The following is a 54,541-nucleotide window of genomic DNA, read 5'->3' as shown; positions in this document are numbered from 1 at the left end:
GTGCTGAAACGCTATGCGCCCAATGACAAGCCCGAGGACATCGCGGGCGATATCGAGAAGGCGCTTTAGTCGTCCTTCTTGGCCGTCAGTTCGCGGTAATAGTTCGAGATGGCCTCGAACCAGACGTGGCGCGATTCGAGATAATCGGCGCCCTCGGCGCGCGAGGGCAGGCGGAGGTCATTGACCAGCGTCGCAATCTCGCGCCGCGCCGATTGCTGCGACGGCGTGAGGTTGTGGCTGGCCTCCTCGATGGCGTCCATCGCCGTGAGGCCGAGCGGGAACAATTCGCGGAAAATGACGCGGTCATGGAGGCCTTCGGCGACGCGGAACTGCAATTCCACCGCAAGCTTGCGCAAGGCGTTGTCGACCTGGCGGGCGTTGTTGGTCTGCAGGGTCGCGATGCGGTTGCGCACCAGAACCCAGTCGATCAGGCCATTATCCACCAGGCGGCGCTTGCGCCGGGCCTCGAGGACGATTTCAGCATATTGCGCGACGAGGCCGCGCTGCCCGCGGTCGTGATGGACGCGCGTGAGCACGTCCATGTCGATGAAACTGTCGTTCATCGGCGAGATCAGGGTGTCGGCCAGCGAATGGGCGAGCCGCATCAGGTAGGAATCGCTTGCCGGCGTGTCGATCACGACGAATTCGTAATCATGCTCAACCTCGCCGATGGCTTCGGCGAAAGTGGCGAATTCGGCAGTTTCATTTTCCTGGGTGTTTGACGACTCGCCGCGCTCCGGCGCGAAATGCTTCGGCAGCTCGACCTTCCAGGGCGCGGTGCGGGCCCAGGAGGCGCGGTTCTGGAAAAAGCGCGTCAGGGTCTGCTGGCGGGTGTCGAGATCGATGGTCGCGACGCGATAGCCGGCCTTGAGCAGCGCCACCGTGAGATGGATCGACATGGTGGACTTGCCGGAGCCGCCCTTTTCATTGGCGACGACGATCACATGGGCGGCGCGCAGCTCCGGCGCTTCGGCAGAGTCATGGGTCATGTGGCTCTCTCGCGTCAGGCGCAGGTCCTTAGACTGATCGCGCTGCGCCCGCAAGGCTTGGCGCCGTCAGGCTGCGTAAATCCAGTTCTGGCGGGCGCGCAGCCGGCCGGGGCCGGCGAGGCGCAGCACCACATCGCGCGCAAAGGCCTTGGCGCCAGATAGATGATAGATTTCGCCCTGGGCGCGCGAGGCTTCCTGGATGCGGCGGGCGCGGGCGGCGCGCGAGGCCGAATAGGCCTGCAAGGCGGCGGTCGGGTCGTCCGGACTGGCCGCGACCGAGGCCGCGAGCGCGGCGGAATCTTCGATCGCCTGGGCAGCGCCCTGCGCCAGATAGGGTAGCATGGGATGGGCGGCGTCGCCGAGCAGGGCGACCCTGCCGCGCGACCACGAATCGATCGGCGGCCGGTCGAACAGCGGCCAGCGCATCCAGGCGTCGCCGGCGGCGATCAGGTTCTGGGCTTCCTTGCACCAGGTCTTGAAGCGGTTGATGAGGAATTTGCGATCGCCGACATTGTCCCAGAAATCGGGATCGGCGCCTTCGCTTTCGCCGCGCCAGGCGTCCTCGACCAGCGCCACCACATTGACGAAGGCGCCGCCGCGCAGCGGATAATGGACGAGATGCGCCCTCTCGCCGAACCAGAGATTGGAGGCGCTGCGCCGGAAGGGTTCGGGCAGGCTGGCCGCGGGCAGCACGGCGCGCCAGGCGGTGTGGCCCGTATAGGCGGGCTTGTCGGCGTCGCCGCCGATGAGCCGCCCGCGCACCATGGAGCGCACCCCATCAGCGCCGATCAGCGCGGCGCCCGACGCGCGACGGAATTCGCCGTCGAAGCGATAGGTGGCGGCCACGCCCTTCTCGTCCTGAATATAGCCGGTCAGGGTCGAATCATTGCTGATCTCGATCAGCGGCTCCCGCCGGGCCTGCTCGACCAATGCGGCGAGAAGATCGGCACGGTGGACGGCGATATAAGGCGCTCCCCAGCGTTTCTCAGCGTCTCCGAGCGGGATCTTGGTCAGATCGGCGCCGTCGGAGCCCCGGCGGAGCCGGACGTGATCGGGCACGACCGCGCGCGTCATCACGGCGTCGAGCACGCCGAGCGCCCGCAAGATGCGGCTGGCGTTGGGGGAAAGCTGGAGGCCGGCGCCGACTTCGCGGAAAGCCGAGGCGCGCTCAAGCAGCAGCGAAGGCTGGCCGGCCTTGGCCAGCGCCAGAGCAGTGGTAAGACCGCCGACGCCGCCGCCCGCGATCACGAAAACTTGTTGCGAAGTCACTTGCGCACTCCCGCGGCGCGGAAATTCCCGCGCACCGCCTCAGGCCGCTCTTTAGGCTGCTCTTCAGGCCGCTTGGGCCGGGGCTTCGCATTCCGCAGGATCGGCATGGCCGTGCAGGGAGGCGTCATAGACGTAAAGCGTCGAGCAATAGGGGCAGATCGCCTCGGAATCCGAGCCGATGTCGATATAGACATGGGGATGGTCGAAGGGCGGCAGTGCGCCGATGCACATGAATTCCCTGGCGCCGACGCGAATTTTCGAAAGTCCGGGCTGGTTGTGGAAATGCGGAATGGCGTGGTCCGACATGGGTCTCGATCCGATGGGAGGCGGCGCTGGCGCTCAATGCGCCGCACCATAATCAATGCCGCCGGCTTTGTGTAGGGGGCTCGCGGCCCGGTCAGCTTCCCCGTTTGGCCAAGGAGCTTCCAAAGGCCCGTCCGATCAGCGCGTCGAGCGAGAACGCGCCCGGCCCGTGGACAAGGATGGCGAGGGCGGTCGCGGCCCAGATCAGATGGAAATTGGCCCAGCCCTCGGGCGCGGTAAGCTGGATGATCGCGGTCATGCCCAGCAGGCCCAGCGCGGCCAGACGCGTTCCAAACCCGAGAACCAGCAGGATCGGCAACAGAATTTCCATGCAGCCCGAGGCGAAAGCCATCGCATGTGGGGCAGGGAAGGCATATTCGCCGCCGAACAGGTGCAGCTTGAATTCGTCTGAAAACAGCGCGTCGGCGCTGTCGCTCAGGTTCAGGAAGCCGTCCCATTTGGTCAGGCCCGAACGATAGAACGGCACGGCCAGCGCCACGCGCAGCGCAAGTTGCGCGAAATTGACGAAAGTGGGCTTCACAGCCCGCCAATAGGGCAGTTCAAGCGGATAATTTGCGGTCAGCGCGCTCATGGAGATCTCCCCTTAGATTTGAGTGTCAGAGATGAAATCGACGAAGGCGCCGGCCTGGGTCAAAGCGACGAGGGTCGCGCCGAAATCGAAATGGACTTCCACTCGCGCGCCAGCCTCCGAGGCCTTGGCCAGCGTCGCGCCTTTGGCGCAGGCGTCGAGGAAGGCGGCGGCGCCGGGCGAAATCGCGATCAGCCGGGCTTCGGCCTGAGGCCGTAGGACGAGAATCGTTTCGGCGCGCCAGTCGTCGATTGCCCGCGCCTCCGGGTCGCGCAGGACCAGCAGCGGCCAGTTCGACGCCACCACCGCCACGGCGGGATGCATTCTGGCGCGAGTCGCGCCGATCCGCGCCGGATCGAGCGTCGCGAGCCGCGCCACATCGCAAGGCTCGGCGTCTTCCGCGCGCAGCGCGCGCAGGCAGGCCCAATCGAGGCGCGCGACATCCGGCAGGTAAGGCGTTTCCTTGGCGCCGTGTTCCGACAGGAAATCCGCGACGAAATCGGGAAAATCCTCGCCGTAATCACCCAGAATGGGCGAGTGTGGCGGATTTTTGCGAGCGAAGGCGCGGGCGAGCCCGGAAAAGGCGTCTTCGCCCACCAGTTGCAGCACGGTCGGAAATTGCTCCTTGAGCGCGCCGATCTCCGCCACGGCGGAATTATTGCGATAGACCGCGAAACGCGCCTCCGCGTCGCAGGGCGCGAACAGCGCCGGGACGGGCGCCTCGGGGTCCCGCAGGGCCGTCGCGAAAGCGGCTTGCCAAACATCGCTGGCCGGCGCGGCCTCGCTTTTCGGCTCGATCCGCCCCTCGTGACGGGGGAGCGGGCTGCGGGCGTCAAGCGTCCTGCGCGCTTTCAATGTCTCGCCGAGCAGGACAGGCCAGTCCGGAATATTATTGTCCCATTCGATCAGGGTGGGGCGTGGGCCGGCGCGCGCGATCACATGGCGATAGAGCGCCCAGACCTCGTCGGCGACCGGGCCGCCGTGATCGTCGATCAGGAAGGCGCCGTGGGCGTCGCGGGACTCGGCATGGCCGGCGAGATGGATTTCTCCGACCCGCTCCAGCGGAAATGCGTCGAGATAGTCTTCGGCGTCGAAGCCGTGGTTGATCGCGCTGACATGGACATTATTGACGTCGAGCAGCAGGCCGCAGCCGGCGATCTCGCAGAGTTCGCGGAGAAATTGCGGCTCGGACAGGGCGTCGCCCCGGAAGCGTAGATAGGTCGCGGGATTTTCGATCAGGATTTCGCGACCCAGCGCCTGCTGCACGGAGTCGATCTTGCCCGCGACGCGGCGCAGCGCGGCTTCGTCATAGGGCAGGGGCAGCAGGTCGGGAAAGGCGCGGCCGGAAAAGTCGCACCAGGCGAGATGTTCGGAAACAAGCGCGGGCTCGGTGCGCGCCACGACCTTTTTCAGCCGCGCCAGATGGTCGCGGTCGAGCTTTTCCGTGGAGCCGAGCGATAGGCCGACGCCATGGACTGAAATCTCGTGACGTTCTCGGATCGCGGCAAGCCAGCGATGATTCGGCCCGCCCGCGTTCACGTAATTCTCGGCGTGGATCTCGAAGAAGCCGATATCGGGCCGCGCCGCCAGAATCTCCGCATAATGCGCCGGCTTCAGCCCCGCGCCCACGCAGTTTTCCGCGAGAGCAGGCTTTGACCGGCGAATTTCGGCGAAAGCATTCATGGCGACGCGCCTCCTCAAATCACAACTTCGAAAATCACGACTTCGAACGATCACGGTCGAGCGCGGTCAGCGAGCCGGTGCGGCCGCCCGGAAGCTTCATGGCTTCGCAGGTTCCCTTGGGCACGAATTTCCAGCTATTGCCCTGATAATCGATCGCGGAGGTTCCGGCGCAGGTCGTGCCGGCGCCCGCCGCGCAATCATTGGCGCCCTTGAGGGCCACGCCGAAACATTTTTCCTGCTTGCTTTCGGCCTTGGCCGGAACGGCGGCGAGGGCCGTCATCAGCGAGGCGGCGAGCGATGCCGAAACGACGAGATCGCGGGTCATGCTGGATTTGCTCATCAAGAAATCTCCTTTGCTGGGGCAGGCTTGTTCGCCTGTCCAACCATACGCGGGCCGCGCCATGCCGTTACGCCGGATCGCAAAAAAAGTCGCTCCGCGAGAAAAAATCGCGCCGGCGTGCAATTGCGACGTTTCCGTTGTAACAATCCGCCGCCCTCGCGCGAAGATGAGTATTGGATGCCGGATTTGCTGGCGCAGGATCAGGAATGGAGCGCCGCCATGCGCGCCGCCTTGGCGGGCGACGGCGCCGCTTACCAGCGCCTGCTCGCCGCCCTCGCGCCTTATCTGCGCAATCTGTGCCGAAAGGCCTGCGCGCGCGCCGGACTTTCGGCGAGCGAGGCGGAGGACGCGGTGCAGGAAACCCTTCTGGCCATTCATCTCAAGCGCCACACCTGGGATTCCAGCCAGCCGCTGACGCCCTGGCTTTCGGCCATCGCGCGCAACAAGGTCATCGACATGATGCGCCGCCGCGGCCGCCGCGCCGAGACGGATATTGCCGATTTCGAGAATGTCCTCGCCGCGCCGCCGGAGGCGGAACATGTCGAGCGAGAACTGGAGCGGCAGGACGCCCTGCGACTGCTCGATCAATTGAGTGGGAAGCAACGCGAGGCGATTCAAGCCGTGTCGATCCGCGGCGAAAGCCTGCGCGACGCGGCGAAAAATCTGGGGGTCACCGAAGGGGCCCTGCGCGTGTCCGTTCATCGCGGGCTCAAGGCGCTGGCGGAGCTCTATCAAAAGCTGAGTGATTGACGAAGATGAAGACCGAGGACCTCATCGCCGCGCTGGCGGCGGACAACGACACGAAAGCCGCGCCGATGTCGCGCGCCTTCGCGCTCGACCTCGCTTTGGGCTTTCTCGTCTCCGCGATAGGCTTTTTTCTCTTTCTCGGCCTGCGCGACACCTTCTTCGCCTCGCTCGACCAGCCGCGTTTCCTGTTCAAATTCGTTTTCACCCTGACCATGGCCTTCACGGGGCTGGTCCTGACCTGGCGGCTGTCGCGTCCGGGCGTCGCATCCGGGTTGGCGCGGCGCGCGGTCCTGCTTGCGCCTGCTCTGGTCCTGGCTGCTTGCCTGGCCGAGATGGCCAGCGTCCCGGCGGACCAATGGGGCGCGCGCCTGATCGGCCATAACGCCGTCCATTGCGTGACGCTCATTCCCCTGATGGCGCTGGCGCCGCTGGCCGGCCTGTTCCTGGCGCTCAAGCATGGCGCCCCGAGCGATCCGCAGCGCGCCGGGGCGGCGGCGGCCTTCGCGGCCTCGGGGCTCGCAGCGACGCTTTACGCCATGAACTGCCCGGACGACTCGCCCTTCTTCGTCGCTGTCTGGTATATGATCGCGACATCGGTCGTCGTCGCCCTCGGCTGGTTCGCGGGCGGACGTCTGCTGCGCTGGTAGGCGCGGCGCGGACAGGATTCGTGCATGCAGGAATTTTCCTCCGACGGGGTGCGCCTCGCCTTTCTCGACTTCGCCCCGACGACGGCGGACAAGGGCGAGCCGATCCTCCTCATCCACGGCTTCGCTTCGAACCACGGCGTGAACTGGCTTTTCCCGCAATGGGTCAAGACCCTGACCCACGCCGGACGGCGCGTGATCGTGTTCGACAATCGCGGCCACGGGCGCAGCGAGAAGCTGTATGATCCCGCAGCCTATTCGCCCTGGATCATGGCCGCCGACGCCGTCAATCTGCTCGATCATCTGGGCATCGCCCGCGCCGATGTGATGGGCTATTCAATGGGCGCGCGCATCGCCGCCCACATGGCCGCCGCTTCGCCGGAAAGGGTGCGGGGGCTTGTGCTGGCGGGGCTTGGGATCCATCTGGTGGATGGAGAAGGGCTTCCGGCGGGCATCGCCGACGCCATGGAGGCGCCGTCGGCGGAGGGCCTGACCGACCCGATGCAGCGCATGTTCCGCGTCTTCGCCGAAGCGACCAAGAGCGACCTGCGCGCTCTGGCCGCCTGCATGCGAGGCTCGCGCCACGCCTTGAGCGCGGACGTGGTCGGGACGATCGCGACGCCGGCGCTGATCTGCGTCGGTTCCGAGGACGATGTCGCCGGCGATCCTGAGCCGCTGGCGCAGATGATGCAGAACGCGCGCGCCCTGGTCATTCCGGGGCGGGACCATAACCGCGCGGTGGGCGACAAGGTCTATAAGGAGGGCGTGCTCGCCTTTCTGGACGGGCTTTCGGCCCACGGGCCCGGGAAGGCCTGAGAAGGGTTGAGGGGGCGGCGACAGCGGCTTCCTGGCGTGGTAAATTGGGCTTTGGGAATATTCCGCGCGTGCGGAAGGGAGAATGTCATGACGACGACCGGCAATGTGCGGACGCTGCACAAGACCGAATCCGATCCGGTCTTTGCGCAGATCCGGCGCGAGGCGGAGGAGGCTCTGCGGCGGGAGCCGGAGCTCGGCTCCTTCCTGGCGGCGTCGATCCTCAACCATACGACGCTGGAGCAGGCGGTCGGCCATCGCCTCGCCTCGCGCCTGTCCCATCCCGATTTCCCCGGCGATCTGATCCGCCAGAATTTCCTCGACCTCGCCGCGCGCGATCCCTCGCTGGGCGTCGCCATCCGCGCCGACATCCTGGCCGTGGCCGACCGCGATCCGGCCTGCCAGCGGGTGATCGAGCCGGTGCTCTATTTCAAGGGCTTCCATGCCCTCCAGTGCCATCGGCTCGCTCATTGGCTGTGGAACACGGGGCGCAAGGATTTCGCTCTTTATCTGCAAAGCCGTTCGTCGTCGGCCTTCCAGACGGACATCAATCCGGCGGCGCGCATCGGCAAGGGCGTTTTCCTCGATCACGCCACGGGCCTCGTGGTTGGCGCGACGGCCTTGATCGAGGACGACGTGTCGATCCTGCACAGCGTGACGCTGGGCGGCACCGGCCATGAACGCGGCGACCGCCATCCCAAGATTCGGCACGGCGTGCTGATCGGCGCCGGCGCCAAGATCATCGGCAATATCGAGATCGGCCATTGCTCGCGCATCGCGGCGGGGTCGGTGGTGCTGAAGCCGGTGCCCCCGAATGTCACGGTCGCGGGCGTGCCGGCCCGCATCGTCGGCGCCTCGGGCTGCGCCGAGCCCGCGCGAGAGATGGACCAGATTCTCGCCGCCAAATCTGAAGAGGAATGAATCCGCGCTTATCCCGGTAATATCTTCTCGCCCCTTGCGCGGCGCGCGGCTTTTTGGCAAGCCTCGCGTCGAAACCGCGGACGGAGACGGGTCTTGGACAAGAGCGAATTGCGCAAATTGCAGGAATTCCTGCGGAACGCCTTCGGCGCGACGGGAATCAAGGTCGGGCTGGATCCGAAGGACACCGAACAGGCCGTCGTCACGTTCGGCGAACGCCAGATCGGCAAGATCATCGTGGATGACGAGGACGGCGACCGTTCCTTCTCGTTCTCGATGAAAATCCCGGTCGAGCGTCCCGTGCTGCAGGAATATCTGCGCCGGCTGTTCGACAATGAAGAACTCAAGGTCGTCGCGCGCGTGAAGAAGACCGATTCGGTCGAACTCAACCGGGGCGACGATTTCCTCGGCGTGATCTCCGCCGACGATCCCAAGGGCAAGTCCTATACCTTGCAGATGGCGATCCTCGATTTCGATCTCGAAGATTTGTGAGATCGTCGTGAGAGCGGCGACGTTCCGGCTGTTCATTCTGGCCGCGGCGCTCGCCTCCATGGGGCCAGCCACCACCGGGCCAGCCTTGGCCGAAGCGGCGTGCCCCGTCAGCGACGATGAGGCCGCCAGGGCGGGCGGCTATGCGGCGGCGGTCGAGAAGGCTATCGCCGGCGCGCCGGACTGCCTGACGGCCTATCGCCGCCTCCAGCTCTGCCAGCTCGGCTCTTCGGCGGACAACGCTCTGGGCGACGCCGCGCGCGGCAAATGCGAGGCTCTGTTCCTGCCGAAAGCCCGGCCGCCGGTCAAGAAGGCCTATGGCGCCGCGCTCAAGCGCTGCGACAGGATCGCGGAAGGCAATACCGGCTCGATGTATCAATCTTTCGCGGCGCTGTGCCAGGCGCGCGCCGCGCGGGACTTTGCGCGCAAGGCGGGCGCCACATTGGCGAAATGACTTAAGGCGCTTTGGCCGAGTGCGCCTCGCCCTGCGTTTTGGCGGAGTGCGCGAGCTGCAGGAGGTTGGCGCGCAGATGCTGCCAGTCGGCCAGCCAGACCGGGTCGAAGCGCATCTGGATCATGAGTCCGTCGGTGCGAAACTCGCTGAGGCAGGCGTCGGGCAGGCCATCGGAGGGAATGCGCGGACGCTGGCAGCGGGCGAAAAAGTCCTCGCCATCGGGCGGCGCCAGATAGAGGTCCTCGCCGGCATAGGGCGAGTTGTCCTCGTAGCGGCGGCGCAGCAGGCCGCCTTCCGTCACCTGCGCCTCGGGAGCGAGAAAAGGCGCATAGCGTTCGGCGGGCGGGGCGTTCCGGTCGAGTGTCGGGGCGGCCGTCAGGGTGAGGAAAATCTGGGTGCGGCCCTTGTCGTCGACTTCGCCGGCGGCGGGCAGGCGGGCGGGCGTCGCGGCGGCGGGCGCGAAATCCGGCGCCCGCACCACGAGATCGACGCGGTCCGGCTCGATGGTTTCCGGCAATCGGACATAGGATGAGGCGAAGCGCAGGCGCTGTCCGCCAATGTCGAAGGTTAGCGTCTCGGAGGGCGGCGGCGCAGGCCAGAAGCGCCAGACCACAAGGCCGACGATCATCAGGACGCTGGGCGCGAGGCCGAGAATGAGAAGAGTTTTGCGCAAGCGGATCGTGCGTTAGGGGCAGCCCAAAGGCGGAAGAAAAAGCGCGGGCTTTTTTGCCTTAGCCATTTATCTTGGAGCCGATAATCTTGCGCTTGGCAAGGGAGTCTTGATTGATGAGTCTTTATTCGCTCGACGGCGTTTCGCCGGAACTGCCGCCGGAAGGCCGCTATTTTGTCGCGCCCGACGCCAATCTGATCGGCCGCGTGCGGCTGCGCGAGGACGCCAATGTCTGGTTCGGCGCGACCCTGCGCGGCGATAATGAATGGATCGACGTCGGCGCGCGGAGCAATATCCAGGATCTATCGGTGCTGCACACCGACATGGGCTGCCCGCTGACGATCGGCCCGGACGTCACCATCGGCCATGCGGTCATCCTGCATGGCTGCGCGATCGGGGAGGGCAGCCTGATCGGTATGGGCGCGACCATCATGAACAACGCCAAAATCGGCAAGTTCTGCATCGTCGGAGCCAACGCGCTGGTTCCCGAAGGCAAGGAGTTTCCCGATTATTCGCTTATCGTCGGCGCGCCGGCCCGCGTGGTGAAGCAGATCGACCCGTCCGCGACGGAAGGGCTCTTGAAGAGCGCGCGGCACTATGTCGAAAACGGCCGTCGCTATGCCGCCGGGCTGGTGAAGGTCGACTAAGGTTAAGGGGCGAAGGCGCGGGCAGGGACCCAAGCCATTTCTCACAGCAAAGGCGCGGACCAAGTCCCGCGCCATTCCTGTCAGAGAATGACGTTCTCGTCGAACTGGTCGAAAGACAGCGGCAGCGCGAATTCCAGCGCCATGCCCTGGTCAAACACGCGCACGATCCGGGCGCGCCGGCGGCCGATCTGGATCATGGCGCCCATGCGTCCCTGCTTGGCGCAGGTGACGGCCGCGCCCGAAACGGAAATATCGACGATCTTCGCGGGGATGGAAGTCTTGTCGCCGAGGCGGATGACCGTATTGACTTCCTTGGGCACGATGCGCTCGTGGCGGCGGTCCTCGGGCAGGCCGAGCGTCTTGCGGTTGATGAGCCAGGTCAGCTGGTTGACCAGCTTCTCGCGCTTTGCGGACGGCAGCAGCGCCGTCATGGCGAAGCCATGTTCGAAATGGCGGACAATCACGCCTTCGATTCGTCCGAGGGCGTCGAAATAAGCCACGACGCGTTCGCCCACGGCGCCGGCGACGGGCGCGGTCAGGGATAGGCCGCCAACGGAAATATCAATGGTCTGGCAGGGAAACTCGCGCCGGTCCTCCAGCATGTAGCGGCCGAGCAGCGCCAGTTTCACGCGCGCATGTCGGCGGCGCTCCTGGGGCTTGGCGCTCAATTTCCGCTGTAACTGCATAGGGCTCGCCGGACTGTCGCTAATGTTGCCGGCAACTATAGGATCGAGCCTGTTAATTCATTGTTACAGCCGAGGTTTCGGTATTCATCCGCGGCTCTCCTGAAAACCTTCGGGCGCGTCAATCCTCGCGTCCGCCCGGGATGAGGAAGAAGGAATGGCGCCGGGCCTTGGGACGGCGGGCCAGATCGCCGGGCCGCAGCTCCTCGCCGCCCTCGCGCCGCGCGAACATGGGCAGCATGGCCGCCTGCTCGTCTCCGACGAAGCGCATGGCCGCGAGGCCGAGGCAATTGACGCGGCGCAGGCCGAACCAGGCGGGGAGGGCGGTTGGCGTCAGCATGCCCAGCACCCGGGCGTGCGTCTTGCCGTGGTGGCGAAGCGGCAGCAGCAGCAGTTCGAGATGGATGGCGCGCGCGTCGTCCGGCTCGGCGGTCAGGCCTGCGACGACAGGACGCACGCCGTCGATGACCGCGGAAATCATCTGCTGCGCCGCCGCCTTGTCGTCCGGCGCGAACAGATCGACAAAGGAGCGGCCCTTCTGCTCATCGAGAAACAGCGCATTGAGCCGCGTGCCGGAGATGCGGACGGGGAACAGTCGCGCGTCGTCCACCTCGAGGATCATGGTGTCGGCGAGGATATGCCGGATGGCCGAGGGGTCGATCTCCTCGCGTTCCGGCGAAAGCCGCGCCCCGCGCAAATGGTTCCAGTAGCTGTAGAGCTCTTGCGTCGCTGCCTGTCTCATTTTGTCGCCCGTGTTCTTTTCTGGGTCGATTGTGATCGATTGCGGGCCGGAATCCCGGCTACGATCGCTTTCCCTCGGGACAGTGCGAAGTTCGGGCCGCGGCCGCGTTTTCGCCAGCGGCCGTTAAGCTTAATGAATTGCTCATGTTGCAAAGTCGTTAGGACTTTGGCAATATCTTCCCATGCGAACGACGCGGCGGCGGATAAGCGACCCGGGTGACGCGACGTTCGAGTTAAACGCCTATGCTTGGTTTCTGGACAATTTCGACACCGCCGCGCTCTTGCTCGGGACAGGCGGAAAGTTGAAGCGCCGGAATCGCGGACGAGACCGCAAGCACGCCGCACAAGCCTGACGGTTAATACCGTTACAGAAGGGGAGAGCTCGCTCCAGCTCTCCCCTTATCTTTTTGCCGCGAGAAGGGAACCATTCCGTGATGCGCGAACGCGCCCGCGAGCCGATCTTCAACATTCCCTTCGTCGTCGTCGTCCTTCTGGCTGTCCTGATCCTGATTCATGTCGCGCGCGCGCTGCTGTCGCCGGAGGCCGATGTCGGAATCGTGGCGACCTACGGTTTCGTGCCGGCGCGGTTCGGCTTTCTCATCGATCAGCGCGCCGTGCTGGATCACCTCACCCAGCTCGCCCGCGAGTCCGAGCTCGACGCCCAGATCGGACAGTTCTTCCTGACCTACGCTCCGGCGGACCAGGTCTGGATGACGCCTCTGTCCTACGCCTTCCTGCATGGCGACAAGACCCATCTCATTTTCAATTGCGTCTGGCTGGCCGCTTTCGGCTCGCCGGTGGCCCGGCGCTTCGGCGCGGCCAATTTCCTGCTGCTCGGCGTGGTCGGAGCCGTCGCCGGGGCGGCCGTCTATCTCGCCCTGCATATGACCGAAGCGACGCCCATGGTTGGGGCCTCCGCGGCGATCTCGGCCTATATGGGGGCGGCGGCGCGCTTCGTGTTTCAGCCGGGCGGCTTCGCCCGCCCGGACTCTGACGCCGCGCCGGAACCGCCGCCGCTCGCCTCGTTCCGCGCCATGCTGGCGAACCGGCAAGCGCTGGCTTTCGTGGTGTTCTGGTTCGTTTCCAACCTTCTGGTTGGCCTCGGGGCGCAGAGCTTCGGTGTCTCGCAGGCGCCCATCGCCTGGGAAGCCCATATTGGCGGCTTCCTCGCCGGCGTCCTGCTTGCGCCCCTGTTCGACCAAAGGCGAAAGGGCTGAGCGCCCAGCCTTCGCTTGCGCTTGGCGGCGAACCGGAGCATCCTTGCGGCAAAGACGGGGATAATCCCGCACCATACCGGAGGATCTTCATGAGCGTCGCACTCATTCTCGCCAGCAAGGGTCACGACGTGACCACCATCCAGCCGCATCGGACGATGCAGGAAGCCGCCGCCACGCTTGCCGAAAAGGGCATTGGCGCGGTGATCGTCACCGGCGGAGACGGCGAAGTGCTGGGCATTCTGTCGGAACGCGACATTGTCCGCGCCGTCGGGCGCCATGGCGTCGCCGTCTTGCAGGAATCCGTGTCCAAATTCATGACCAGCAAGGTGGTCACCGCCCGGATGGACGAGGCGATCGACACCATCATGGAGCAGATGACCGCTGGCCGCTTCCGCCATTTGCCGGTGATTCACAACGGCCGCCTCGCCGGGGTCGTCTCGATCGGCGACGTCGTCAAGCATCGGCTGGACGCGATCGAATCCGAACATCGCGCCATGCGCGAATATATCGCGAGCGCCTGATTTTTCCGCGCCCCGTCGGGGCGGGAGATGCTTACGCCGTTTTGACCGGGTCGCGGCTCTGGCTTTCCAGCGCCGCGACGTCTGCTATGTCGTTGAGAGCGCGCCGCGCCGCCTCGCGTCCGAGCGTGATCAGTTCGTCGGCGCGGTGAAAATCGAAGAAGCCGATCTTCGACAGCCGGGCGCTGATCAGAACGTCCGGCGGGTCACCGGCGAGGCGCGACCGCGCGATCCTGTCCTGCGTGATGTTGAAAGCGTCGAGCATGGCCGCGGCTATGCCGGGCGCGCCATTGGCCCCGCGCCCGAACTGGCGGTGCAATTGCCGCGCTTCCGACACATGTTTGGGAGGCGGCGCAGGATCGGCGTTTTCCTTGTGTTCGGTGGCCATGCCGGCGGCGTCCGCGATCAGCGAGCCGCGATAGGCGGAATCGCCGACCAGATTGACGGCGATCACCAGTTCGGCGCCAAGCGCCCGGCACAAAGTCACCGGCACCGGATTGACCAGCGCGCCGTCGAACAGCCAGCGATTGTCGATGCAGAGCGGCTCGAACACGCCCGGCATGGCGTAGGACGCGCGGATGGCAGAGACAAGGTCGCCCCGGCGCAGCCAGACCTCGTGACCGGCGCCGATTTCCGTGGCGACGGCGCCGAAGACGATCGGCAAGTTCTCGATCCGCCGACCTTCCAGCTCGCGCGAGAGTTCGTCGCGAAGCTTGCCGCCGGAAATCATGCCCGCGCCGGAAAAGGACAAGTCCATCAAGGAGAACACCCGGCGCTTGGTCAGCGAGCGGGCGAAAGCTTCCAACGCCCCAAGGCGCCCGGCCGAATAGCATCCTCCGACAACCGCGCCGATCGAAGCCCCGGCGATGACGTCGATGGGCACGCCCCGCGCCTCAAGCTCCTGCAAAACGCCGATATGGGACCAGCCGCGCGCCGCGCCGGAGCCGAGCGCCAAACCGATGCGCGGGCGTCGTCGGGGCGTTGCAGGTCCGCCGCCGCTCGCGGCCGAGAAGCTTTCGCCCGATTTTTCGAACGTCTTCCAATTAAAACCGAACATGGGCCGGTCCTCAATTGAAACATCCGCCTGGATTGGCGCTCACTCGCAAAAAACGCGCCGCCGGGCCGCGATGGTTCTTCTTTTATGGCCCTACGGTAAACGACGAGGCTGCGCCCGACACGTTTCGGAAAGCTTAATGCGCCGTTTTCCCTGATATGGGGTCTTTTTAATAAAATGTCAGCGGACGGCAAAGGTTCCGCATGAAATGAGCGGGATTCTTTGACGCGCGCCGCGAATTGCGTTAGCCCCGCCTCGAATGTCGTTTCCGAGGCCGCCAGATGAACGTTTACGCCGAGTTCCACGCCCGTATCGCCGCCATTCTCGGGCGGTTCGGCAAGGAGGGCCGTCTGCCGGAAGGCCTCGATCCGGCGCGTTTCGTCGTCGAGCCGCCGCGCGACGCCAGCATGGGCGACCTGGCCTGCAATGCGGCCATGGTTTTCGCCAAGGAGGCCAAGGCATTCTATCCGAACCCGCGCCAGCTCGCGGCTGAGCTGGCCTATGAATTGACCCAGGAGCCGGATGTCGACCAGGCCGAAGTGGCGGGGCCGGGCTTTCTCAATATCCGCCTCAAGACGCGGGTCTTTGCGGACATCCTGCGCGAGATCATCGTCGACGGTCGCGATTTCGGGCGCGGCGCTTCAGGCAGGGTCGCCGGGAAAAAGGTCAATGTGGAATATGTCTCCGCCAATCCGACCGGGCCGATGCATGTCGGCCATGGCCGAGGCGCGGTGTTCGGCGATGCGCTCGCCAGCCTGATCGAGTTCTCCGGTTCGGAGGTCACGCGCGAATATTACATCAATGACGCCGGCGCCCAGGTCGATGTGCTCGCGCGCTCGGCCTTCATGCGCTACCGCGAGGCGCTCGGCGAGGACGTGGCCATTCCCGACGGGCTTTATCCGGGCGATTATCTCAAGCCGGTCGGCGCGGCGCTGGCGCAGAAGTTCGGCGGCTCCCTGCGCGACAAGCCGGAGGGCGAATGGCTGGAGCCGGTGCGCGAGGCGGCCATCGCCGCGATGATGGAGATGATCCGCGACGATCTCGCCGCGCTTAACATCACGCATGAGGTGTTCTTCTCGGAGCGCAGCCTGCATGACAGCTCCAACGGTCCGTCCGATATTGAAGCAGCGCTTGAGGATCTTGGCGCCAAAGACTTGATATATGAAGGACGTTTGCCTCCGCCCAAGGGGCAGCTTCCGGACGATTGGGAAGATCGCGAGCAGACCCTGTTCCGCTCCACCTCCTTCGGGGACGACGTCGATCGGCCCTTGAAGAAGTCCGACGGCGCCTTCACCTATTTCGCCTCGGACATCGCCTATCACCGCAAGAAGATCGAGGCGGGCTATGACGTTCTGGTGGACGTCTGGGGCGCCGACCACGGCGGTTATGTCAAGCGCATGAGCGCGGCGGTTCAGGCGCTTTCCGAGGGCCGGGTCTCGCTCGACGTCAAGCTGTGCCAGATGGTCAAGCTGATGCGCGACGGCGAGCCGGTGAAAATGTCCAAGCGCTCGGGCGATTTCGTCACCCTGCGCGAGGTAGTGGACGAGGTCGGCGTTGACGCGGTCCGTTTCATGATGCTCTATCGCAAGAACGACGCGCCGCTGGAGTTCGACCTCGCCAAGGTGATCGAGCAATCCAAGGACAATCCGGTCTTCTATGTCCAATACGCCCATGCGCGCGCCTGTTCCGTTCTGCGACAGGCGCTGGCCGCCTTCCCGGATCTCGACCTCACGCCGCAGCGCCTCGCGGCGGCGGACCTCGCCTTGCTGGACGATGAGAACGAACTGGCCCTGATCAAATTATTGGCGCAATATCCGCGCCTTATAGAGGGCGCGGCGAGCGCTCACGAGCCGCACAGGGTGGCTTTTTACCTGCATGATGTCGCCAGCTTTTTCCATTCGCACTGGAATCGCGGCAAAGATCAGCCACAATTACGCTTTGTTAATCAAGATCGTAGAGATTTGACCTGCGCCAGGCTCGGTCTCGTGACAGGGTTAATCAATATACTGGCGTCAGGATTGTCTGTTCTTGGTGTTAAAGCGCCGGACGAGATGCGCTAGTTTGCGCGTAAAGCCCCTCTGGAGATGGGCGCTCCCTCCGCGTCGCTTTGAGTTTATCGCGAGGGTTGGCCATGGGTGAGTTTGCCGCCAAGTTTCGTCCGGAGGTCGATCTGGACGAGTTCGAACGTCGCCTGCGCGCCGCCGCGCCCGCGTCTCAATCGCGTCCGGAGGGCGGCGATCCTTTGGCGGAGCTTGCGCGCCTTGTCAGCGGCGAGAGCATGGCCAAGAAGGAAGACCCCTTCGAGGCGCTTTTCCGCGCTCAATCGGCGATAGCCGAAATCCAGAACGCCCGCCACGATGAGCCGCAGCGCGAACACGCGCCGGCTCCCGCGACGGAACAGGGCGATTTTGGGCATTATTCCCTGCGCGAACCTTATTTCGAGGATCATCCGCAGCAGGCGCCGCAGCCCCAGCAAGCCTATGGCCATCCGGCCGAGGCCTATGCGGCCGAACCGCTGCCCTATCAGGAATCCGAACCTGTCTGGGCGCCCGAGTCGCAGGCGGCGCCCTCCGAGCAGCATAGCTGGCCCGCCGCTTTCGAGGAACAGGCCGCCGCGCCGCCCGCGCCCGATTTCCGTCGCAAGGTGATGCTTGGCATGGGTGCCGTGCTCGGCCTCGGCGTGCTCGCTATCGGCGGGACGCTGGCGCTGCGCAACAAGTCCGCCAATCAGGACGTGGTCACGATCCAGGCCGACAGCGATCCCGCCAAGGTCAAGCCCGCCGCGGCCGACAACGCCGCCGCGCCCGCCGGGCAGGCCCTGTTCGACCGCAAGAGCAACGGCAATGTCTCCAAGGTCGCCGGCGGGTCCGAGCAGCCCGCCGATCTCGGCGTCACGGTGAAGAACGCCCGCGTCGTCGGCGGCGCGGCCGGCGTGGATACGCCTGCGCCGCCATCGCCCGCCGGCGCTGCGGCCCAGCCGCAGCAGGGCGAACCGATTTTCCCGGTGGCCAAGAAGGTCAAGACGGTTTCGGTGCGCGCCGATGGCACGGTCATTGACAACAGCGCCGCCCCGGCCCCGGTCGCCCGCACGCTGCCGACGCTTGCCGCGGGCGCCCCGCCTTCGAGCGCTTCCGCCGCGGCGCCCTCGACCCGGACTCCCACGGCGAAAACGACCGAGCGCGCCAGCTCGACCACCGAGGCGGCCCTGAAGGCGCCGGCGCATCCGCAGGCGGCCAAAGAATCGGGAAAGCCTGACGCCGCCAAGGCGGATTCCTCCAAGCCGCAGCCCGCGAAGGTCGCGGCGAAAGAGGCGCCGGGCGAAGGCGGCGGCTTCGCCGTTCAGCTCGCGGGGACGCCGAGCGAAGCGGAGGCCCGCGCCGCGGTGACTTCGCTTTCGGCCAAATATTCCAGCGCGCTGCAGGGCCATCGCCCGAGCTTCGTGCAGGCCAGGATCGGCGACAAGACCGTCTATCGCGTTCGCGTCGGCCGTCTGACCGAGGAAAGCGCCAAGTCCATGTGCACGGCCATCAAGGCCCAGGGCGGAAATTGCTTCGTGGCGAAAAACTGACGCTTCATGACCTTTCACGCCTTTATCGCCGGCTGCGCCGGCCTTGAGCTCAGCCCCAACGAATGCGCTTTCTTCAAGGAGGCGCGGCCGTGGGGGCTGATCCTGTTTCGGCGCAATATCGATAGCCCCGCACAGGTTCGGGCCCTGACGGACTCCTTCCGCGACCTTCTCGGAGCCGACGCCGCGGTGCTGGTCGATCAGGAAGGCGGGCGCGTACAGCGCCTGACCGCGCCGCATTGGCCCGTCTATCCCGCCGCCGCCGCCTTCGGACAGTTTGCGTGCGACGACGCCCGCCTTGCCGCGCTCGGCGCGCGGCTGATCGCGGACGACCTTCGCGCTTTGGGCATCGATATCGATTGCCTGCCGGTGCTCGACACCCCTGCGCCGGGGTCGCATCGGGTGATCGGCGATCGCGCCTATGCGGACAATCCCGCCGACGTCGCGCGGCTTGGACGCGCGGCCGCGCAGGGATTGATGGCCGGCGGCGTCATGCCGGTGATGAAACATATTCCCGGCCACGGCCGGGCGACGGCGGACAGTCATCTCGAACTGCCGCGCGTGCATGTCCCCCGCGCCGAACTGGAGACGGATTTCGCGCCGTTCCGCGCCAACGCCGATCTTCCTGCGGCCATGACCGCCCATGTGATCTATGACGCGATCGATCCGGCGCATCCGGCGACGCATTCGCGCGTGGTGATCGAAGAAATCGTGCGTGGCGAGATCGGCTTCAACGGTCTGCTGATGACCGACGATCTCTCCATGCAGGCCCTCGACGGGCGCTTTTTCGAGCGCGCGGCGCGGTCCTTCGCCGCTGGCGTCGATCTGGCCTTGCATTGCAATGGCGACCTGACCGAAGCGGGCGCGGTGGCCCAGGCTTCGCCCGTGCTCGCGGGCAAGGCGCTGGAGCGCGTGGAGCGGGCTCGGGCGCAGGTTTCCGCCGCTTTTGCCGCCGCCGAGGGGTTCGATCCTGTGGAAGCGCGGGCGGAACTGCTTTCGGCGCTTGCGGCTGTTGCCTGATTCGCCCACGCTGAAAGCCTGATTCGCATCATAGGCGGAGAGGAGCAGGCAGCAAGATATGGAGCGGGTGAACGACAACGCGCCCGGCCGCGTCGCCTCCGGAGGCCTTGACAGGGCTGAGGCGGAATTTGAGGCGGCGGGCGGCGAACGCGCGGAAGGCGAAGCGGATTTCCGGGTCGATGTAGACGGCTATGAAGGGCCTCTCGATCTGCTGCTTGAGCTTGCGCGTCGCCAGAAGGTTGACCTGAGCCGTATTTCCGTCCTCGCTTTGGCCGAGCAATATCTTGAATTCATCGAGGCCGCGCGCCGCGTCCGGCTCGAATTGGCTGCCGATTATCTCGTCATGGCGGCCTGGCTGGCCTATCTCAAATCGCGCCTGCTGCTGCCGGCGCCGCCAAAGGCGGAAGAGCCGGACCCGAGGGAGCTGGCGGCCAGCCTCGCCCGGCGCCTGAAGCGTCTGCAGGCGATCCGCGCGGCGGCGGAACGTCTGTCCGAGCGCCCGCGCCTTGGCCGCGACCTGTTCCTGCGCGGCGCGCCGGAAGGGCTCGACATTATCAACGCGCCGCTCTACCGGGCGAGCCTGTTCGATCTGCTTTCCGCCTACGCCATCCAGCGGCAGAAACAGGCCTTGTCGCATGTGTCGCTCAAGACGCGGCAGGTCTGGTCGCTGGCCGAGGCCCGCGAGGCGCTGGAGCGCATCGTCGGCATGGCGGTGGAATGGACGACCCTCGATGATTATCTGATCGCCTGGGTCGCCACGCCCGCCCAGGCGCGCACGGTGCGCGCCTCGACCTTTTCGGCCTCGCTGGAAATGGTCAAGGAAGGGCTGATCGACCTGCGGCAAGACCGCGCCTTCGCGCCGCTCTGGCTTCGGCGCCGGCAGGCGCTCGCGGCGGAGTGAGCGGGTTTGGCGGATCAAGACTCCCTGTTTGACCTCAAGGCGGCCGACGCCGCCGCCTTTCTTGCCCGCGAGACGCCGGACGAGGCGCAGCGCGAGGTCATGCGGCTGTGCGAGGCCCTGATTTTCGCCGCAACCGAGCCCTTGAGCGAGGACGAAATGCTCAAGCGCCTGCCGCAGGGCGCGGCGCTCGCCCCGGCGCTCGCCTATCTCAAGGCGGAATATGTCTCGCGCGGCGTGAATCTGGTGCGGGTGGGCAAAAAATGGATGTTCCGCACTGCGCCGGACCTCGCCTGGGCGCTCCAGCGCGAGCAGCAGGAGCCGCGCAAGCTTTCCCGCGCCGCGATGGAGACACTGGCGATCATCGCCTATCACCAGCCCGCGACTCGCGCCGAGATTGAGGATATTCGTGGCGTGGCCCTCTCAAAAGGCACGATGGACGTGCTGCTGGAGACCGGCTGGGTGCGCTTGCGTGGCCGCCGCCGCGCGCCAGGTCGCCCCGTGACCTATGGCACGACGGAGAATTTCCTGCTGCATTTCGGCCTGGAGCAGATTTCCGATCTGCCGGGCCTCGACGAGCTCAAGGCGGCAGGCCTGTTCGACGGCCGCCTGCCAAAGGGCTTTGGCGTGCCCCAGCCGCGCGACGACGCCGGCCTGCTGGAAGACGAGGAGCCTTTGGGCGAAGAGCCGCTGAACGAGGCCTTCGCCTCCGACCTGCCCGAGGAGTGACGCCGTCGATCAGCCTGGGGCCAACAGGCCCAGCGCGAGCGGGAGAGTCGCGGCGGCCATGATGGTCTGGGCGGCGGTGATGCCGGCCATAAGCGGCGCGTCGCCGCCCAGTTGCCGCGCCTGGATATAGGCGGAGGAGGCCGTCGGCAGCGATTGATAGAGCAGGGCGACGGTGGCGGGCGTCGACGGCAGGCCGAACAGCCGCGCGGCCAGAAAGGTGAGGGCGGGCGCGGCGGCCAGCTTGAACAGCGATGACGCGAAAATGGGCGACGCCCAGCCGCGGACGCCCGAGAAACGCAGCGCCGCCCCCACGCAGAGCAGGCCAAGCGGCAGGGCCGCCCCGCCGAGCGCCTTCATCGCCGGCTCGACGCCGAAGGGAAGCGCGAAGCCCAGCATATGGAAGGCGAGACCGCCAAGGCAGGCCAGCACGAGCGGATTGGTCACGCTCTGCCACAAAACCTGAAGCGGGGACAGCCTGACCTCGCCATAGCGTGCGAAAACCAGCACGGAAAGGACATTGACGGTTGGCACGAGGGCTGCGTTGCAAATGGCGGCGTAAGCAACGCCCCTCACGCCCAGCATGCCGGAGACCAGCATCAGCCCGATATAATTGTTGAACCGGATTCCGCCCTGAAACACGGAGGTGAAACCGGCGCCGTCGGTTCGGATCAGCGGGCGAGCCGCGACGATCAGAGCGGAAAGAACCAGCGTCGAAGCGATGAGCGCGACAGAGAGGCGCCCGGCGGGCAGTTCGCCGATCTCCGCTGTCGCCGTCCCATGGAAAAACAGGGCGGGCAGGAGCACGAAATAGCAGATGCGCTCGGCCTGCGGCCAGAAAGCCTCGTCCAGCGCGCGGCAACGCTTCAGGAAATGGCCGAGGCCAATGAGCAGGACGACCGGCGCCAGGGCGTTGAGTGCTGCGACGGTCATGCTTGGCTTCCTTTTTGGCCTCGCGCGCTTCCGTTGTGACGCGGTGGGGAGGACGCGCGGGGTGGCGCTTTGAGGCTCGCCGATTTAACGCAGCCCGCGCGGCCGGGTAAAGCTTCGGGCAAGCAGATCGCCGGGGCTCGCAACGGCAAAGCCGGGGCGCAATTCCTCCAGCCTCTGGCGGAGACGTCCCGGCTTTCCGAAGCCATGTGAGAATTAAAGTCTGGCTAAAACAGTATATTATGCCAAGTTATTGATGTGGCTTGGAGCCTTTGTAGGGCTTCTTGCCTTTTGGCTTTCCAAAGTCGGGCGGCGTCGGGCTGTCGCCGGCGGGGCTGATCCGCTCGATGCGGATGTTTTCGCCGCCGGGTCGCCGCATGTTCTTCAGGAAGGTCTCCGCGACCTCGCCAGCGATTTCGACCTTGCTGTCCTGCGGGAAGATGCGGATCGCGCCGATGTCGGCACGGGTGATCCCACCGTTGCGACACAGCATGGGCAACATCCATTTCGGATCGGCGTTCTTGGCGCGGCCAATGTCGAGACGGAACCAGACTGCGCCCGGCAGCGGGGCCTTGCCCGCGCGCGGTCCTTTGGCGGGAGCCGAAAAGTCTGGCCCGACGCCCGGGTCGGCAACTTCCTCGGCCTGCGGCAGGCGGGCGAGCAACATGCGCGCCAGCGCCGCGGCGCATTTTTCGGGCCCATGCTCGGCCAGCAGCAAAGCCGCGATTTCGTTTTCTTCCTCGGACAGCTCGTCCTGAAAGGCCGCGTCGCGGGCCATGCGCTCGCGATCGAGCCGCTTGATGTCGTCGGCGGTCGGGGGCGAAGCCCATTCCGCCGCGACATTGGCCTGGGCCAATAGGCTTTCTGCGCGGCGGCGCGCCTTGGGCGGCACCAGCAACACGCTGACGCCCTTGCGCCCGGCGCGTCCGGTGCGGCCTGAACGATGCTGCAGGGCTTCCGCGTCATGGGGCAGGTCGGCGTGGATAACGAGGCCAACCGTCGGCAGGTCGAGGCCGCGCGCCGCAACGTCGGTGGCGACGCAGACCCGCGCGCGTCCATCGCGCAGGGCCTGGATGGACAGGTTGCGCTCGTGCTGGCCGAGCTCGCCGGAGAGCAGGGCGGCGGAAAAGCCGCGCTCCTGCAGGCTCGCCTGCAGATGGCGCACGGAATCGCGGGTGTTGCAGAACACGATGGCGGTTTGCGAATCGTAATAGCGCAACAGGTTGATGACCGCCTTTTCCGTCTCGCGCGAGTCGATGCGGACGGCGCGGTAATCAATGTCGGCGTGGCCGCCCACATCGCCCACGGCCTCGATGCGCAAGGCGTTGCGCTGGTACTTCCGCGCCAGAGCGACGATGCTTTTCGGCATGGTCGCGGAAAACAGCAGGGTGCGGCGCCCTTCCGGCGTGGCGTCGAGGATGAACTCCAGATCGTCACGGAAGCCCATGTCGAGCATTTCGTCAGCTTCGTCGAGGGCGGCGACGGCGAGGCGCGAGAGGTCGAGCGCGCGGCGCTCCAGATGGTCGCGCAAGCGGCCCGGCGTGCCGACCACGATCGTCGCGCCGCCTTCAAGCGCGCGCCGTTCGGCGCGGGGGTCCATGCCGCCGACGCAGGCGACGATGCGCGCGCCGGACTGCGAATAGAGCCAGCGCAGCTCCTGCGCTACTTGCAGGGCCAGTTCGCGGGTCGGGGCGATAACGAGGCCGAGCGGCGCGCCAACGTCGGGGACGGTTTCGCCGGCGCCGATGAGGTCGGAGGCCATGGCGAGGCCGAAAGCCACGGTCTTGCCGGAGCCTGTCTGGGCCGAGACGAGGATGTCACGGCCCTCGGCCTCGGGCTTCATGACGGCGGCCTGGACCGGAGTGGGCTTCAGATAATCATGCGCCGCGAGCGCCCGGGCCAGCGCGGGACTGGCGTTTTCAAAAGTCAATTTTCTGCCGATCTATTCGAGGTTTTGGCGAAAGCTTCACTGCCCCCGCCTCGCCGTTGAGGCGAAGCGCAGGGCTTCCTCCGCCGCGCGGAACAAGGCGCGCGCCTTGTTCACGCATTCGCGCTGTTCGCTCGCCGGATCGGAATCATAGACGATTCCGGCCCCGGCCTGAACATGCATCTCGCCGTCCTTTACCACGGAAGTGCGCAGAACGATGCACGTGTCCATTTCGCCCGAGGCGCCGAAATAGCCGATGCAGCCGCCATAGATGCCGCGCTTGTCGATTTCCAGCTCGTCGATGATCTCCATGGCGCGCACTTTCGGCGCGCCGGAAACCGTACCGGCGGGAAAGCCCGCGCTGAGCGCGTCGATCACGTCGCGGCTCGGGTCGAGCCTGCCTTCGACATTGGACACGATATGCATGACATGGCTGTAGCGCTCGACGACGAACTGCTCCGTCACCTTCACGCTGCCGATTTCCGCCACGCGGCCGACATCGTTGCGGCCGAGGTCGAGCAGCATGAGATGCTCGGCGCGTTCCTTCTCGTCGGCGAGCAATTCGCGCTCCAGAGCCTCGTCCTGCTCGCGCGTTTCGCCGCGCCAGCGCGTGCCGGCGATGGGACGGATGGTGACCTTGCCCTCGCGCGCCCGCACCAGAATCTCGGGGCTGGAGCAGACGATCTGGAAATCCGCGAAATCCAGATAGCAGAGGAAGGGCGCGGGATTGACGCGACGGAGCGCCCGGTAGAGCGCGAAGGCCGGAAGCTGGAAGGGCGAGGTGAAGCGCTGCGACAGCACCACCTGGAAAATATCGCCGGCGCGGATATAGGACTTAGCCTGCTCGACCATGTCGAGAAACTGGGCTTCGCTCGTGTTGGAGACCGGCTGATGGCTCTGCAGCAGCAGGGCGTCTGCGGCCTGGCCCTCGTGGCGCATCGGGCCTTCCAGCGTCGCGACAGCCTCTTCAAGCCGGGCGACGGCGCTTTCATAGGCCGCCTTTGCACTGGCGCCATCCTGCGGGCGGACGGGCGTCACGAGCCAAATTTCGTCGCGCACGGAATCGAACACGGCCATCAGGGTCGGGCGCACCAGCAGCGCGTCCGGCGTGCCGATCGGATCGGGCTTGGCCGGGGCCAGCCGCTCCATCTCGCGCACCATGTCATAGCCGAGATAGCCGAACACGCCGGCGGCCATGGGCGGAAGGCCTGGAAAAGCGGGAATGGCCGATTCGTCAAGCAATGCGCGCAGGGCGTCGAGCGGCTTGCCCTTGCAGGCGGTGAAGGCCTCGCGGTCGCGTCGCGCGTCGCGGTTGATCTCGGCCTTGCCGCCCTGCACCCGGAAGATCAGGTCGGGGTCCAGCCCGATCATGGAGTAGCGCCCCCGTGCGGCGCCGCCTTCGACCGATTCCAGCAGGAAGATGTCGCCCGCGCGTCCGTGCGACAGCTTCAGAAAGGCGGAAACAGGGGTTTCCAGATCAGCGACCAGCCGCAGACTGACGAGCGACGGCTCGCCTGCCTCGTAACGCCCGGCGAAAGCGCCGTATTCGGGCAGAAACATCCGTCAGATCCCCTTATTCCTGCCCGCCGGCCGCGCGCAGCGCGGTCTGGTTCACGCGCGCGCCCAGTTGCGTTTGCAGGCCGGAGACATATTGGCTGAACAGATCGTCCGCCAGGCTCGTATCCAGCTGCGGGACAAGCCCGGCCAGCACCGGGCTTTTCAGGTCGATCGGGGGCGTCGTGGCGTCGAGCACCTTGAACACGATGCGTCCGCCGCGATCGGCCAGCGCGACCCCGGCGCCGCCGACCGGCGTGCCGAAAATCTGCTGCACGGCGGCGGGCGCCAAGCCCGGCGCGTCGGAGCGCTTGACGGCGGCGGCCTGCTCGACGGTCGCATGGTTGGCGGCGGCCAGAGCGGCGAGACTTTCGCCGGAATCGATCTTGCGCGCCAATTCATTGGCCTGCGCGGCGAGCGCCTTCTGCGCGTCGCTCTCCTGAATCGCCTTGACGAGCAGGGGCCGGACGTCGTCCAGCGACAATTGGCGGGACGTCTCGACGGCGTTGATCTCGAACCAGGAGAAGCCGCCGTCCTTGCGGGTGACGGCTTCATTATCCACACCGACGTCCGAGGCGAAAATCGCCTTGACCAGCTCAGGCGCGGCGGCGAGCGCGGCAATCGGCGCGCCGGGCTGCCCGGCCTCGCCCTTGCCGGCGCCCGAGGCGTCCGTGACATAGGTCTGGGTCTGTAAGCCAAGCGCCTCGGCCGCCTGGACCAGCGTCTTGCCGGAGGCGCGCAGGTCCTCGATCTTGTCGTGCAAGGTCTGGGTTTCGCCCTTGGCCTGCGCTTGCGCGAGTTCGCCCTTGATCTGCTCCTTGACGTCGTCGAACGGCTTGGTAGCCCCCGGCTCGATCTGGGAAACCCGCGCCAGCACCACGCCGAACTTGCCGGGAATCGGCTTGGTCACGCCCGGCTGCGGCAAGGCGAAGGCGGCGTCCGCGACGCCCTTGTCGAACATGGCGGCCCTGGTCGTCGCGCCGATGTCGGCGAGCACGCCGCCAGTCGTCTTGTCGGCGGCGACAACATCGAAGCTTTCGCCAGCGTCAATTCGCGCCCGCGCCTTGGCGGCGTCGGCTTCGCTGGAGAAGGTCAGCTGGGCGATCGTGCGCTTTTCGGGGGCGACGAAGCGTTGCGCGGCGGTCTGGTCATAGACCTTCTTCGCGGCCTCGTCGGAAATCTGCAAGGTCTTCGCGACATCCGCTGGCGACAGTATCAGCACATTCGCCTTGCGAAACTCCGGCGAGCGATAGCCGTCCTTGCGCAGGTCGTAAAAAGCTTTCACGGCCTCGTCGGAGGGGGTGGCGGCCTTGGCGAGATCCGGCGCGGGCAGGACAAAGAACTCGGCCTTGCGCGTTTCGCTGGTGAAGGAATTGACGGCGGCGAGCAGGACTTCCGGCGTTTTCAGCGCGCCGGAGACGGCGTCGGCGATCTGCTGGCGCAGGGCGAACTCGCGCTGTTCGCGGATATAGCTGGCCTCGCTATAGCCGTTGTCGCGCAGGATTTCGTTCATCCGGGCCTGATCGAAGGCGCCGGTCGGGCCGGCGAACATCTTTTCCGCCTTGATGAGCCGGGCGATTTCGGCGGAGGACAGGGCGAGGCCGAGCTTTTTGGCGTCCTGGTCCAGCGCGGCGCCGGTGAGCAATTGCGACAGAACCTGACGGTCGAGGCCCATCTGGCGCGCCTCGTCATTGGTGATGGCGCGTTTGGCCTGACGCTGCGCGCGCTGAAGCGCGGACTGGTAATCATTGCGGAATTGCGCGACGCTGATCTCGGCGTCGCCGACGGTCGCCAGCTGATTGGCCCGGAAATTGGTGAACACGTCGCGAATGCCGAAAAAGCCGAAGCCGATCACGATCAACGCGGCGAAGGCCGCAAGAAGGGTCCGGCCGAAAATATTCTTCGACATGATCCGGAGACCATCGAGCATGGAGCGTTTCCTGTTTTGGCGCCGGATTCGAACGGGCGGCTGAGAGCGCGGGACTATAGAAACGCCAAACGCCGCAGGCAATCCAATAAAGCGCCGCGCGCGAGACGCCAAATCGCCGTGCGCAATCCAGTTCCGGCAAGGCCTGCTGCAATTCGTCCCCTGTGCAAAGGTTTTGTCCTCTGCTATCGGAGCGAAACTTTTTGGGGGAATTGACATGACCACGATCCGTCCGCTCGCCGCCGGCAATTGGAAAATGAATGGTTTGAAGGCGTCCCTGGCCGAAATTTCCGCTATCGCGGAAGCCGCGGCCGCGACGCCCGGCGCGGATGTGCTGATCTGCCCGCCCGCGACCCTGATTTCGGCGGCGGTCGAGACGGCGGGCGGCAAGCTCGCCATCGGCGGCCAGGATTGCCACGCCAAGGCGTCCGGCGCCCATACCGGCGATATTTCCGCCGAGCAACTCAAGGACGCCGGGGCGACTTTCGCCATCGTCGGCCATTCCGAGCGCCGCGCCGACCATGGCGAGAGCGACGCCATCGTGCGCGCCAAGGCGGAAGGCGCCCTGCGCGCCGGGCTTGTGGCCATCGTCTGCGTTGGCGAAACCCATCTTCAGCGCGAGGCTGGCCAGACGCTCGCCATCGTCGGCGGCCAGCTGGCCGGTTCGCTGCCCCATGGCGCGACGGCGGCGAATCTGGTGGTCGCCTATGAGCCGGTCTGGGCCATCGGCACGGGCCTCACCCCGACCCCGCAGGATGTCGCCGAAGTCCACGGCTTCATCCGCCGCGAGCTGATCGACCTGCTGCCGGACCACGGCGCGGCGGTGAGAATCCTTTACGGCGGCTCCGTCAAGGCCTCCAACGCGGCTGAACTGATGGCGGTTGAAAACGTCAATGGCGCGCTGGTCGGCGGGGCGAGCCTCACCGCCAGGGACTTTGTCGGCATCGTTTCGGTTTATCGCTAAGCCCTGTGCGGGGTTCCCAAGGGCGGAGTTTTGCGTTAAGACCCGCCCAATCTTGCGCCGCCGCCGGTTTGCGGCGGCTTTTGCGGTTTATCAAGCTTTCTCAACAGCCTTCTGTCGGAAAACGGGCTTTTCCGGCGGATCGGCGCCAAGGACGGTAATATGCAGACGGTTCTGATCGTCGTTCACCTTCTCATTGTCGTGGCGCTGATCGCCGTGGTTCTGCTGCAACGCTCGGAAGGCGGCGCGCTGGGCATGGGCGGCGGCTCCGGCGGGTTTTTCACCGGGCGCGGCCAGGCCAATGCGCTGACCCGTGCGACGGCGATCCTCGCGACCCTGTTCTTCGTCACCAGTCTGGCGCTGACCATCCTGGCCTCCTACACTCACGCCAGCAAATCCATCTTCGAATCGCCGGCCGCCGGGCCGGCTTCGACGAGCGACCAGTCCAAGGGCGCCGATCAGCCGAAAGGCCAAGGTCAGGAAAAAGGAAATCTGCTCGATCAGCTGAAGCAGATGGAGAAGACGGCCCCGCCCGCGCCGGAACCCGTTCCGGCCCCGCCGCGCTCGCAGTAAGTTCGCGTTTTTCGAGGGGCCGGTTTTCCGGCCCTTCGGTTAAATGAAACCATTGGAAACCCCACGGTCGACCGGCGCCCCCGCGCCGCGTCCCGCTCAAAGCTGAGGCCTCGCGATGGCGCGGTATATTTTCATCACCGGCGGCGTGGTTTCCTCCCTGGGCAAGGGCCTGGCCTCGGCGGCGCTCGGCGCCCTGCTGCAGGCGCGCGGCTACACGGTCCGGCTGCGCAAGCTCGACCCCTATCTCAACGTCGATCCGGGCACGATGTCGCCCTATCAGCACGGCGAATGTTTCGTCACCGACGACGGCGCCGAAACAGATCTTGACCTTGGCCATTACGAGCGCTTTACCGGACGTTCGGCCAATCGCATGGATAATATCACCACCGGCCGCATCTATCAGGACATCATCACGCGCGAGCGCCGCGGCGATTATCTCGGCGGCACCGTGCAGGTGATTCCCCATGTCACCAACGCCATCAAGGAGTTCATCCTCGACGGCAATTCCGGCTATGATTTCGTGCTGGTCGAAATCGGCGGCACGGTCGGCGACATCGAGGCCATGCCCTTCCTGGAGGCGATCCGGCAGCTCGGCAACGACCTGCCGCGCCAGCATTGCGTCTATATCCACCTGACCCTGCTGCCTTACATCCCCGCGGCGGGGGAGGTGAAGACCAAGCCGACCCAGCATTCGGTCAAGGAGCTGCGCTCCATCGGCATCCAGCCCGACATCCTGCTTTGCCGCGCCGACCGCTCCATTCCCGCCGACGAGCGCCGCAAACTCAGCCTGTTCTGCAACGTGCGCGAATCGGCGGTGATCGAGGCGCTTGACGTCTCCTCGATCTATGACGTGCCGCGCGCCTATCATGCGGCGGGCCTCGATCATGAAGTGCTGGCGGCCTTCGGCATCGAGCCGGCGCCGCGCCCCGACATGGGCCGCTGGAACGCCGTGACCGAAGCGGTGCATAATCCCGAGGGCGAGGTCACCATCGCCATCGTCGGCAAATATACCGGCCTGAAGGACGCTTATAAGTCCTTGATCGAGGCGCTTGCCCATGGCGGCATTTCCAACCGCGTGAAGGTCAATCTCGACTGGATCGAAGCCGAGATCTTCGAACATCAGGACCCGTCGCCCTATCTGGAGCATGTCCACGGCATCCTGGTGCCGGGCGGTTTTGGCCATCGCGGCACGGAAGGCAAGATCGCGGCAGCCGGCTTCGCGCGCGAGCATAACGTGCCTTATTTCGGCATTTGTTTCGGCATGCAGATGGCGGTGATCGAGGCGGCGCGTTCGCTCGCCGGGATCACGCAGGCCGGCTCGACCGAGTTCGGCCCGACGCCGGAGCCCATCGTCGGCCTGATGACCGAATGGATGCGCGGCAATGAGCTGGAGATTCGCTCGGCCAGCGGCGATCTCGGCGGCACCATGCGCCTTGGCGCCTATGCGGCCTCGCTCAAGCCCGGCTCGAAAATCGCTGAAATCTATGGGACGACCCATATTTCCGAGCGCCACCGCCACCGCTACGAAGTCAATATGGGCTATCGCGAGCGGCTGGAGAATTGCGGCCTGATCTTCGCGGGAACCTCGCCGGACGGCCTGCTGCCGGAAACGGTGGAGCTTGCCGACCATCCTTGGTTCATCGGCGTGCAATATCACCCCGAGCTGAAATCGCGCCCCTTCGAGCCGCACCCGCTTTTCGCCAGCTTCATCGCCGCCGCCAAGGCGCAAAGCCGGTTGGTCTAAGCGGCCATTTGTTCTTGACCGCGACGGGTCACGGTCAAGGAAGCCCCTCGCATAACTCGGCGGCGCAGTCGCGCCTGGCAAAGGCTCGCAGGATTCGCCTGTGAGCCTTTGTGCTAATCCTCGATTGGCGGGGCGTGGGCCTCAGCGAAGCCCGCCGCGGCGAGCCGGTCGAGCGTCGCCTGCAGCCCCGCGGTGTCCGGGCAGATCGCCAGCGAAACCATCTTCCCCCATGAAATTCGCGCGATGTGACAGCCGAAATTTTCGGTCTTCACGCCGTCCGCGCCGTCATTGCTCTCGCGCCATTCGACCACTGCCAAAGTGTTCCACGGCGGGCCGGCGAGCGTGATCGCCGCTATATCGAATCTTATTCCCGGCAGAAGACGATAGAGCCGCTCGTACCAGAGCCGCGTCGCCGCGAGGGAATGGCGCGCGCCGCCCAAGGCCGAACGTCCCAGAAAGCTATGCGTGAACCGGCCCGCGAAGGAGTCCAGCACAGACGCCGCGTCGCCGCGCCCGACGGCCTCGAAAAGGGCGGTGATCCGGCGGTGGGCGATGGCGTGAAACATCGGCTTTTCCTGCTTTTATGGTAAAGGTTCAATTAATGAACCTAAAAATGGCCGATTGCGTTCAATCATGCAACTCACTAAATTGGGAGCATGGAAAGAACGAGTTTCGCGGAAATGCGCTGTTCGCTGGCGCGCGCTCTGGAACTGATCGGCGACTGGTGGACGCCGCTCGTCCTGCGCGATCTCTTTCTGGGCGTGAGCCGTTTCGACGCTCTGGCGGAGGACCTCGGCGTGTCGCGCAATCTGCTGACGCGGCGGCTCAAGGCGCTTGAGGAAAATGGCGTCATCCAGCGGCGCGCCTATCAGGAGCGTCCGCCCCGCTTTGAATATGTCCTGACGGAAGCCGGGCGGGATCTCGTTCCGATCCTCATGGCGCTCACCGCCTGGGGCGACCGCTGGGCGCAGCCCGAGCAGGGCGCGCCGATCCTGTTTCACCATAAAAGCTGCGGCTGCCAGTTCCAGCCGCGCCTGGTCTGCTCGGCCTGCGGGAAAGGTTTTGGCGCCGACGATGTCGCCGCGATGCCGGGGCCGGGCGGCGCGCCCTTGCCGGGAACCAAACTCGTCGCCGGGATTTTGAGCGCGCGGCGCGCCGGCGCAATCGGCGATTGATAGCCCGATTGAGCCCTTGCCTGCATGGGTCGATTGGCCGATAAGGTCCGGCGCTAACAAAGCCGAATGGATTATGCCGAGAGAACTCGTTCACGTTGCGCTCGCCGCGCCCCGCCCGCAGGACCTTGCCAAGAAATGGGCGCGGCTGGGCTTTGCGCTTGACGCAAGCGGCGTTGGCGTCGCGCTGGCCGACGGCGTGGCGCTGGACTTCATCGGGTCGAAAGATCCGGCGTCGCGCCGGGCTCTGGTTGGTTTGAGCGCCGACGAATTGGTGGCGTCGGCAGCGCCGGCTGACCCGGCCGCGTCCTCCTTTCAACTGGCGGCGGCGCGCCTGTCTGTCGCGCCGCGCCATCCCAATGGCGCCCTCGGCCTGCGCGCCATCGTCGCTCTCGCCGATGGGCCGTCGGATCATGCGGAATATTTGTCGGCGCTGATCGGTCAGCGCGAAATGGTGGCGACTTCGGCAGGGCTGGAAATCCACCTCGACGGCGGGACCAGCCTTGACGTCTTGAGCGCGCCGGCTTTCGCCTACCGCTTTGGCGCCGCGCCGCAGACGGAAGGTTTTCGCGTCGCGGGCCTCGTGTTCGCGGTCAAGGACACGGCGGAAACGGAAGCGGTCTTGCGTGCGAACGGCCTTGCGCCGCGCCATCAGGCGGGCCGGTTGCTGGCCGAAACCATCGACGGCGTCGCCGTCGCCTTCGAGCAGGCATGATTGGAGACAGGATGTCGGAAGCCCCGAAACACGCGAATGTCACGATCGGCGCGGGCGCGCGCGTGGCGCATTTCGGCAATGATCTGCCGCTCGCCCTGATCGCCGGCCCCTGCGCGCTGGAAAGCCGCGACCACGCCCTGTTCATGGCGGAAAAGCTCTCCGCGCTGACGGAAAAGCTCGGCATGGGCTTTGTGTTCAAATCCTCCTTCGACAAGGCCAACCGAACCTCGGCCTCGGGGAAACGCGGCATCGGGCTTGATGCGGCGCTGAAGATCTTCGAGGAGATCAAGCGCGAGTTTGGCCTGCCCGTCGTCACTGACGTGCATGAGAAGGAGCAATGTGCGACGGTGGCCGAGGTCGCGGACCTGTTGCAGATCCCGGCCTTCCTCTGCCGCCAGACCGATCTGCTGCTGGCGGCGGCGGCGACCGGCAAGCCTGTCAATGTCAAGAAGGGGCAGTTTCTCGCGCCCTGGGACATGAAAAATGTCGCGGCGAAGATCTATGACGCGGGCAATCCCGACGTGCTGGTGACGGAGCGCGGCGCCTCGTTCGGCTACAATACGCTGGTGACGGATTTTCGCGGCCTGCCGATCATGGCGCAACAGATCGGCGCGCCGGTGATTTTCGACGCCACCCACAGCGTGCAGCAGCCGGGCGGGCAGGGAACGTCCTCAGGCGGCCAGCGCGAATTTGTGCCCGTTCTGGCGCGCGCGGCGGTGGCGGTCGGCGTCGCGGGCCTGTTCATCGAAACGCATGACCGGCCCGACGAGGCCTTTTCCGACGGGCCGAACATGGTTCCGCTCAGCGAGATGCCGGCTTTGCTCGAAAGGCTGATCGCCTTCGACCGGCTCAGCAAGGGGTTCTGAACGCGGCGGCTCGGGCCGCCGCAGTTTTCTCACCAGCGATGACGATGGCGCCAGCCATAATGATGGCCGCGCCCCCAGCCGTGATGGTGGCCCCATCCGTGATGATGACCCCAGCCATGCGCCTCGGCAGGCGCGGCGGCAAGGGGGATCGCGCAGACAAGCGCAAGGGCGACAACAAGTGATTTCCGCATGTGTTTCTCCCGTGAGTTCCGGTCGGCGGATCTGGCGTTGGCGCAGGTTCGCAGCGGGTGCCTGATCCCCCGTCTGATTGCGGCAGGCGAGGCGGATTGGCGATTGCGGACTGGTCAAAAGGAGCCGTCGTCGTCATGCCCGTCGCCGACCCAATCTTCACGATCGCGCCAGTGATGCCGCCAGCCGTGATGAGGGCCGCGATCCTGATCCCAGCCGTCTTCTTCGCCGCGGGCTCGCCCCCAACCGAAGCTGTCGTTGCGGTCGTGCTCCCAACCGCGATGCTCGCCCTGGTCCTGATCCCAGCCTTGGCGTTCGCTTTGGTCGCGATTCGAAGCAGATTGGTCGCCCCAGTACTGTGCGGAAGCGGGCGCTGCGCTCAGGGCAAGGCCCGCAGCGAGCAGGGTGGCGGTGACAAGCGCGCGAAACATCGACTATCTCCCCGATTGATCTTTCGATCCAAAGGCAGTTTCGCGCGACGCGCCTGAATGCCGCCTGAACCGTTTCGGCGAGGCCTGGATCAATGCCAGGGGCGGCGATGTGTCTTGTGCGGATGATGGTGGCTGGCGCGGTGACTTTCGTGCTGGCTCTGCATGAAATGGCTTTGGCGCTGCGCCTTGGTCTGGGGAGCGCTGGTCCGGCGCGAGGCGGCTTCGGCTGGAAGCGCCAGGGCGCCGGCGAGAACGATAAGAGCGAGCAGCGATTTCAGCATGGGAGCCTCCAGAAACAATCTCAATGGCCGAAGGTCCGCCAGAACATGAAGGCGGTCATTCCGGCGTTGAGGCAGGAAATGACGATCCGGGCCAGCCACGGGTCGATCCGGCGCGCGTAATAGGCGCCGAAATAGCCGCCCACGATCGCCCCGCCGAACAGGATGAAGGTCTGCCGCCAGAACACCAGCCCGCCCGCGATGAACAGCAGCGTCGCCGTGGCGTTCATCGCGGCGTTGAGCAGGTTGCGTGCGGGCTGCATCGCCGCGATGGAGGCAGAGGTCAGAAGGCTCCAGGCGGCCAACATCATGATGCCGACGGCGCCGCCGAAATAGCCGCCGTAAATACCCAGAATGAACTGGCTGACCAGCATCATGCGCGGCGTGATTTTGATGCGCTCGCGGAGGAATGCGCCTGCTTGACGGCCGAAGGCGAAAGCCAAAGTGCCGAACAGGAGGAGAAACGGAACGAGGATTGTGAACACGCTCTGCGGCGTCGCCTCAAGCAGCAGCGCGCCCGAGGCGCCGCCCGCGACGCTGAGCAGCGCCATGTCGCGGAAACGCACGCCCTCGAAATCCTGGAAGTCCTTGCGATAGGCATAGGCGCTGGCGAGCGCGCTCGGAACCAGAGCCACTGTGGACGAGGCGTTGGCGTTGAGCGCGGGGACGCCCGCCGTGATCAGCGCCGGCAGGGTCACGAAGGAGCCGCCGCCGGCGATAGCGTTCATCGCGCCGGCCAGGAGGCCGGCTCCCGCGAGGAGGTAAACGTCGTTCACAGGTCTCTTCCCCTTTCCCTTGCCGCGACCGGTCGCGATAAGGGAGTCCCTCGCGTTAGCTCAGCAGCGTAGTCGCGCCCAGCCAAATCCCGCACAAACATGCGGGATTTGGTCTCAAGCGCGTCCGAACACGCGCGTGAAGATCGTGTCGACGTGTTTGAGGTGGTAGCCGAGGTCGAACTTCTCTTCCAACTCGGCGTCGGTCAACAGGGCCTTGACGTCCGGGTCTTTTTTCAGCAGGTCGAGGAAATCGCCCTCGCCGCGCCAGACCGGCATGGCGTTGCGCTGGACGAATTTATAGGCGTCCTCGCGCGAGGCGCCCTTCTGCGTCAGGGCCAGCAGCACGCGCTGCGAATGGACCAGGCCGCCCAGCAGGTCGAGGTTCTTCTGCATGTTGGCGGGATAGACCAGCAGCTTGTCGATCACGCCGGTGAGGCGGACCAGCGCGAAATCCAGCGTCACGGTGGCGTCGGGGCCGATCATGCGTTCGACGGAGCTGTGCGAGATGTCGCGTTCATGCCAGAGCGCGACATTCTCCATTGCCGGCACGGCCATGCCGCGCACGAGGCGGGCGAGGCCGGTGAGATTTTCGGTCAGCACCGGATTGCGCTTGTGCGGCATGGCGGAGGAGCCCTTCTGGCCCTCCGAGAAGAATTCCTCGGCTTCCAGCACTTCGGTGCGCTGCAAATGGCGGATCTCGATGGCGAGGCGCTCGATGGACGAGGCCACGACGCCCAAAGTGGCGAAGAACATGGCGTGGCGGTCGCGCGGGATGACCTGGGTCGAGACCGGCTCGGGCGTCAGGCCCATCATCTTCGCGACATGCTCTTCCACGCGCGGATCGATATTGGCGAAAGTGCCGACAGCGCCGGAAATGGCGCAGGTGGCGATTTCCTCGCGCGCGGCGACAAGCCTTTTGCGGGCGCGGGTGAACTCGGCGTAAGCCTCGGCCATTTTGAGTCCGAATGTCACAGGCTCGGCGTGGATGCCATGCGAGCGGCCGATGCTGGGCGTCATCTTGTGCTCGAAGGCGCGGCGCTCGATGGCGGCGAGCAGGCCGTCCACATCCTTGATGAGCAGGTCGGCGGCGCGGGCGAGCTGCACCGAGAGGCAGGTGTCGAGCACGTCGGACGAGGTCATGCCCTGATGGACGAAGCGCGAATCCGGGCCGATGAATTCGGCCAGATGGGTCAGGAAGGCGATGACGTCATGCTTGGTGACGCGCTCGATCTCGTCGATGCGGTCGACGTCGAAAGTGACGCTCCCGGCCTTTTCCCAGATGTTCTTCGCGCTTTCCTTCGGGATCACGCCGATCTCGGCAAGGGCGTCACAGGCGTGGGCCTCGATCTCGAACCAGATCTTGAAGCGCGTCTGCGGCTCCCAGATCGAGACCATTTCGGGGCGGGAATAGCGGGGGATCATCGGCGTCTCTCTATACTGGCGAATTGGAAAGCTTGGCGGAAATCCTTCTCCCCTGGCGGGAAAAGGTGGCGCGAAGCGCTGGAGGAGGGGCGGCGGTCAGATGGCCTCGCCCCGCGCCATCTGGGCGGCGAGGCGGATGGCGTCGATGTTCTTCTTGTAATGCTCGGGGCCGCCCTTGAAGACGGCGGAGCCGGCGACGAGCCAATTGGCGCCGGCGCCGACGATGTCCATGGCGTTTTCAGCCGTCACACCGCCGTCCACTTCGAGATCGATCGGGCGGTCGCCGATCATGGCCCGGAGGCGGCGCAGCTTCTCCAGCGTGGCGGGAATGAATTGCTGGCCGCCAAAGCCCGGATTGACCGACATGACGAGGATCAGATCGAGCTCGTCCAGCACATATTCCACCACATTCTCGGGCGTGCCGGGATTGAGCGAGACGCCGGCCTTCTTGCCGAGCGCACGGATCGCCTGTAGCGAGCGGTGCAGATGCGGCCCAGCCTCGGCATGGACGACGATGGTGTCCGCGCCGGCTTTCGCGAAAGCCTCCAGATAGGGGTCGCAGGGCGAGATCATCAGATGGACGTCGAAGATCCGATCCGTCGAGCTGCGCAAGGCCTTCACGACATCCGGCCCGATGGTGATATTGGGCACGAAATGCCCGTCCATGACGTCGACATGGACGATATCGGCTCCGGCAGCGACAATGGCGCGGATTTCTTCGCCGAGTTTGGAAAAATCGGCGGAGAGGATCGAAGGAGCGATTTTCAGCGGGCGCATCTTTTTATCCCCGAGCTTTGGCGATTTCCTGCCGGTTGGATCGTGATCCGCTCCTACAGGATCGGCGGCCCGTCGTCCACAGGCCGCGCGCCGCCGCCTCTTTCTTGTCGCCCTTCATCTTGGCGCCGCCGTTGCTAGACCAATATGAAGTGCGACGCTCGCGCTTGCCGACCGGCGGGGCGATGCGCCGGGGCTGAGGAATGCTTCATGCGTCAGACCGATGTGCTTGTGCTGGGCGCCGGGATCGTGGGCGTGGCGACCGCCCTGCAAATCCAGGCGCGCGGGCGCGCGGTGACGCTCGTGGACCGCCGCGGCGCCGGCGAGGAGACCTCCTTCGGCAACGCCGGCCTGATCGAACGCGCCTCGATCTTTCCCTATCTCTTCCCGCGCGACTGGCGCGCGCTGGCCGTCTATGCCGTCAATGGCGCCAATGAGGCGCGCTATCATTTGCGCGATATGCCTTATTTCGCGCCCTGGCTGCTGCGCTATTGGCGCGAATCCGCGCCGGACCGGGCCTTCCGCAACGCCATGGCGGTCCGCCCGCTGATCGAGCAGTCCCTGAGCGAACATGAGAAGCTGATGGTGGAGGCCGGCGCGCTGGACCTGCTGCGCAAGACCGGCTGGCTGAAGCTGTTTCGCAGTGAGGAGAGTTTCGCCAAGGGGCGCGCGTCGGCAAAACAGATCGAGCCCTATGGCCTGAAGGTCGCGCTCTATGATGCGGCGGCTTTGCGCAAGGTCGAGCCGTCTCTCTATGGCGTCCATGGCGCCGTGCATTATCTTGACCCGGCCTCGCTCACGGATCCGCTGGCGCTTACGCAGAAATATCTCGCTCTGTTCGAGCGGCGCGGCGGCGTCTTTGTGCGCGGCGACGCCCGGACCTTCCGCCAGGCCAGCGCCGGCTATGGCGTCGAGACGGAGCAGGGGCCGCTTGTGGCGCGAGAGGCCGTCGTCTGCCTCGGTCCGTGGGCGGACGCCGTCACCGGGCCTTTGGGCTATGCATTTCCCATGGCCGTGAAGCGCGGCTATCACATGCATTACGCGCCGGGCGAAGGCGCTCGGCTCGATCATCCCGCGCTCGACGCCGACAACGGCTTCCTGCTGGCGCCGATGGCGCGCGGCATTCGCATGACCACGGGCGCGGAATTCGCACGGCGCGACGCGCCGCCCGATTACACGCAGCTCGATGCGAGCGAACCCATCGCGCGCAAATTATTTCCATTGGGAGAAAGACTGGACGCCAAGCCGTGGATGGGGCGTCGCCCCTGCCTGCCGGACATGCTGCCGATCATCGGCGCGGCTCCGCGTCACAAGGGATTGTGGTTCAATTTCGGCCATCAGCATCATGGACTGACGCTCTCGGCGATCTCGGGCCGGCTGCTTGCCGAAATCATGACCGGCGAAGCGCCCTTCGCCGATCCGAAGCCCTTCTCGATCGAAAGGTTTTGAGCGCCGGGGCCGCGCGGTGCGGCTCCGGCGAAGGCGATGCTGTCACCAGTGGCGATAGGGATTGCCGTATGCGCCATAGGGACGACCATAAGGCCGACGATAGCCGTAGGGCCGACCGTAACCGTAAGGCCGAGCGCCATAGAACCCGTAAGGCCGATAAACGGGACGCCCATAGCCATAGCCATAACCATAGCCGTAACCATTGGGCACGCAGCGGCCCCACGGGTTCACATGCCAGCCCGGGCCGCAGCGCCAGCCAACCGTCTCGACCGGAGCGGCGGGAGCCTGAACGCCGGGGGGCGGCGCGATGGGCATGGCGCCAGCTGTTGCTGCGCCGATCAGGCTCGCGCCGACCAGGGCGCCCGCGACGATCAGGCCTTTCGCGAAAAATTTCATTTCAACCCTCCCTCATAAGAGTGAGCATAGTCTATGCCGGCCAAATGAACCGGTCGTGAACCGGGGCGCGCATATTTGCATGGGCGTCGTGCGGACGGAAGTTTTCTGTTAGCCTTCCTGTTCGCGCGTGAATCTTCGCGCGATTCCCCTCGGGAGAGAAGTTTGTTCGCCGCGCCTGGCGCCGGAAGGACCATCGTCCGACTCGCGCTTCTGATCGTCTTTGGACTTTCCTATGCGCCCCACGCCCTGGCGCAGGACCACGACGACGCGCGTTCCGGCGCGAAAAGCGAGCCGGATTTCTTCGAGGACAAGCATCTTTTCGGCTTCACCGAGGGTACGGACGTCGGCGAGGCGGGCGGCAAGGAGGCCGAATTCACCACCACGGGCGGGTTCGGCAAGAAGGGCGGCGGGGTCTATCAGGCGATCCAGCAGGAGGCCGCCTTCGAGGGGGCCGCCACGGATCGGTTCGGCTATGAGATCGGCTTTATGGCTCGTGGATGAACATCGCCAACGCGCCCGGCCTCGACAACCACGGCCAGGTGAATTTCTCCGGCTTCTCCCTGATGCCGAAATATATCTTCCTGCGGCGGGGCATTGACGCGCCCTTCGGCTTCGCGATCTCGCTGGAGCCGGAATTTGAACGGATCGACAATATCAGCGGCGGACGCGGCAAGAATTTCTCGATGGAGACCCGCGTCTATTTCGACGCCGAGCTCATCTCGAAGACGCTGCTCGTCGCGGCCAACATCATCTATCTGCCCGAGGCCAACAATGAACCCGATGGGGGAACGAGCCGCTCCGCCCCGTTCGGCGTGACCGGCGCGATGTCCTATCGAATCACGCCCGACACATTTGTCGGCGGCGAGGTCGAATATTATCGGGCCTATCAGTCGCTCGGCTTCAGCAACAGCGTCGGCGCGGCGTTTTACGCCGGCCCGACGCTTCACCTGCAAATGGGGCCGAAGGCCTTCCTCTCGCTGGCGTGGTCGGCGCAGCTCTCCTCGTCGCAGCCGCTGACGGCGGATCGCGTCGAAGCATGGAACCAGGCCGATCTCTCCCGCCAGCGCGCGCGGATGGTGTTCGGCGTGGAGTTCTGAAGGTTAGTCTCCAAGCGGGCTCAGGCCGAATTCGACGAAGCGCGGCTCGTTGGCGAGGGTTTCGATCAAGGCGTGGCTGGCGTTCTTGTCCGGCGAGGCGAGCACCGCGCGGTAATCGAGATAGCGGCCTTCGCCGGCGCCCTGCGCGCTGAGCGAGGACACCTTGCAGCCGTGACGCGCCAGCAGCGCGACGATCGCCGGTTCGTGCATCGCGTCGGCGCGGTTCTGGCGCAGGTGCAATTGCATTTCATGCTCATTGCGCAACAGGCGCTCGCACCAGCGCAGGAGCGTCAGCGACAGCAGCGTCAGCGCCGTCGCGGCCATTGCGGGAAAGAGGAAGCCGAGGCCGATCATCAGCCCGATTGTCGCCGTGCACCAGAGCGAGGCGGCGGTGGTCAGGCCGCGCACCGAAAAGCCTTCCTTGAGAATGCCGCCGGCGCCGAGGAAGCCGATGCCGCTCATCACGCCCTGGATCACATGGTTCGACGTGCCGTCGAATGGATGTTCGACGATCCCGCCCTGCCAGGAATAGACGCCGATCATCATGAGTTGCGCCGAGCCGAGGCTGACCAGCGCATGTTCGCGCAGGCCGGCCATCCGGCCGCGACGGCTGCGCTCGAGGCCGATGAGGCCGCCCGCGCAAAGCGCGATGCAGAGATGCAGCAGAATGGTCCAATGGGCGGCGTTCATGATTTCCCCCCGACGGGCGATTGAGGAACGCCCGGATTATTTTCTTTCGCGCGAATTGGCGCGTTACGTTTATTCTGTTCGCGCCCGCCATTCCAGAGGACCGCGCGCGCGTTCGAGGGCTTCGAGAAAGGCCCAGGATTGTTCGAGACGCGCCGCGCCCGCCGCGCTCAGGCCTTCGCCAAGGTCGAAACTTTCGCCGCGCACGCAGAGCAGGAAGCTCGGCGGCGGCCTCCCGCCCATCGTTTTTTCGTAAACGCCCAGCACGGCCTCGGGCGCAAGGGCGTGGCTGGTATGCGTCATGCCGTGGCGCGCGTGAATTTCCGTGAAGGCGAAGGGCGCGGGCGTATTCTTGCCGGCGTCGAGGAAGAGGGCCAGGTCCGCGCCCTGAAGATCCAGCGCATGTTCGAGCTGGAGCTGGAAATCCTCTATCAGACTCGCGTCCGCCCAGCGGGCCTCCGCGATCCGCGCCAGCAGAAGCGGGCCAAGTCCGTCGTCGCCGCGCGAGACATTGCCCCAGCCGAACACGACGAGCTTCACGCCGCGTCGCCGGAAAAATTCTTGCGCCGCCGCCCGACCAGCGCGCCGGATGCGTCGACCAGATCGACTTGCAAGGGCATCTGGCCGATGGCGTGGGTGGCGCAGGACAGGCAGGGGTCATAGGCGCGAATGGCGACCTCGATATGATTCAACAGGCCTTCGGTCACTTCATGGCCGCTGAGATGGTCCTTCGCCACGCTGCGGATCGCCTCGTTCATCGCCTGGTTGTTGTTGGTGGTCGAGACGATGAGGTTGCAATAGCTGACAAGGTCGTCCGCGCCGACGCGATAATGATGGAACAGGGTTCCGCGCGGCGCCTCGATCACGCCGACCGCTTCCAAGTGGCGCTCGCCCTTTTCGCCCATCAGATCGGTCCCGACGATATCGGGATCGTCGAGCAGGTCGCGGATCGTTTCCGCCGCATGGAGCGCCTCGATCATCCGCGCCCAATGGAACAGCAATGTGCCGTGGCGCGGCTTGCCGCCGCCCGGCGCCATGAATTTCTTGCGCTCCTCTTCCGCCAGCGGCGTGGGGATGAAATCGCAGGTTTGGATGCGGGCGAGGGGACCGACCTTGTACCAGCCCGCTTCCGCGCCGAGCGACCGGATATGCGGGAATTTCATATAGGTCCAGGGCTTGACCTCTTCCTGAAGCAGGCTGTCGTAATCGGAGCAGGGGACCTGATCGAAAATCATCGCGCCAGAAGCGTCGCGGGCGCGCAACGCGCCGTCGTAAAGCTCCAGCGCGCCGTTCGGCGCGGCGAGGCCCATCATGTTGGAGGGGAATTCCCCGAACACGTCATAGAAGTCGGGCCGCGTCGCGTGCAATTGCTCGACGAGCCCGACGGCGTCGCGCGCCCAGCCGATCATCGTGTCGATGTCGAGCCGCAATTCCTCGCGCTCGGCGGTCGTGAGCGTCTTGTTGACGCCGCCGGGAATGGCGCCCGTGCCGTGGATGCGCTTGCCCGAGGTGTGGCGGATGATTTCCTGGCCATATTTGCGCAGCAGCACGCCCTGCCGGGCGATTTCGGGAAATTGCGCGGCGACGCCGACGATGTTGCGCCGAGTCGGCTCGCTGTCGAAGCCGAGCAGCAGGTCGGGCGAGGCGAGATGGAAGAAATGCACGGCGTGCGATTGCAGGATCTGGCCGTAATGCATCAGCCGCCGCAATTTCTCCGCCGTCGGCGTCAGGCGGTGATAGCCGGCGATATGGTCCATCGCCTTGACGGCGGCGAGGTGATGGCTGACCGGGCAGATTCCGCACAGCCTTTGCACCACGACCGGAACCTCCCAGAACGGGCGGCCCTCGATGAACGCCTCGAAGCCGCGAAACTCCACGATATGGAGGCGGACCTGATGCACGCGATTATTGTCGTCAAGCAGGATCGTGACCTTGCCGTGGCCCTCGACGCGGGTGACCGGATCGATGGCGACGCGGCGCAGGTTCTGTTTCGTATCGGCAGTTTCCAGGGCGGACATGCGAGCCTCAATCGAAACGGAAATGGGCGTAATCGAGGCGCGGCGTGCGGCCCTCGATCAGGTCGGTGAGGAATTTCCACAGCGCGTCGGCGGAGGGCGGACATCCTGGGATCAGATAGTCGATGCGTACGATTTCGTGGATCGGATAGACCTTGTCGAGCATCAGCGGCAGTTCGGGATCGTCCGGGATCTGCGCCGTGTCGTCCACACGGTCGCAATAGACCTTGCGCATCAGGTCGCTGAGATCGAGCGGATTGCGCTGCGCCGGCAGTCCGCCATTGATGGCGCAGGCGCCGACCGCAATGAGCGTGCGGCACTGGGCGCGGAATTCGCGCAGCACATGGACGTTCTCGGCATTGCAGACCGCGCCTTCGATCAGGCCGATGTCGCAGGGGCCGCAATGCTTGAGGTCGGTGAGCGGCGAGCGGTCGAAATCGACCAGCTTGGCCAGATCCAGAAAGCGCTCGTCCATGTCGAGCAGCGACATGTGGCAGCCGAAACAGCCGCCAAGCGTCGCAGTGGCGATCTTGAGGCGTTTTTTCGCGCGGGGCGGGAAGGGGGCGTTCATGTCACTTCTCCGCTTCGCGCGCCAGCTTCTTCGCGCAACGCGACTTCGGCGATGGTGTCGTGGTCGTAGAGCCTCTCGCCGATGGGGCGGACAAAGCCGACCTCCTTGGGCAGGATGGCGCCAACCGGGCACACCTGCGCCGCCTTGTCATGGATCGAGAAGGCGGAGTCGCCGAGCTTGCCGCTGGGCGAATTCACGATGATATGCGTGTCGCGGCCGCGTCCGGCGATGGCGAAGACGTTCTTGCCATCCACGTCGCGGCTGGCGCGCACGCAAAGCTCGCACATGATGCAGCGGTTGAAGTCCAGAAAGGCTTCCGGATGCGTCCCGTCTGCTTCGCGGGCGGGGAAGAATTGCGCGAAATGCGGGTCGAACATTTCGAGGTCATAGGCGAGGGCCTGCAACTGGCAATTGCCGCTCTTCTCGCAGCCGGGACAGAAATGATTGCCCTCGGCGAACAGCATTTGCAGGAGGGTGCGGCGGCGTGAGTTCAGATCCGGATTGTCGCTCAGCACGTCCTGCCCCGGCATGGCCTTGATGGTGCAGGCCGATCCGTTGCGGCCATTGACCATGACCGTGCACAGCTTGCACGAACCATGCGGCGTGAATTCGGGATGGGCGCAGAGATGCGGAATGTAAATCCCCGCCGCCAGAGCCGCCTGCAGGATAGTCTGGCCGGGTTCGAAGGCGATCCTGTGGCCGTCGAGCATGAATTGGGCGAGGATTTCGCTCATGAATCGGCTCCCAGATGGGCGGCTTCGTCGTCTCGGCCGGTCAGCGCGCGGGCCTCGGCCAGGGCCGCGTCGAGATCGAAGCCGGGCTCGAAATCCTTCAGGCTCAGGCGGCGCTCGAAAGCGGGGGCGAATTTCTGCATCATGTCGCGCAGCGCCATGGTCGCCGACTGCCCCAGCCCGCAATGGCTCGACGTGCGCAGCAGGACGTCGAGGCGGTTCAATTCGTTGAGTTCGTAGCGCGCGCCATGGCCCGCATCGATCTTGTTCATCATCCGCGCCACGATGGCGGTGCCGACCCGGCAGGGCGTGCAGAAACCGCAGCTTTCATGCTCGAAGAAGTTTGCGAAATTCAGCGCCGTCTCGAACATGTCGCGGCCCTGGCCAAACACCATGAAGGCGCCGGCGGTGGGCACGTCCTCGAAGGCGATGCAGCGGTCGAACTCATGCGGCGCCAGACAATTGCCAGCCGCGCCGCCGATCTGCACCGCGAAGGCGTCTTCCGCGCCGCAATCCTCCAGCACCTGCGCGATGCTGACCCCGAACGGATATTCGTAAAGGCCGGGTCGCTCACAATCGCCGGATACGGAGAGGATCTTGGTGCCGGTCGATTGTTGCGTGCCTTGGCCGGCATAGAAGGCGCCGCCCTGGATCGCGATCTCGGTCGCCTTGCACAGCGTTTCGACATTGTTCACGACCGTCGGCTGGCCGAGATAGCCGTAGGTCGCGGGGAAGGGCGGCCTGATGCGAGGTTTGCCCGCCTTGCCCTCAAGCGACTCGATCAGCGCGGTCTCCTCGCCGCAGATATAGGCGCCCGCGCCCATATGGATCATTATGTCGAAGGAAAAGCCGGCGTCGCCGCAGATGGCGTCGCCGAGCAGGTTTTCACGCCGCATTTCGGCGAGCTTCGCTTCCAGCGGCGCGCGCAGATAGGAATATTCGCCGCGCAGATAGAGAAAGCCCTTATTGGCGCCCGTGACATAGCCCGCGATGGCCATGCCCTCGAACACGCGGCCGGCATAGGATTGCAGCAGCACGCGGTCCTTGAACGTGCCGGGTTCGCCCTCGTCGGCGTTGCAGATCACGAAACGCGCCTCGCCGGGTGCGTCGCGGCAGGCCTCCCATTTGACCGCCGTGGTGAAGCCGGCGCCGCCGCGGCCGCGCAGGTTGGACTTCTTCATCTCCGCGAACATGCCGTCGCGCCCGCGCGCCAAAGCCGCGCGAATGGCCTCGCCCGAGGCGCAGGTCGCTCCGAGCAGGATGTCGGCGCGGCGAATATTGTCATGCACCTCGAAAAAATGCGACGGCCAGTCGTCAAGCGGCGCGCGTGCGCGGATCAGGGCGCTGATGGCGTCAATGCGCTCGGGCGTCATGCGGGTGACGGCGCGATTGTTGACGAGCAGCGCCGGACCTTGATCGCACATCCCGGTGCAGGAGGTCGTGGCGATGCTGAGGAGGCCATCGGGGGAAACTTCGCCCGGCTCCAGCCCGAATTGCTCGAGCATGCGCGCCATCAGCGCCGGGGCGTCGGCCATGCGGTCGGTGATGTTGTCGGAGAACAGCACGCGATATCTGCCGCGCGGCTCGTCATAGAGATGCGCGTAGAAGCGGGTCAGGCAGTCGATCTGCGTCGCGGGAATATCCAGCGCCCGCGCCACTTCGGCGCGCACAGTCGGCGAAATCCAGTCGCAGGCCTCCTGCGCATCGCGCAGGATCTGCAGCAAGGCGGAAGGCTCGCGGCCATATCGGGCCAGAATTGGCTCCAGCGCGGAATCGATCGAGGCCATAGGTCCCTTCCCTCAAGCTGCGCCCGTTCTCGCGGCGCTTCAGCTTGCGTCCTGATGTGTAGGCGCAAACTCTCTGCTGGAGAATGACCTCGATCAAGCCCGAAAAAAGTCTCGCGTCATCAAGTATTTGTGTCACAAAACCTGATGCGCCTTTCAGGCGGCCTCCGGCGTCCACAGCCGGTAGCCGATGCCCGGCTCGGTCAGAATCAGGCGCGGGACGTCCGGATTGGGTTCGATCTTGGCGCGCAATTGGCCGACGAAGACCCTCAGATATTGCGTGTCGTCCGCATGGGCCGGGCCCCAGACGGCGGCGAGGATCTGGCGGTGGGTCACCACCCGCCCGGCATGGCGAACGAGCACGGTGAGCAGGTCGAATTCCTTGGGCGTGAGCTTCAGGCTTTGGCCGTCACGCGTGACGCGGCGCTTGTCGAGATCGGCCACGACCCCCTCGGCCTCGTAGCGCAGGGCGGGGGCGTGGTCGGGCGCGGCGTGGCGCAAGGCGGCGCGCAGGCGGGCGAGAAACTCGCCGATGGCGAAAGGCTTCTCCACATAGTCGTCGGCGCCGAGATCGAGCGCAGCGATCTTCTCGGTCTCCTGGTCGCGCGCGGAAAGGACGATGATTGGGCTTTTGCTGAATTTGCGCGCTTCGACCAGCACGTCCTTGCCGTCCATGTCGGGCAGGCCGAGATCGAGCACGATGACGTCCGGCGCGGCGGTGGCGATAAGGCGCAAGGCCTGCGCGCCCGTCTCCGCGGACAGCGCCTCATAGCCCGAAGCCAGCAAAGCGGGGCGGAGAAAACGCTGGATTGGCGCCTCGTCGTCGACGACCAGCACGCGGGTCTTCATGCCTTTTTCTCCTTGTCCGCGCCCTTTTCCCTGTCCAGCTGGGCGGCGGGAAAGCGCACCAGCAGCCTGGTCCCGCGACGGCGCAGGGCGGGGCTCTGCGCCTCGATCTTTCCGCCCATCGCCTCGACCAGCCCCTTGCAGATCGAAAGGCCAAGGCCGGTGCCGGCCTTGCGGCCGTCCGTCCTGCCGCCGCGATAGAATTTCTCGAAGATCCGTTCGAGATCGGCGGGCTTGACCCCCGGGCCTTCGTCCGTGACCGAGATGACGACGTCCGCCCCTTCCTGCCGGGCGTGGACAGTCGCGCCGGTCTCGCCGCCATATTTATGGGCGTTGTCGAGCAGGTTGAACAGCGCCTGCTCCAGCAGGCTGGCGTCGCCGCGAATGAAGGGGAGGTCGCGCGCCAGCGAGGTTTCGATGCGCATGCCGGGAAAGGCCTTGCGGCAGCGCTCGACGGCGCCGCGCACGATTTCGGCGGGGTCGAGAAAGTCCGCGCGCACCTTGACCGCCCCGGATTCCAGCCGCGACATGTCGAGCAGATTGCCCACGAAACGATTGAGCCGCGCGGCCTCTTCCTCGATGGAGGCGAGCAGGTCGCGGCGGTCCTCGGCCGGCATCCTGTCGCCAAGCTGGCGCAAGGTCGTCACAGCGCCGGTGATGGAGGAAAGCGGCGTCTTGAGGTCGTGCGACAGTGAGGAGAGCAGGGTGGTGCGCAATTTCTCGTTTTCTTCCAGCGCCGCGCTGCGCACCGCCTCGCCGACCAGCAGCGAGCGGTCGATGGCGATGGCGGTCTGCTCCAGCATTGCGGTGAGCGCCCGCTCGTCCTCGGGCGAAACCGGCTCGTCCGGCGCCTTGGGCTGAAAGCCGCACACGCCCGCGACGCCGCGCGGCGTGACGAGTGGCCGGAACTGGAAGGCGAGATTGGGCAAGGTGTCGGTGCGCCAGCCTGCAGCCACGCGCTTCGAAAAAGCCCAGCGCGCCGCGCTCATCTCGCCGGGGGAAAGTTCGTCCATCGGGGGCCAGGCGGCGGCCAGCCGCAACTCGTCGCCCTCGGGCAGCAGGAAAAGGATATGGCCGCCCTGGACGCGCTGCAGATGCGCGGCTGCCGCCCAGAGCGCGTCGTCGAGAGTCGGCGCGGCGGAAAGCTTGCGCGAGAAGGCGTAGAGCAGTTCGGAGTTTTCAGCGCGGCGCCGCACGAATTCGGATTGGTCGTGGACGCGGCCCGCGAGCGAGCCGGTCAGCACGGCGACCACCAGAAAGACCAATAGCGAGAGCAGTTCCTCCGGCTTGGCGATCGTCAGCGTGTAGAGCGGCTCGATGAAGAAGAAATTATAGGCGAGAAAGGACAGAAACGACGCCGCAATGGCCGACCAGAGGCCGAAACGCTCCGCGCAGACCAGAACCGCGAGCAGAAAGACCATCGACAGATTGGGCAGGCGCAGCCAGGCGTTCAGCGCCTCGCCCGCGCCGACAGCCAGCGCCACGGCGAGGATGGCTCCCGCAAGGCCGGCGCCGAGGCGGCGACGCTCGCTTGCGCGGAGCTTCAGGCTGATCCGCCGTGGTTTGGGCGCGGGCGCCTCCGGCGCGGCGATGACGAGGACGGGAATGTCCCTGGATTGCCGCACCATTTCATAAGCGAAATCGCGGCCGAGCCAATGCTTCCAAAAACGGCCGCGCGCACGGCTGACGACGATCTGCGTGAAGTTCTCGCGCCGCGCATGGCGCAGGATTTCGGCCACCATGTCGGAGGCCGCGAGTCGCACCGTTTCTGCGCCAAGCCGCTCGCCGAGACGAAAGGCCTCGTCCACGAAGCGCACCTTGGCCGGGTCGGACTCCTCATGGCCTTCCGGCGCGACATGGGCGACGACCCATGAGGCGTTGAGCCGCGTCGCCAGCCGCCCGCCCGCGCGCACGACCATCTCGGCCTGAAAATCCGCGCCGATGCAGACCAGCAGATGGTCGGACGTGTCCCACGGCCCTTCGATGGCGTTCTGGCGCAGGTAATCGACCATCTGGTCGTCGACGCGGTCGGCGGTGCTGCGCAGGGCCAGTTCGCGCAGGGCGGTGAGATTGCGCGCCGAGAAGAAATTCTGCGTCGCCCGCCGCGCTGTTTCGGGCAGATAGACCTTGCCTTCCTGAAGGCGCTGGATCAGTTCGTCGGGGGTGATGTCCACCAGCACGACGTCGTCGGCGCGTTGCAGCACCCCGTCCGGCACCGTCTCGCGAACGGCGACGCCGGTCACGCGGCTGACGACTTCGGCAAGGCTTTCGAGATGCTGGATGTTGAGGGCGGTCCAGACATCCAGCCCGGCGCCGAGCAATTCCTCGATATCCTGCCAGCGTTTGGGGTGGCGGCTGTCCGGCGCGTTGCTATGGGCGAGCTCGTCCACCACGATCAGCGCGGGCCGGCGCTTCAGCGCCGCATCGATGTCGAATTCCTCCAGTTCTCGTCCGCGATAGGGGATCTTTTTTCGCGGCAGGACTTCCTGGCCCTCAAGTAGCGCGGCGGTTTCCGCGCGGCCATGGGTCTCGACGAGGCCGATGACGATGTCGGCGCCCTCGGCCTTGAGCCGCCGGGCGCCGGCCAGCATGGCATAGGTCTTCCCGACGCCGGGGGCGGCGCCGAGGAAGACCTTCAATTTGCCGCGCCCTTCCTTTCCCGCCAGCGCCAGCAGCGCCTCGGGATCAGGGCGGCGGTCGCGTTCGCGCTCCGTCGCCATGCCTTATTTTTGCGCGTCGAGCGCCAGGTTTAGCAAGAGCACATTGACGCGCGGCTCGCCGAAGAAGCCGAGCCAGGGCTTTTCGACATGGGCCAGCACGAGGTCGCGCGCCTTGGCCGCGTCAATGCCGCGCGCCCTGGCCACGGCGGGCGCCTGCAGCAGCGCGTTCTCGGGCGAGATGTCCGGATCGAGGCCCGAGGCTGATGTCGTCAGCGCGTCCGCGGGCAGCAGGCCGGTCCAGCCCGCCTCGCGCTTGGCGTCCGCCGCCGCTTTGACGCGGTTGATCAGCGCCTTGCTGGTCGGGCCGAGGTTGGAGCCGCCGGAATTGACGGCGTTATAGGGCGCGTCGATGGTCTTGCTGGCGTCGTTGGGGTCCGGCGCGCTGGTCGCGGAGGGCCGCGACTGGAAATATGTCGGCGAGGTGAAGTTCTGGCCGACGAGAGCCGAGCCGACGATCTTGCCGTCGCGCAGGATCAGCGAGCCGCCCGCCTGCCAGGGGAACAGGACGGAGGCGATTCCGGTCAGCGCGAGCGGATAGGCGAGGCCGGTGAGGGCGGTGAACAGGACCAGCATGACCAATGCCGGACGAAGATGCGTGAGCATGTCGGTCTCCTCAGGCGAGATGCAGCGCGGCGACGACAATGTCGATCGCCTTGATGCCGATAAAGGGCGCGATCAGGCCGCCGAGGCCATAGATCAGCAGGTTCCGGCGGAGCAAAGCTGCCGCGCCGACAGGACGATAGGCGACGCCTTTCAGCGCGAGCGGGATCAGAGCCACGATGATGATGGCGTTGAAGATCACCGCCGACAGGATCGCCGATTGCGGCGACGACAGGCCCATGACGTTGAGGGCGCCAAGCTCCGGATAGGTCGCGACGAACAGGGCCGGCAGGATGGCGAAATATTTCGCGACGTCATTGGCGATGGAGAAGGTGGTCAGCGAGCCGCGCGTCATCAGCAGCTGCTTGCCGATCTCCACGATCTCGATGAGCTTGGTCGGGTCGCTGTCGAGATCGACCATGTTGCCCGCCTCGCGCGCGGCCTGCGTGCCGGTCTGCATGGCGACGCCGACATCGGCCTGGGCCAGCGCCGGCGCGTCATTGGTGCCGTCGCCGCACATGGCGACGAGGCGCCCGCCGGTCTGCTCCTTGCGGATCAGGTTCAGCTTGTCTTCGGGCGTGGCTTCGGCGAGGAAGTCATCCACGCCCGCTTCGGTCGCGATGGTGGCGGCGGTCAGCGGATTGTCGCCGGTGATCATCACCGTCTTGATGCCCATGGCGCGCAAGGCGGCGAAACGTTCGCGGATGCCCGGCTTGACCACGTCCTTGAGATGAATCAGCCCCAGCAGGCGGCCCTTGTCGGCGACGGCCAGCGGCGTGCCGCCGCTATGGCCGATGCGTTCAACGCCAGCCTTGAATTCCGGCGGCGTGGACTCTTGCGGCAGGCCGATGAAGCGCAGCACCGCCTCCACCGCGCCCTTGCGAATGGCGCGGCCGCCGGCGTCGACGCCGGACAGCCGGGTCTGCGCGGCGAAGGGCACGATGGTCGGCGCGGAGCCGCCGAAATCGGGATCGCGGGCGCCAAAATCGCTGCCAAAATCGCTCTTGGCGAGCGCGACGATCGAGCGGCCTTCGGGAGTGTCGTCGCCAAGGCTGGCGGCCAAAGCGGCTTCGGCGAGATCCGCCGCCGACACGCCAGGCATGGGGATGAACTCGCTGGCCATGCGATTGCCAAAGGTGATCGTGCCGGTCTTGTCGAGCAACAGCGTGTCCACGTCGCCCGCCGCCTCGACCGCGCGGCCCGAGGTCGCCAGCACGTTGAAACGGACCAGCCGGTCCATGCCCGCGATGCCGATCGCCGACAACAGGCCGCCGATGGTGGTCGGGATGAGCGTCACCAGCAGCGCCACCAGCACCACTACGCTCACATTCATGCCGGAATAGACGCCGAGGCTCCACAAGGTCACGACGGCGATCAGGAAGATCAATGTCAGGCCGGCGAGCAGCACGGAGAGCGCGAGTTCGTTCGGCGTCTTCTGGCGTTCGGCGCCCTCGACCAGAGCGATCATGCGGTCGATGAAGGTGTTGCCGGGCTGGGCGGTGATGCGCACCTTGATCCAGTCCGACAGCACGGTCGTGCCGCCGGTGACGGCGCAGCGGTCGCCGCCCGCCTCGCGGATCACCGGGGCGGATTCGCCGGTGATCGCGCTTTCGTTCACCGAGGCGACGCCTTCGACGATGTCGCCGTCCGAGGGGATGACGTCTCCGGCCTCGACCAGCACCATGTCGCCGGCGCGCAGGTCGAGCGCGGGAACATTCTCGATCGCGGCGGAATGGCCTGCCGCCTCCGGGTCGCGCAGTCTTTTCGCCATGGTGTCGGAGCGGGTGGCGCGCAGCGTGGCCGCCTGCGCCTTGCCGCGCCCCTCCGCCACGGCTTCCGCGAAAGTGGCGAACAGCACGGTGAACCACAGCCACAGGGCGATCTGGCCGGAGAAGAACGGCTCGCCGGTTCCGAGGACGAACGAGCGCAGCCACAGCAAGGTGACCAGCGCGGCGACAACTTCAGTGACGAAGATCACCGGATTGGCGGCGAGCTTGTGCGGGGCGAGCTTCTTGAAGGCCTCGACGGCGGCTTCGCGGAAGATCGCCGGATCGAACAGCGACAGCTTGTGTTTGGCGAGAGATTTCTGAGACATTGCTGTTTCCTTATTTTCCGGTCGCCTTTCGCGGCCGGCGCCCCTCGCGTCAGCTCGGCGGCCCGTCGTCAGACGGGCGTTTGGCAAACGCCCTACGGCCCGTTCGGGCCTGGCCGAGGCTGACGCCTCGGTGTCAAAACGTCTTGCCGGCGAGCATCAGGACGTGCTCCACGATCGGACCGAGGGCGAGGGCGGGGAAGAATTGCAGGCCGCCGACGATCAGGATGACGCCGACAACGAGGCCGACGAACAGGCCGCCATCGGTCGGGAAGGTTCCCGCCGAGACCGCCGCCTTCTTCTTTGCGGCAATGGAGCCTGCGATGGCCATGACCGGCACGACATAGCCGAAGCGCCCCAGCGCCATGGCGAGCGCGGTGGTGATGTTCCACCACGGCGTGTTGGCGCTCAGACCGGCGAAGGCGGACCCGTTATTGCCGGCTGACGAGGTATAGGCGTAGAGGATTTCCGACAGGCCGTGCGGGCCGCTGTTGGCGAGGCTCGACAGGGCCGCGGGGAGCACCGCCGCCACGGCGGAGAAGCCGAGGATGGCGAGCGGCAGGATCAGCACCGCCAGCATGGCGAGCTTGATCTCGCGGGATTCGATCTTCTTGCCGAGAAATTCCGGCGTGCGGCCGACCATCAGCCCGGCGACAAACACCGAGAGAATGGCGAAGACCACCAGCCCGTAAAGGCCCGAACCGACGCCGCCCGGCAGAACCTCGCCAAGCTGGATCAGGAACATCGGAACAAGGCCGCCGAGCGGGGTCAGCGAGTCATGCATGGCGTTGACCGCGCCGCAGGACAGGCCTGTGGTGACCGCCGCGAACAGCGAGGACAGCGCGACGCCGAAGCGCAGCTCCTTGCCCTCCATATTGCCATTGGCGGGATCGAGGCCGAACTGGGTCAGCAGCGGATTGCCCGCGCTTTCAGCCCAGTAGACCACAGCGACGCCGGCGACCAGCAGTACGCCCACGACCTTGAAGAAAGCCCAGCCCTGCCTTTCCGATCCAACCATGCGCCCGAACATGATCAGCAGGCCAAGGGAAACCGCCAGCATCGACCAGATCTGCAGCAGATTGGCGAGCGCGCCGGGGTTCTCGAATGGATGCGCGGAATTGGCGTTGAAGAAGCCGCCGCCATTTGTGCCGAGCTGCTTGATCGCCTCCTGGCTGGCCATGGGGCCGAGCGCGATGGTCTGTTTGGCGCCTTCCAGCGTCGTCGCCTCGACCGATCCGGCCAGCGTCTGCGGCGCGCCGGTCGCAAGCAAGGCGAGGGCCAGCAGCAGGCTGATCGGCAGCAGCACATAGAGAGTTGCGCGGGTCATATCGACCCAGAAATTGCCCAGGGATATGGCGCTGGCGCGACTGAAGGCGCGGGTCACGGCCAGCGCCAGCGCGATGCCCGTCGCGGCGGACAGGAAGTTATGCACCGCCAGACCCGCCATTTGCGAGAAATGACTCATGGTCGTCTCGCCGCCATAGGCCTGCCAATTGGTGTTGGTCAGGAAGCTGATGGCGGTGTTGAAGGCGAGATCGGGCGGGACATTGTCGAAGCCCTGCGGATTGAGCGGCAGGAAGGCCTGCAGCCGCAGGATAGCGTAAAGCGACGCGAAGCCCGCCGCCGAAAACGCCAGCATGGCAAGCGTATAGGCTAGCCAGCCCTGCTCGCGTTCAGGGGAAACCCCTGCGAGCCGGTAGAACAGACGCTCGATCGGGCCAAGGGCGGGGGTGAGGAAGGTGCGCTCGCCGGAAAAGACGCGCGCCATATAAAGGCCGAGCGGCCGCGCCGTGAGCGCGGCGAGGCCGAGGATCAGGCCGATTTGCAGCCAGCCGGAAATGGTCATGGCGAACTCCGGAAAATTCAGAAGCGCTCGGGATTGAGCAGGGCGAAGACGAGGTAGACCCCGAGCAGGACGGCCACGATCAGGCCGAGGATGGGTTCGAACATCGCGGCCTCCTTCAGGCGCGGGCCAGGGCTTTGGCGTAGAGCGCCAGAGCCGCGAGCAGGGCCAGTCCAAGGCCCAGATAGCCAAGATCAGACATGGCGTTTCCTTTCGTGTTGCGGCGCGGAATCTGACGAAACTCACGTCAAATTTCGATGCGGAAGGAGACCTTGGCGCATAAGGAAGTTGTAAAGGCGGGCGCGCCGGTTCAGCTCAGTAGAGCGAAACGCGCGCTGAAACAGCGGGATAGGGAAGGGTCGAGGATTTCGCGCCGCCGGACGCCCGCGCCAGATAGGCTTCGTTTTAGGCGATTTGGCTCTTGAAGTTGGGCTGAAAGCCTTCTATGCAGCGCCCTCGTTGGATTCTACCGCCTGAAATTCGGAACGAGGGCC

General features: G+C 65.7%; 58 protein-coding genes (1 of these 58 cut by a window edge). 24 read left to right on the top strand and 34 right to left on the bottom strand.

Annotated elements, in window-relative coordinates; translation table 11 throughout:
- A protein-coding gene (locus QM467_RS11785) for a glutathione peroxidase (RefSeq protein ID WP_283366520.1) crosses the window boundary here: on the top strand, positions 1 to 69 show its 3' portion. Its footprint begins 411 nt before the window's first position; the window shows 69 of its 480 coding nt (coding positions 412-480); its start codon lies off the left edge, out of view; its stop codon occupies positions 67 to 69.
- Here the strand turns inward: QM467_RS11785 and QM467_RS11780 are convergent.
- The 6 genes from QM467_RS11780 to QM467_RS11755 form a co-directional block, all read right to left on the bottom strand.
- Positions 66 to 989 (bottom strand): division plane positioning ATPase MipZ, encoded by a 924-nt coding sequence (locus tag QM467_RS11780; RefSeq protein ID WP_283366519.1) that lies wholly within the window; start codon positions 987 to 989, stop codon positions 66 to 68. The genes QM467_RS11785 and QM467_RS11780 overlap by 4 nt on opposite strands.
- 66 nt (positions 990 to 1,055) lie before the next feature.
- On the bottom strand, positions 1,056 to 2,258 hold the full coding sequence (locus QM467_RS11775; RefSeq protein ID WP_283366518.1) for an FAD-dependent monooxygenase: 1,203 nt from the start codon (positions 2,256 to 2,258) through the stop codon (positions 1,056 to 1,058).
- Between the two features lie 63 nt (positions 2,259 to 2,321).
- Entirely contained in the window at positions 2,322 to 2,564 is a 243-nt protein-coding gene (locus tag QM467_RS11770; protein WP_283366517.1) for a zinc-finger domain-containing protein, read from the bottom strand.
- Between the two features lie 91 nt (positions 2,565 to 2,655).
- Positions 2,656 to 3,153 carry a DoxX family protein gene (locus tag QM467_RS11765; protein WP_283366516.1) on the bottom strand — a complete coding sequence of 166 codons (498 nt, stop codon included), beginning with the start codon at positions 3,151 to 3,153 and terminating at the stop codon, positions 2,656 to 2,658.
- Positions 3,154 to 3,165: 12 nt separating this feature from the next.
- Positions 3,166 to 4,833: an MNIO family bufferin maturase gene (gene bufB, locus QM467_RS11760; protein WP_283366515.1), complete on the bottom strand. Its 1,668-nt coding sequence runs from the start codon at positions 4,831 to 4,833 to the stop codon at positions 3,166 to 3,168.
- A gap of 34 nt (positions 4,834 to 4,867) precedes the next feature.
- Positions 4,868 to 5,173 carry a BufA1 family periplasmic bufferin-type metallophore gene (locus QM467_RS11755; protein ID WP_283366514.1) on the bottom strand — a complete coding sequence of 102 codons (306 nt, stop codon included), beginning with the start codon at positions 5,171 to 5,173 and terminating at the stop codon, positions 4,868 to 4,870.
- Between the two features lie 177 nt (positions 5,174 to 5,350).
- Between QM467_RS11755 and QM467_RS11750 the strand changes: the two genes are divergently transcribed.
- The 6 genes from QM467_RS11750 (at position 5,351) to QM467_RS11725 (ending at position 9,238) form a co-directional block, all read left to right on the top strand.
- Entirely contained in the window at positions 5,351 to 5,923 is a 573-nt protein-coding gene (locus QM467_RS11750) for a sigma-70 family RNA polymerase sigma factor (RefSeq protein WP_283366513.1), read from the top strand.
- A 5-nt stretch (positions 5,924 to 5,928) separates the two neighbouring features.
- Positions 5,929 to 6,567: an NrsF family protein gene (locus QM467_RS11745; protein WP_283366585.1), complete on the top strand. Its 639-nt coding sequence runs from the start codon at positions 5,929 to 5,931 to the stop codon at positions 6,565 to 6,567.
- 24 nt (positions 6,568 to 6,591) lie between these two features.
- Positions 6,592 to 7,380 carry an alpha/beta fold hydrolase gene (locus tag QM467_RS11740; protein WP_283366512.1) on the top strand — a complete coding sequence of 263 codons (789 nt, stop codon included), beginning with the start codon at positions 6,592 to 6,594 and terminating at the stop codon, positions 7,378 to 7,380.
- Positions 7,381 to 7,467: 87 nt separating this feature from the next.
- Positions 7,468 to 8,298, top strand: a complete 831-nt coding sequence (gene cysE / locus QM467_RS11735) for a serine O-acetyltransferase (protein ID WP_283366511.1) — start codon at positions 7,468 to 7,470, stop codon at positions 8,296 to 8,298.
- A 93-nt stretch (positions 8,299 to 8,391) separates the two neighbouring features.
- Positions 8,392 to 8,787: a DUF3126 family protein gene (locus QM467_RS11730; protein WP_283366510.1), complete on the top strand. Its 396-nt coding sequence runs from the start codon at positions 8,392 to 8,394 to the stop codon at positions 8,785 to 8,787.
- A gap of 7 nt (positions 8,788 to 8,794) precedes the next feature.
- The gene (locus QM467_RS11725; RefSeq protein ID WP_283366509.1) at positions 8,795 to 9,238 is read left to right on the top strand and encodes a hypothetical protein; all 444 of its coding nucleotides are present in this window, start codon (positions 8,795 to 8,797) and stop codon (positions 9,236 to 9,238) included.
- A gap of 1 nt (position 9,239) precedes the next feature.
- Here the strand turns inward: QM467_RS11725 and QM467_RS11720 are convergent, their stop codons facing one another.
- On the bottom strand, positions 9,240 to 9,911 hold the full coding sequence (locus QM467_RS11720; RefSeq protein WP_283366508.1) for a hypothetical protein: 672 nt from the start codon (positions 9,909 to 9,911) through the stop codon (positions 9,240 to 9,242).
- A 113-nt stretch (positions 9,912 to 10,024) separates the two neighbouring features.
- Here QM467_RS11720 and QM467_RS11715 point away from each other — a divergent pair, with 113 nt between their 5' ends.
- A complete protein-coding gene (locus QM467_RS11715; protein WP_283366507.1) occupies positions 10,025 to 10,555 on the top strand; it encodes a gamma carbonic anhydrase family protein in 531 nt (176 codons plus the stop codon).
- Positions 10,556 to 10,635: 80 nt separating this feature from the next.
- On the opposite strand, the gene QM467_RS11710 is transcribed toward QM467_RS11715, so the two are convergent.
- The gene (locus QM467_RS11710; protein WP_283366506.1) at positions 10,636 to 11,241 is read right to left on the bottom strand and encodes a PilZ domain-containing protein; all 606 of its coding nucleotides are present in this window, start codon (positions 11,239 to 11,241) and stop codon (positions 10,636 to 10,638) included.
- 118 nt (positions 11,242 to 11,359) lie between these two features.
- Entirely contained in the window at positions 11,360 to 11,980 is a 621-nt protein-coding gene (locus QM467_RS11705; protein WP_283366505.1) for a PAS domain-containing protein, read from the bottom strand.
- A gap of 433 nt (positions 11,981 to 12,413) precedes the next feature.
- On the opposite strand from QM467_RS11705, the gene QM467_RS11700 reads away from it, so the two are divergent.
- Together QM467_RS11700 and QM467_RS11695 are read left to right on the top strand one after the other, a co-directional pair.
- The gene (locus QM467_RS11700) at positions 12,414 to 13,196 is read left to right on the top strand and encodes a rhomboid family intramembrane serine protease (protein WP_283366584.1); all 783 of its coding nucleotides are present in this window, start codon (positions 12,414 to 12,416) and stop codon (positions 13,194 to 13,196) included.
- Positions 13,197 to 13,285: 89 nt separating this feature from the next.
- Positions 13,286 to 13,717 carry a CBS domain-containing protein gene (locus QM467_RS11695; protein ID WP_283366504.1) on the top strand — a complete coding sequence of 144 codons (432 nt, stop codon included), beginning with the start codon at positions 13,286 to 13,288 and terminating at the stop codon, positions 13,715 to 13,717.
- Positions 13,718 to 13,748: 31 nt separating this feature from the next.
- Here QM467_RS11695 and QM467_RS11690 read toward each other — a convergent pair whose 3' ends face one another.
- Positions 13,749 to 14,771 carry a patatin-like phospholipase family protein gene (locus QM467_RS11690; protein WP_283366503.1) on the bottom strand — a complete coding sequence of 341 codons (1,023 nt, stop codon included), beginning with the start codon at positions 14,769 to 14,771 and terminating at the stop codon, positions 13,749 to 13,751.
- A 278-nt stretch (positions 14,772 to 15,049) separates the two neighbouring features.
- On the opposite strand from QM467_RS11690, the gene argS reads away from it, so the two are divergent.
- The 5 genes from argS (at position 15,050) to scpB (ending at position 20,980) form a co-directional block, all read left to right on the top strand.
- Positions 15,050 to 16,828 (top strand): arginine--tRNA ligase, encoded by a 1,779-nt coding sequence (argS, locus tag QM467_RS11685; protein ID WP_283366502.1) that lies wholly within the window; start codon positions 15,050 to 15,052, stop codon positions 16,826 to 16,828.
- Between the two features lie 71 nt (positions 16,829 to 16,899).
- The gene (locus tag QM467_RS11680) at positions 16,900 to 18,336 is read left to right on the top strand and encodes an SPOR domain-containing protein (protein WP_283366501.1); all 1,437 of its coding nucleotides are present in this window, start codon (positions 16,900 to 16,902) and stop codon (positions 18,334 to 18,336) included.
- 6 nt (positions 18,337 to 18,342) lie between these two features.
- Entirely contained in the window at positions 18,343 to 19,353 is a 1,011-nt protein-coding gene (gene nagZ / locus QM467_RS11675) for a beta-N-acetylhexosaminidase (protein ID WP_283366500.1), read from the top strand.
- Positions 19,354 to 19,411: 58 nt separating this feature from the next.
- Positions 19,412 to 20,254 carry a segregation and condensation protein A gene (locus QM467_RS11670; RefSeq protein WP_446737768.1) on the top strand — a complete coding sequence of 281 codons (843 nt, stop codon included), beginning with the start codon at positions 19,412 to 19,414 and terminating at the stop codon, positions 20,252 to 20,254.
- Positions 20,255 to 20,260: 6 nt separating this feature from the next.
- Positions 20,261 to 20,980 (top strand): SMC-Scp complex subunit ScpB, encoded by a 720-nt coding sequence (gene scpB / locus QM467_RS11665; protein ID WP_446737767.1) that lies wholly within the window; start codon positions 20,261 to 20,263, stop codon positions 20,978 to 20,980.
- A 9-nt stretch (positions 20,981 to 20,989) separates the two neighbouring features.
- On the opposite strand, the gene QM467_RS11660 is transcribed toward scpB, so the two are convergent.
- The 4 genes from QM467_RS11660 to QM467_RS11645 all read right to left on the bottom strand — a co-directional run bounded on the left by QM467_RS11660 (position 20,990) and on the right by QM467_RS11645 (position 27,318).
- Positions 20,990 to 21,910, bottom strand: a complete 921-nt coding sequence (locus QM467_RS11660) for an AEC family transporter (protein ID WP_283366498.1) — start codon at positions 21,908 to 21,910, stop codon at positions 20,990 to 20,992.
- Between the two features lie 247 nt (positions 21,911 to 22,157).
- Positions 22,158 to 23,837 carry a DEAD/DEAH box helicase gene (locus QM467_RS11655; protein WP_283366497.1) on the bottom strand — a complete coding sequence of 560 codons (1,680 nt, stop codon included), beginning with the start codon at positions 23,835 to 23,837 and terminating at the stop codon, positions 22,158 to 22,160.
- Between the two features lie 36 nt (positions 23,838 to 23,873).
- Positions 23,874 to 25,394, bottom strand: coding sequence for an anthranilate synthase component I (gene trpE, locus QM467_RS11650; RefSeq protein ID WP_283366496.1), 1,521 nt, complete (start codon positions 25,392 to 25,394; stop codon positions 23,874 to 23,876).
- Between the two features lie 13 nt (positions 25,395 to 25,407).
- Positions 25,408 to 27,318, bottom strand: a complete 1,911-nt coding sequence (locus QM467_RS11645; protein WP_283366495.1) for a SurA N-terminal domain-containing protein — start codon at positions 27,316 to 27,318, stop codon at positions 25,408 to 25,410.
- Positions 27,319 to 27,532: 214 nt separating this feature from the next.
- Between QM467_RS11645 and tpiA the strand changes: the two genes are divergently transcribed.
- The 3 genes from tpiA (at position 27,533) to QM467_RS11630 (ending at position 30,593) form a co-directional block, all read left to right on the top strand.
- Complete coding sequence (gene tpiA / locus QM467_RS11640; RefSeq protein WP_283366494.1) at positions 27,533 to 28,279, top strand: triose-phosphate isomerase; 747 nt, start codon at positions 27,533 to 27,535, stop codon at positions 28,277 to 28,279.
- Positions 28,280 to 28,438: 159 nt separating this feature from the next.
- Positions 28,439 to 28,849 (top strand): preprotein translocase subunit SecG, encoded by a 411-nt coding sequence (gene secG, locus QM467_RS11635; protein ID WP_283366493.1) that lies wholly within the window; start codon positions 28,439 to 28,441, stop codon positions 28,847 to 28,849.
- Positions 28,850 to 28,964: 115 nt separating this feature from the next.
- On the top strand, positions 28,965 to 30,593 hold the full coding sequence (locus QM467_RS11630) for a CTP synthase (RefSeq protein ID WP_283366492.1): 1,629 nt from the start codon (positions 28,965 to 28,967) through the stop codon (positions 30,591 to 30,593).
- 113 nt (positions 30,594 to 30,706) lie between these two features.
- On the opposite strand, the gene QM467_RS11625 is transcribed toward QM467_RS11630, so the two are convergent.
- Positions 30,707 to 31,159 (bottom strand): nuclear transport factor 2 family protein, encoded by a 453-nt coding sequence (locus QM467_RS11625; RefSeq protein ID WP_283366491.1) that lies wholly within the window; start codon positions 31,157 to 31,159, stop codon positions 30,707 to 30,709.
- Positions 31,160 to 31,249: 90 nt separating this feature from the next.
- On the opposite strand from QM467_RS11625, the gene QM467_RS11620 reads away from it, so the two are divergent.
- The 3 genes from QM467_RS11620 (at position 31,250) to kdsA (ending at position 33,346) form a co-directional block, all read left to right on the top strand.
- The gene (locus QM467_RS11620) at positions 31,250 to 31,768 is read left to right on the top strand and encodes a winged helix-turn-helix transcriptional regulator (RefSeq protein WP_283366490.1); all 519 of its coding nucleotides are present in this window, start codon (positions 31,250 to 31,252) and stop codon (positions 31,766 to 31,768) included.
- 73 nt (positions 31,769 to 31,841) lie between these two features.
- Complete coding sequence (locus tag QM467_RS11615) at positions 31,842 to 32,480, top strand: hypothetical protein (protein WP_283366489.1); 639 nt, start codon at positions 31,842 to 31,844, stop codon at positions 32,478 to 32,480.
- 11 nt (positions 32,481 to 32,491) lie between these two features.
- The gene (gene kdsA / locus QM467_RS11610) at positions 32,492 to 33,346 is read left to right on the top strand and encodes a 3-deoxy-8-phosphooctulonate synthase (RefSeq protein ID WP_283366488.1); all 855 of its coding nucleotides are present in this window, start codon (positions 32,492 to 32,494) and stop codon (positions 33,344 to 33,346) included.
- A 29-nt stretch (positions 33,347 to 33,375) separates the two neighbouring features.
- On the opposite strand, the gene QM467_RS11605 is transcribed toward kdsA, so the two are convergent.
- The 6 genes from QM467_RS11605 to rpe all read right to left on the bottom strand — a co-directional run bounded on the left by QM467_RS11605 (position 33,376) and on the right by rpe (position 37,219).
- Positions 33,376 to 33,537, bottom strand: coding sequence for a hypothetical protein (locus QM467_RS11605; protein WP_283366487.1), 162 nt, complete (start codon positions 33,535 to 33,537; stop codon positions 33,376 to 33,378).
- Between the two features lie 114 nt (positions 33,538 to 33,651).
- Positions 33,652 to 33,966, bottom strand: a complete 315-nt coding sequence (locus QM467_RS11600; protein WP_283366486.1) for a hypothetical protein — start codon at positions 33,964 to 33,966, stop codon at positions 33,652 to 33,654.
- Between the two features lie 89 nt (positions 33,967 to 34,055).
- Entirely contained in the window at positions 34,056 to 34,247 is a 192-nt protein-coding gene (locus tag QM467_RS11595) for a hypothetical protein (RefSeq protein WP_283366485.1), read from the bottom strand.
- 20 nt (positions 34,248 to 34,267) lie between these two features.
- Positions 34,268 to 35,020, bottom strand: a complete 753-nt coding sequence (locus QM467_RS11590) for a sulfite exporter TauE/SafE family protein (protein ID WP_283366484.1) — start codon at positions 35,018 to 35,020, stop codon at positions 34,268 to 34,270.
- Between the two features lie 114 nt (positions 35,021 to 35,134).
- Positions 35,135 to 36,442 (bottom strand): adenylosuccinate lyase, encoded by a 1,308-nt coding sequence (gene purB / locus QM467_RS11585; protein ID WP_283366483.1) that lies wholly within the window; start codon positions 36,440 to 36,442, stop codon positions 35,135 to 35,137.
- 96 nt (positions 36,443 to 36,538) lie between these two features.
- Complete coding sequence (gene rpe / locus QM467_RS11580) at positions 36,539 to 37,219, bottom strand: ribulose-phosphate 3-epimerase (RefSeq protein ID WP_283366482.1); 681 nt, start codon at positions 37,217 to 37,219, stop codon at positions 36,539 to 36,541.
- 207 nt (positions 37,220 to 37,426) lie between these two features.
- On the opposite strand from rpe, the gene QM467_RS11575 reads away from it, so the two are divergent.
- Entirely contained in the window at positions 37,427 to 38,665 is a 1,239-nt protein-coding gene (locus tag QM467_RS11575) for an NAD(P)/FAD-dependent oxidoreductase (protein ID WP_283366481.1), read from the top strand.
- Positions 38,666 to 38,707: 42 nt separating this feature from the next.
- Here the strand turns inward: QM467_RS11575 and QM467_RS11570 are convergent, their stop codons facing one another.
- A complete protein-coding gene (locus tag QM467_RS11570) occupies positions 38,708 to 39,061 on the bottom strand; it encodes a GCG_CRPN prefix-to-repeats domain-containing protein (RefSeq protein WP_283366480.1) in 354 nt (117 codons plus the stop codon).
- Between the two features lie 162 nt (positions 39,062 to 39,223).
- Here QM467_RS11570 and QM467_RS11565 point away from each other — a divergent pair, with 162 nt between their 5' ends.
- A complete protein-coding gene (locus QM467_RS11565) occupies positions 39,224 to 39,562 on the top strand; it encodes a hypothetical protein (RefSeq protein ID WP_283366479.1) in 339 nt (112 codons plus the stop codon).
- Positions 39,559 to 40,158 (top strand): hypothetical protein, encoded by a 600-nt coding sequence (locus QM467_RS11560; protein ID WP_283366478.1) that lies wholly within the window; start codon positions 39,559 to 39,561, stop codon positions 40,156 to 40,158. Before QM467_RS11565 ends, QM467_RS11560 begins: the two co-directional genes overlap by 4 nt.
- 3 nt (positions 40,159 to 40,161) lie before the next feature.
- Here the strand turns inward: QM467_RS11560 and QM467_RS11555 are convergent, their stop codons facing one another.
- From QM467_RS11555 to kdpF, 12 genes are all read right to left on the bottom strand, one after another.
- Positions 40,162 to 40,848, bottom strand: a complete 687-nt coding sequence (locus QM467_RS11555; protein WP_283366477.1) for an MgtC/SapB family protein — start codon at positions 40,846 to 40,848, stop codon at positions 40,162 to 40,164.
- A gap of 69 nt (positions 40,849 to 40,917) precedes the next feature.
- Complete coding sequence (locus tag QM467_RS11550; protein ID WP_283366476.1) at positions 40,918 to 41,385, bottom strand: hydrogenase maturation protease; 468 nt, start codon at positions 41,383 to 41,385, stop codon at positions 40,918 to 40,920.
- Complete coding sequence (locus tag QM467_RS11545) at positions 41,382 to 42,863, bottom strand: Ni/Fe hydrogenase subunit alpha (protein WP_283366475.1); 1,482 nt, start codon at positions 42,861 to 42,863, stop codon at positions 41,382 to 41,384. Before QM467_RS11545 ends, QM467_RS11550 begins: the two co-directional genes overlap by 4 nt.
- A 7-nt stretch (positions 42,864 to 42,870) precedes the next feature.
- On the bottom strand, positions 42,871 to 43,431 hold the full coding sequence (locus QM467_RS11540) for an NADH-quinone oxidoreductase subunit B family protein (protein ID WP_283366474.1): 561 nt from the start codon (positions 43,429 to 43,431) through the stop codon (positions 42,871 to 42,873).
- Positions 43,428 to 44,165, bottom strand: a complete 738-nt coding sequence (locus tag QM467_RS11535) for a 2Fe-2S iron-sulfur cluster-binding protein (RefSeq protein WP_283366473.1) — start codon at positions 44,163 to 44,165, stop codon at positions 43,428 to 43,430. Before QM467_RS11535 ends, QM467_RS11540 begins: the two co-directional genes overlap by 4 nt.
- Positions 44,162 to 45,949 (bottom strand): NAD(P)H-dependent oxidoreductase subunit E, encoded by a 1,788-nt coding sequence (locus QM467_RS11530; RefSeq protein ID WP_283366472.1) that lies wholly within the window; start codon positions 45,947 to 45,949, stop codon positions 44,162 to 44,164. The genes QM467_RS11535 and QM467_RS11530 overlap by 4 nt, the downstream gene beginning before the upstream one ends.
- A gap of 153 nt (positions 45,950 to 46,102) precedes the next feature.
- Positions 46,103 to 46,795: a response regulator gene (locus tag QM467_RS11525; RefSeq protein WP_283366471.1), complete on the bottom strand. Its 693-nt coding sequence runs from the start codon at positions 46,793 to 46,795 to the stop codon at positions 46,103 to 46,105.
- Positions 46,792 to 49,512: a sensor histidine kinase gene (locus QM467_RS11520; RefSeq protein ID WP_283366470.1), complete on the bottom strand. Its 2,721-nt coding sequence runs from the start codon at positions 49,510 to 49,512 to the stop codon at positions 46,792 to 46,794. The genes QM467_RS11525 and QM467_RS11520 overlap by 4 nt, the downstream gene beginning before the upstream one ends.
- Before the next feature lie 3 nt (positions 49,513 to 49,515).
- Positions 49,516 to 50,115, bottom strand: coding sequence for a potassium-transporting ATPase subunit KdpC (gene kdpC / locus QM467_RS11515; protein WP_283366469.1), 600 nt, complete (start codon positions 50,113 to 50,115; stop codon positions 49,516 to 49,518).
- 10 nt (positions 50,116 to 50,125) lie between these two features.
- The gene (gene kdpB / locus QM467_RS11510; protein WP_283366468.1) at positions 50,126 to 52,207 is read right to left on the bottom strand and encodes a potassium-transporting ATPase subunit KdpB; all 2,082 of its coding nucleotides are present in this window, start codon (positions 52,205 to 52,207) and stop codon (positions 50,126 to 50,128) included.
- Between the two features lie 133 nt (positions 52,208 to 52,340).
- Positions 52,341 to 54,050, bottom strand: a complete 1,710-nt coding sequence (gene kdpA / locus QM467_RS11505; protein WP_283366467.1) for a potassium-transporting ATPase subunit KdpA — start codon at positions 54,048 to 54,050, stop codon at positions 52,341 to 52,343.
- 17 nt (positions 54,051 to 54,067) lie between these two features.
- Positions 54,068 to 54,154 (bottom strand): K(+)-transporting ATPase subunit F, encoded by an 87-nt coding sequence (gene kdpF, locus QM467_RS11500; protein ID WP_283366582.1) that lies wholly within the window; start codon positions 54,152 to 54,154, stop codon positions 54,068 to 54,070.
- Positions 54,155 to 54,541 lie beyond the last annotated feature (387 nt).

It is taken from the genome of Rhodoblastus sp. 17X3, from assembly GCF_030056575.1.
GTDB lineage: Bacteria > Pseudomonadota > Alphaproteobacteria > Rhizobiales > Beijerinckiaceae > Rhodoblastus.
Note: the sequence above shows the minus strand (reverse complement) of the source record. Positions and strands in the feature narration are given on the sequence as shown.

Excerpts from the sequence above, each read along its gene's own strand:
- QM467_RS11695 (WP_283366504.1), top strand. The coding sequence starts at position 13,286 with ATGAGCGTCGCACTCATTCTCGCCAGCAAGGGTCACGACGTGACCACC.
- QM467_RS11555 (WP_283366477.1), bottom strand. The coding sequence starts at position 40,848 with ATGAACGCCGCCCATTGGACCATTCTGCTGCATCTCTGCATCGCGCTT.
- QM467_RS11780 (WP_283366519.1), bottom strand. The coding sequence starts at position 989 with ATGACCCATGACTCTGCCGAAGCGCCGGAGCTGCGCGCCGCCCATGTG.
- QM467_RS11630 (WP_283366492.1), top strand. The coding sequence starts at position 28,965 with ATGGCGCGGTATATTTTCATCACCGGCGGCGTGGTTTCCTCCCTGGGC.
- QM467_RS11595 (WP_283366485.1), bottom strand. The coding sequence starts at position 34,247 with ATGCTGAAATCGCTGCTCGCTCTTATCGTTCTCGCCGGCGCCCTGGCG.
- QM467_RS11625 (WP_283366491.1), bottom strand. The coding sequence starts at position 31,159 with ATGTTTCACGCCATCGCCCACCGCCGGATCACCGCCCTTTTCGAGGCC.
- QM467_RS11520 (WP_283366470.1), bottom strand. The coding sequence starts at position 49,512 with ATGGCGACGGAGCGCGAACGCGACCGCCGCCCTGATCCCGAGGCGCTG.
- QM467_RS11745 (WP_283366585.1), top strand. The coding sequence starts at position 5,929 with ATGAAGACCGAGGACCTCATCGCCGCGCTGGCGGCGGACAACGACACG.
- QM467_RS11570 (WP_283366480.1), bottom strand. The coding sequence starts at position 39,061 with ATGAAATTTTTCGCGAAAGGCCTGATCGTCGCGGGCGCCCTGGTCGGC.
- QM467_RS11535 (WP_283366473.1), bottom strand. The coding sequence starts at position 44,165 with ATGAGCGAAATCCTCGCCCAATTCATGCTCGACGGCCACAGGATCGCC.
- QM467_RS11600 (WP_283366486.1), bottom strand. The coding sequence starts at position 33,966 with ATGTTTCGCGCGCTTGTCACCGCCACCCTGCTCGCTGCGGGCCTTGCC.
- QM467_RS11620 (WP_283366490.1), top strand. The coding sequence starts at position 31,250 with ATGGAAAGAACGAGTTTCGCGGAAATGCGCTGTTCGCTGGCGCGCGCT.
- QM467_RS11700 (WP_283366584.1), top strand. The coding sequence starts at position 12,414 with ATGCGCGAACGCGCCCGCGAGCCGATCTTCAACATTCCCTTCGTCGTC.
- purB (WP_283366483.1), bottom strand. The coding sequence starts at position 36,442 with ATGATCCCCCGCTATTCCCGCCCCGAAATGGTCTCGATCTGGGAGCCG.
- trpE (WP_283366496.1), bottom strand. The coding sequence starts at position 25,394 with ATGTTTCTGCCCGAATACGGCGCTTTCGCCGGGCGTTACGAGGCAGGC.
- argS (WP_283366502.1), top strand. The coding sequence starts at position 15,050 with ATGAACGTTTACGCCGAGTTCCACGCCCGTATCGCCGCCATTCTCGGG.
- kdpF (WP_283366582.1), bottom strand. The coding sequence starts at position 54,154 with ATGTTCGAACCCATCCTCGGCCTGATCGTGGCCGTCCTGCTCGGGGTC.
- QM467_RS11575 (WP_283366481.1), top strand. The coding sequence starts at position 37,427 with ATGCGTCAGACCGATGTGCTTGTGCTGGGCGCCGGGATCGTGGGCGTG.
- tpiA (WP_283366494.1), top strand. The coding sequence starts at position 27,533 with ATGACCACGATCCGTCCGCTCGCCGCCGGCAATTGGAAAATGAATGGT.
- QM467_RS11560 (WP_283366478.1), top strand. The coding sequence starts at position 39,559 with ATGAACATCGCCAACGCGCCCGGCCTCGACAACCACGGCCAGGTGAAT.
- nagZ (WP_283366500.1), top strand. The coding sequence starts at position 18,343 with ATGACCTTTCACGCCTTTATCGCCGGCTGCGCCGGCCTTGAGCTCAGC.
- QM467_RS11715 (WP_283366507.1), top strand. The coding sequence starts at position 10,025 with ATGAGTCTTTATTCGCTCGACGGCGTTTCGCCGGAACTGCCGCCGGAA.
- QM467_RS11645 (WP_283366495.1), bottom strand. The coding sequence starts at position 27,318 with ATGCTCGATGGTCTCCGGATCATGTCGAAGAATATTTTCGGCCGGACC.
- QM467_RS11605 (WP_283366487.1), bottom strand. The coding sequence starts at position 33,537 with ATGCGGAAATCACTTGTTGTCGCCCTTGCGCTTGTCTGCGCGATCCCC.
- QM467_RS11545 (WP_283366475.1), bottom strand. The coding sequence starts at position 42,863 with ATGTCCGCCCTGGAAACTGCCGATACGAAACAGAACCTGCGCCGCGTC.
- QM467_RS11705 (WP_283366505.1), bottom strand. The coding sequence starts at position 11,980 with ATGAGACAGGCAGCGACGCAAGAGCTCTACAGCTACTGGAACCATTTG.
- kdpB (WP_283366468.1), bottom strand. The coding sequence starts at position 52,207 with ATGTCTCAGAAATCTCTCGCCAAACACAAGCTGTCGCTGTTCGATCCG.
- QM467_RS11525 (WP_283366471.1), bottom strand. The coding sequence starts at position 46,795 with ATGAAGACCCGCGTGCTGGTCGTCGACGACGAGGCGCCAATCCAGCGT.
- QM467_RS11660 (WP_283366498.1), bottom strand. The coding sequence starts at position 21,910 with ATGACCGTCGCAGCACTCAACGCCCTGGCGCCGGTCGTCCTGCTCATT.
- bufB (WP_283366515.1), bottom strand. The coding sequence starts at position 4,833 with ATGAATGCTTTCGCCGAAATTCGCCGGTCAAAGCCTGCTCTCGCGGAA.
- rpe (WP_283366482.1), bottom strand. The coding sequence starts at position 37,219 with ATGCGCCCGCTGAAAATCGCTCCTTCGATCCTCTCCGCCGATTTTTCC.
- QM467_RS11540 (WP_283366474.1), bottom strand. The coding sequence starts at position 43,431 with ATGAACGCCCCCTTCCCGCCCCGCGCGAAAAAACGCCTCAAGATCGCC.
- QM467_RS11680 (WP_283366501.1), top strand. The coding sequence starts at position 16,900 with ATGGGTGAGTTTGCCGCCAAGTTTCGTCCGGAGGTCGATCTGGACGAG.
- kdpC (WP_283366469.1), bottom strand. The coding sequence starts at position 50,115 with ATGCTCACGCATCTTCGTCCGGCATTGGTCATGCTGGTCCTGTTCACC.
- QM467_RS11765 (WP_283366516.1), bottom strand. The coding sequence starts at position 3,153 with ATGAGCGCGCTGACCGCAAATTATCCGCTTGAACTGCCCTATTGGCGG.
- QM467_RS11530 (WP_283366472.1), bottom strand. The coding sequence starts at position 45,949 with ATGGCCTCGATCGATTCCGCGCTGGAGCCAATTCTGGCCCGATATGGC.
- cysE (WP_283366511.1), top strand. The coding sequence starts at position 7,468 with ATGACGACGACCGGCAATGTGCGGACGCTGCACAAGACCGAATCCGAT.
- QM467_RS11740 (WP_283366512.1), top strand. The coding sequence starts at position 6,592 with ATGCAGGAATTTTCCTCCGACGGGGTGCGCCTCGCCTTTCTCGACTTC.
- QM467_RS11770 (WP_283366517.1), bottom strand. The coding sequence starts at position 2,564 with ATGTCGGACCACGCCATTCCGCATTTCCACAACCAGCCCGGACTTTCG.
- QM467_RS11670 (WP_446737768.1), top strand. The coding sequence starts at position 19,412 with ATGGAGCGGGTGAACGACAACGCGCCCGGCCGCGTCGCCTCCGGAGGC.
- kdpA (WP_283366467.1), bottom strand. The coding sequence starts at position 54,050 with ATGACCATTTCCGGCTGGCTGCAAATCGGCCTGATCCTCGGCCTCGCC.
- QM467_RS11750 (WP_283366513.1), top strand. The coding sequence starts at position 5,351 with ATGCCGGATTTGCTGGCGCAGGATCAGGAATGGAGCGCCGCCATGCGC.
- secG (WP_283366493.1), top strand. The coding sequence starts at position 28,439 with ATGCAGACGGTTCTGATCGTCGTTCACCTTCTCATTGTCGTGGCGCTG.
- QM467_RS11755 (WP_283366514.1), bottom strand. The coding sequence starts at position 5,173 with ATGAGCAAATCCAGCATGACCCGCGATCTCGTCGTTTCGGCATCGCTC.
- QM467_RS11710 (WP_283366506.1), bottom strand. The coding sequence starts at position 11,241 with ATGCAGTTACAGCGGAAATTGAGCGCCAAGCCCCAGGAGCGCCGCCGA.
- QM467_RS11690 (WP_283366503.1), bottom strand. The coding sequence starts at position 14,771 with ATGTTCGGTTTTAATTGGAAGACGTTCGAAAAATCGGGCGAAAGCTTC.
- kdsA (WP_283366488.1), top strand. The coding sequence starts at position 32,492 with ATGTCGGAAGCCCCGAAACACGCGAATGTCACGATCGGCGCGGGCGCG.
- QM467_RS11615 (WP_283366489.1), top strand. The coding sequence starts at position 31,842 with ATGCCGAGAGAACTCGTTCACGTTGCGCTCGCCGCGCCCCGCCCGCAG.